The sequence below is a fragment of the Devosia sp. YR412 genome, assembly GCF_900110945.1.
Taxonomy (GTDB): domain Bacteria; phylum Pseudomonadota; class Alphaproteobacteria; order Rhizobiales; family Devosiaceae; genus Devosia.
In genome coordinates, this window is record NZ_FOFL01000003.1 from 427501 (window position 1) to 484309 (window position 56809).

At 59.5% G+C, this 56809-nt stretch carries 54 protein-coding genes, 1 tRNA gene and 2 rRNA genes (2 of these 57 running past the window's edge); 23 read left to right on the forward strand and 34 right to left on the reverse strand.

What is annotated here, in order from left to right; all coding sequences use genetic code 11:
* The 5 genes from BM045_RS13335 to BM045_RS13355 form a co-directional block, all read left to right on the forward strand.
* Positions 1 to 2307, forward strand: a 23S ribosomal RNA gene (locus tag BM045_RS13335); it begins 415 nt to the left of the window's first position.
* Between the two features lie 133 nt (positions 2308 to 2440).
* Positions 2441 to 2556, forward strand: a 5S ribosomal RNA gene (gene rrf / locus BM045_RS13340).
* 208 nt (positions 2557 to 2764) lie between these two features.
* Positions 2765 to 4915, forward strand: coding sequence for a mechanosensitive ion channel domain-containing protein (locus tag BM045_RS13345; protein ID WP_092184027.1), 2151 nt, complete (start codon positions 2765 to 2767; stop codon positions 4913 to 4915).
* A 145-nt stretch (positions 4916 to 5060) separates the two neighbouring features.
* Complete coding sequence (locus BM045_RS13350; RefSeq protein ID WP_092184029.1) at positions 5061 to 6266, forward strand: lytic murein transglycosylase; 1206 nt, start codon at positions 5061 to 5063, stop codon at positions 6264 to 6266.
* 171 nt (positions 6267 to 6437) lie between these two features.
* Positions 6438 to 7445, forward strand: a complete 1008-nt coding sequence (locus BM045_RS13355; RefSeq protein WP_244522992.1) for an alpha/beta hydrolase — start codon at positions 6438 to 6440, stop codon at positions 7443 to 7445.
* A 122-nt stretch (positions 7446 to 7567) separates the two neighbouring features.
* On the opposite strand, the gene BM045_RS13360 is transcribed toward BM045_RS13355, so the two are convergent.
* The 4 genes from BM045_RS13360 to BM045_RS13375 all read right to left on the reverse strand — a co-directional run bounded on the left by BM045_RS13360 (position 7568) and on the right by BM045_RS13375 (position 10279).
* Positions 7568 to 7981: a VOC family protein gene (locus tag BM045_RS13360; protein WP_092184031.1), complete on the reverse strand. Its 414-nt coding sequence runs from the start codon at positions 7979 to 7981 to the stop codon at positions 7568 to 7570.
* A gap of 77 nt (positions 7982 to 8058) precedes the next feature.
* A complete protein-coding gene (gene bfr, locus BM045_RS13365; protein WP_092184033.1) occupies positions 8059 to 8544 on the reverse strand; it encodes a bacterioferritin in 486 nt (161 codons plus the stop codon).
* Positions 8510 to 8860 (reverse strand): (2Fe-2S)-binding protein, encoded by a 351-nt coding sequence (locus BM045_RS13370; RefSeq protein ID WP_348271252.1) that lies wholly within the window; start codon positions 8858 to 8860, stop codon positions 8510 to 8512. The genes bfr and BM045_RS13370 overlap by 35 nt, the downstream gene beginning before the upstream one ends.
* Before the next feature lie 75 nt (positions 8861 to 8935).
* Positions 8936 to 10279: a bifunctional diguanylate cyclase/phosphodiesterase gene (locus tag BM045_RS13375; RefSeq protein ID WP_139198789.1), complete on the reverse strand. Its 1344-nt coding sequence runs from the start codon at positions 10277 to 10279 to the stop codon at positions 8936 to 8938.
* Positions 10280 to 10419: 140 nt separating this feature from the next.
* Here BM045_RS13375 and BM045_RS13380 point away from each other — a divergent pair, with 140 nt between their 5' ends.
* Positions 10420 to 11214: an alpha/beta hydrolase gene (locus BM045_RS13380; RefSeq protein WP_092184038.1), complete on the forward strand. Its 795-nt coding sequence runs from the start codon at positions 10420 to 10422 to the stop codon at positions 11212 to 11214.
* Here BM045_RS13380 and BM045_RS13385 read toward each other — a convergent pair.
* Complete coding sequence (locus BM045_RS13385) at positions 11211 to 11906, reverse strand: DUF599 domain-containing protein (protein WP_244522994.1); 696 nt, start codon at positions 11904 to 11906, stop codon at positions 11211 to 11213. The two genes, BM045_RS13380 and BM045_RS13385, sit on opposite strands and share 4 nt — an antisense overlap.
* Before the next feature lie 89 nt (positions 11907 to 11995).
* Complete coding sequence (locus BM045_RS13390; protein WP_092184040.1) at positions 11996 to 13033, reverse strand: aldo/keto reductase; 1038 nt, start codon at positions 13031 to 13033, stop codon at positions 11996 to 11998.
* A gap of 220 nt (positions 13034 to 13253) precedes the next feature.
* On the opposite strand from BM045_RS13390, the gene BM045_RS13395 reads away from it, so the two are divergent.
* Positions 13254 to 13330, forward strand: a tRNA-Met gene (locus BM045_RS13395).
* A gap of 43 nt (positions 13331 to 13373) precedes the next feature.
* Here BM045_RS13395 and BM045_RS13400 read toward each other — a convergent pair.
* Complete coding sequence (locus BM045_RS13400) at positions 13374 to 14558, reverse strand: O-antigen ligase family protein (protein WP_092184042.1); 1185 nt, start codon at positions 14556 to 14558, stop codon at positions 13374 to 13376.
* Positions 14559 to 15085: 527 nt separating this feature from the next.
* Between BM045_RS13400 and BM045_RS13405 the strand changes: the two genes are divergently transcribed.
* From BM045_RS13405 to BM045_RS13415, 3 genes are all read left to right on the forward strand, one after another.
* Positions 15086 to 16045, forward strand: a complete 960-nt coding sequence (locus BM045_RS13405; protein WP_139198790.1) for a tyrosine-type recombinase/integrase — start codon at positions 15086 to 15088, stop codon at positions 16043 to 16045.
* A 136-nt stretch (positions 16046 to 16181) separates the two neighbouring features.
* Positions 16182 to 16955: a hypothetical protein gene (locus BM045_RS13410; protein WP_092184046.1), complete on the forward strand. Its 774-nt coding sequence runs from the start codon at positions 16182 to 16184 to the stop codon at positions 16953 to 16955.
* A complete protein-coding gene (locus BM045_RS13415) occupies positions 16952 to 18136 on the forward strand; it encodes a hypothetical protein (RefSeq protein ID WP_092184048.1) in 1185 nt (394 codons plus the stop codon). The genes BM045_RS13410 and BM045_RS13415 overlap by 4 nt, the downstream gene beginning before the upstream one ends.
* On the opposite strand, the gene BM045_RS13420 is transcribed toward BM045_RS13415, so the two are convergent.
* From BM045_RS13420 to BM045_RS13440, 5 genes are read right to left on the reverse strand one after another with little or no spacing between them, the layout of a single operon-like run.
* A complete protein-coding gene (locus tag BM045_RS13420) occupies positions 18133 to 19272 on the reverse strand; it encodes a glycosyltransferase family 4 protein (RefSeq protein ID WP_092184050.1) in 1140 nt (379 codons plus the stop codon). The genes BM045_RS13415 and BM045_RS13420 overlap by 4 nt on opposite strands.
* The gene (locus BM045_RS13425; protein WP_092184052.1) at positions 19269 to 20162 is read right to left on the reverse strand and encodes a glycosyltransferase family 2 protein; all 894 of its coding nucleotides are present in this window, start codon (positions 20160 to 20162) and stop codon (positions 19269 to 19271) included. The genes BM045_RS13420 and BM045_RS13425 overlap by 4 nt, the downstream gene beginning before the upstream one ends.
* A complete protein-coding gene (locus BM045_RS13430; protein ID WP_092184054.1) occupies positions 20159 to 21304 on the reverse strand; it encodes a glycosyltransferase family 4 protein in 1146 nt (381 codons plus the stop codon). The genes BM045_RS13425 and BM045_RS13430 overlap by 4 nt, the downstream gene beginning before the upstream one ends.
* Positions 21301 to 22167 carry an alpha-1,2-fucosyltransferase gene (locus BM045_RS13435; RefSeq protein ID WP_210185019.1) on the reverse strand — a complete coding sequence of 289 codons (867 nt, stop codon included), beginning with the start codon at positions 22165 to 22167 and terminating at the stop codon, positions 21301 to 21303. The genes BM045_RS13430 and BM045_RS13435 overlap by 4 nt, the downstream gene beginning before the upstream one ends.
* Positions 22168 to 22175: 8 nt before the next feature.
* On the reverse strand, positions 22176 to 23150 hold the full coding sequence (locus BM045_RS13440; RefSeq protein ID WP_092184056.1) for a glycosyltransferase family 2 protein: 975 nt from the start codon (positions 23148 to 23150) through the stop codon (positions 22176 to 22178).
* 135 nt (positions 23151 to 23285) lie between these two features.
* Between BM045_RS13440 and BM045_RS13445 the strand changes: the two genes are divergently transcribed.
* The 3 genes from BM045_RS13445 to BM045_RS13455 all read left to right on the forward strand — a co-directional run bounded on the left by BM045_RS13445 (position 23286) and on the right by BM045_RS13455 (position 25721).
* Positions 23286 to 24023, forward strand: a complete 738-nt coding sequence (locus BM045_RS13445) for an FkbM family methyltransferase (protein ID WP_092184058.1) — start codon at positions 23286 to 23288, stop codon at positions 24021 to 24023.
* 65 nt (positions 24024 to 24088) lie between these two features.
* A complete protein-coding gene (locus BM045_RS13450; protein WP_092184060.1) occupies positions 24089 to 25030 on the forward strand; it encodes a glycosyltransferase family 2 protein in 942 nt (313 codons plus the stop codon).
* A gap of 7 nt (positions 25031 to 25037) precedes the next feature.
* Positions 25038 to 25721 carry a class I SAM-dependent methyltransferase gene (locus tag BM045_RS13455; RefSeq protein ID WP_092184062.1) on the forward strand — a complete coding sequence of 228 codons (684 nt, stop codon included), beginning with the start codon at positions 25038 to 25040 and terminating at the stop codon, positions 25719 to 25721.
* A 46-nt stretch (positions 25722 to 25767) separates the two neighbouring features.
* Here the strand turns inward: BM045_RS13455 and BM045_RS13460 are convergent, their stop codons facing one another.
* The 16 genes from BM045_RS13460 to BM045_RS13535 all read right to left on the reverse strand — a co-directional run bounded on the left by BM045_RS13460 (position 25768) and on the right by BM045_RS13535 (position 42608).
* The gene (locus tag BM045_RS13460; protein WP_092184064.1) at positions 25768 to 27258 is read right to left on the reverse strand and encodes a hypothetical protein; all 1491 of its coding nucleotides are present in this window, start codon (positions 27256 to 27258) and stop codon (positions 25768 to 25770) included.
* Between the two features lie 31 nt (positions 27259 to 27289).
* Positions 27290 to 28264 carry a glycosyltransferase family 2 protein gene (locus BM045_RS13465; RefSeq protein ID WP_092184066.1) on the reverse strand — a complete coding sequence of 325 codons (975 nt, stop codon included), beginning with the start codon at positions 28262 to 28264 and terminating at the stop codon, positions 27290 to 27292.
* Between the two features lie 4 nt (positions 28265 to 28268).
* On the reverse strand, positions 28269 to 28658 hold the full coding sequence (locus tag BM045_RS13470) for a GtrA family protein (protein ID WP_170848501.1): 390 nt from the start codon (positions 28656 to 28658) through the stop codon (positions 28269 to 28271).
* Between the two features lie 13 nt (positions 28659 to 28671).
* The gene (locus BM045_RS13475; protein ID WP_092184070.1) at positions 28672 to 29529 is read right to left on the reverse strand and encodes a glycosyltransferase family 2 protein; all 858 of its coding nucleotides are present in this window, start codon (positions 29527 to 29529) and stop codon (positions 28672 to 28674) included.
* 72 nt (positions 29530 to 29601) lie between these two features.
* Positions 29602 to 30510, reverse strand: a complete 909-nt coding sequence (locus BM045_RS13480; protein WP_092184072.1) for an NAD-dependent epimerase/dehydratase family protein — start codon at positions 30508 to 30510, stop codon at positions 29602 to 29604.
* A gap of 33 nt (positions 30511 to 30543) precedes the next feature.
* Positions 30544 to 31413 (reverse strand): glucose-1-phosphate thymidylyltransferase RfbA, encoded by an 870-nt coding sequence (gene rfbA, locus BM045_RS13485; protein WP_092184074.1) that lies wholly within the window; start codon positions 31411 to 31413, stop codon positions 30544 to 30546.
* Entirely contained in the window at positions 31410 to 32492 is a 1083-nt protein-coding gene (gene rfbB, locus BM045_RS13490; protein WP_092184076.1) for a dTDP-glucose 4,6-dehydratase, read from the reverse strand. The genes rfbA and rfbB overlap by 4 nt, the downstream gene beginning before the upstream one ends.
* Before the next feature lie 99 nt (positions 32493 to 32591).
* Positions 32592 to 33362, reverse strand: coding sequence for a cephalosporin hydroxylase family protein (locus BM045_RS13495; RefSeq protein ID WP_092184078.1), 771 nt, complete (start codon positions 33360 to 33362; stop codon positions 32592 to 32594).
* On the reverse strand, positions 33355 to 34404 hold the full coding sequence (locus BM045_RS13500) for a class I SAM-dependent methyltransferase (RefSeq protein WP_170848502.1): 1050 nt from the start codon (positions 34402 to 34404) through the stop codon (positions 33355 to 33357). Before BM045_RS13500 ends, BM045_RS13495 begins: the two co-directional genes overlap by 8 nt.
* Positions 34401 to 35243, reverse strand: a complete 843-nt coding sequence (locus BM045_RS13505; RefSeq protein ID WP_092184080.1) for an NAD-dependent epimerase/dehydratase family protein — start codon at positions 35241 to 35243, stop codon at positions 34401 to 34403. Before BM045_RS13505 ends, BM045_RS13500 begins: the two co-directional genes overlap by 4 nt.
* Positions 35240 to 35791 carry a dTDP-4-dehydrorhamnose 3,5-epimerase gene (gene rfbC, locus BM045_RS13510; protein WP_092184082.1) on the reverse strand — a complete coding sequence of 184 codons (552 nt, stop codon included), beginning with the start codon at positions 35789 to 35791 and terminating at the stop codon, positions 35240 to 35242. Before rfbC ends, BM045_RS13505 begins: the two co-directional genes overlap by 4 nt.
* Positions 35788 to 37023: a class I SAM-dependent methyltransferase gene (locus tag BM045_RS13515; protein WP_092184084.1), complete on the reverse strand. Its 1236-nt coding sequence runs from the start codon at positions 37021 to 37023 to the stop codon at positions 35788 to 35790. Before BM045_RS13515 ends, rfbC begins: the two co-directional genes overlap by 4 nt.
* The gene (rfbG, locus tag BM045_RS13520) at positions 37020 to 38090 is read right to left on the reverse strand and encodes a CDP-glucose 4,6-dehydratase (protein WP_244522995.1); all 1071 of its coding nucleotides are present in this window, start codon (positions 38088 to 38090) and stop codon (positions 37020 to 37022) included. Before rfbG ends, BM045_RS13515 begins: the two co-directional genes overlap by 4 nt.
* Positions 38087 to 38860 (reverse strand): glucose-1-phosphate cytidylyltransferase, encoded by a 774-nt coding sequence (rfbF, locus tag BM045_RS13525; RefSeq protein WP_092184086.1) that lies wholly within the window; start codon positions 38858 to 38860, stop codon positions 38087 to 38089. Before rfbF ends, rfbG begins: the two co-directional genes overlap by 4 nt.
* Before the next feature lie 88 nt (positions 38861 to 38948).
* Positions 38949 to 40688, reverse strand: coding sequence for an ABC transporter ATP-binding protein (locus BM045_RS13530; protein ID WP_092184088.1), 1740 nt, complete (start codon positions 40686 to 40688; stop codon positions 38949 to 38951).
* Between the two features lie 150 nt (positions 40689 to 40838).
* Complete coding sequence (locus BM045_RS13535) at positions 40839 to 42608, reverse strand: polysaccharide biosynthesis protein (protein WP_244522996.1); 1770 nt, start codon at positions 42606 to 42608, stop codon at positions 40839 to 40841.
* A gap of 343 nt (positions 42609 to 42951) precedes the next feature.
* On the opposite strand from BM045_RS13535, the gene BM045_RS13540 reads away from it, so the two are divergent.
* From BM045_RS13540 to BM045_RS13555, 4 genes are all read left to right on the forward strand, one after another.
* A complete protein-coding gene (locus tag BM045_RS13540; RefSeq protein ID WP_092184090.1) occupies positions 42952 to 43953 on the forward strand; it encodes an MraY family glycosyltransferase in 1002 nt (333 codons plus the stop codon).
* A gap of 153 nt (positions 43954 to 44106) precedes the next feature.
* Positions 44107 to 45198 (forward strand): acyltransferase family protein, encoded by a 1092-nt coding sequence (locus tag BM045_RS13545; protein WP_139198791.1) that lies wholly within the window; start codon positions 44107 to 44109, stop codon positions 45196 to 45198.
* A 320-nt stretch (positions 45199 to 45518) separates the two neighbouring features.
* Positions 45519 to 46640 (forward strand): GDP-mannose 4,6-dehydratase, encoded by a 1122-nt coding sequence (gmd, locus tag BM045_RS13550; RefSeq protein WP_092184225.1) that lies wholly within the window; start codon positions 45519 to 45521, stop codon positions 46638 to 46640.
* Positions 46641 to 46691: 51 nt separating this feature from the next.
* On the forward strand, positions 46692 to 47627 hold the full coding sequence (locus BM045_RS13555; RefSeq protein WP_092184093.1) for a GDP-L-fucose synthase: 936 nt from the start codon (positions 46692 to 46694) through the stop codon (positions 47625 to 47627).
* Positions 47628 to 47741: 114 nt separating this feature from the next.
* Here BM045_RS13555 and BM045_RS13560 read toward each other — a convergent pair whose 3' ends face one another.
* The gene (locus tag BM045_RS13560) at positions 47742 to 49136 is read right to left on the reverse strand and encodes an L-serine ammonia-lyase (RefSeq protein WP_092184095.1); all 1395 of its coding nucleotides are present in this window, start codon (positions 49134 to 49136) and stop codon (positions 47742 to 47744) included.
* 148 nt (positions 49137 to 49284) lie between these two features.
* Between BM045_RS13560 and BM045_RS13565 the strand changes: the two genes are divergently transcribed.
* From BM045_RS13565 to BM045_RS13575, 3 genes are all read left to right on the forward strand, one after another.
* A complete protein-coding gene (locus BM045_RS13565; RefSeq protein ID WP_092184097.1) occupies positions 49285 to 49887 on the forward strand; it encodes an alpha/beta hydrolase in 603 nt (200 codons plus the stop codon).
* 89 nt (positions 49888 to 49976) lie between these two features.
* Complete coding sequence (locus BM045_RS13570; RefSeq protein WP_092184099.1) at positions 49977 to 51017, forward strand: DUF3298 domain-containing protein; 1041 nt, start codon at positions 49977 to 49979, stop codon at positions 51015 to 51017.
* A complete protein-coding gene (locus tag BM045_RS13575; RefSeq protein ID WP_092184101.1) occupies positions 51017 to 51223 on the forward strand; it encodes a hypothetical protein in 207 nt (68 codons plus the stop codon). The genes BM045_RS13570 and BM045_RS13575 overlap by 1 nt, the downstream gene beginning before the upstream one ends.
* Here BM045_RS13575 and BM045_RS13580 read toward each other — a convergent pair.
* Positions 51220 to 51516, reverse strand: a complete 297-nt coding sequence (locus tag BM045_RS13580; RefSeq protein ID WP_092184103.1) for a GNAT family N-acetyltransferase — start codon at positions 51514 to 51516, stop codon at positions 51220 to 51222. The two genes, BM045_RS13575 and BM045_RS13580, sit on opposite strands and share 4 nt — an antisense overlap.
* Before the next feature lie 10 nt (positions 51517 to 51526).
* Positions 51527 to 52228: a DedA family protein gene (locus tag BM045_RS13585; RefSeq protein ID WP_170848503.1), complete on the reverse strand. Its 702-nt coding sequence runs from the start codon at positions 52226 to 52228 to the stop codon at positions 51527 to 51529.
* Positions 52229 to 52343: 115 nt separating this feature from the next.
* Between BM045_RS13585 and BM045_RS13590 the strand changes: the two genes are divergently transcribed.
* The gene (locus BM045_RS13590; protein WP_210185022.1) at positions 52344 to 52730 is read left to right on the forward strand and encodes a RidA family protein; all 387 of its coding nucleotides are present in this window, start codon (positions 52344 to 52346) and stop codon (positions 52728 to 52730) included.
* 114 nt (positions 52731 to 52844) lie between these two features.
* Here BM045_RS13590 and BM045_RS13595 read toward each other — a convergent pair whose 3' ends face one another.
* Genes BM045_RS13595 through BM045_RS13605 form a run of 3 tightly spaced genes read right to left on the reverse strand, consistent with a single transcriptional unit; the run spans position 52845 to position 54936 of the window.
* Positions 52845 to 53696, reverse strand: a complete 852-nt coding sequence (locus tag BM045_RS13595; RefSeq protein WP_092184106.1) for a fumarylacetoacetate hydrolase family protein — start codon at positions 53694 to 53696, stop codon at positions 52845 to 52847.
* A 38-nt stretch (positions 53697 to 53734) separates the two neighbouring features.
* Positions 53735 to 54166, reverse strand: a complete 432-nt coding sequence (locus tag BM045_RS13600; protein ID WP_092184108.1) for an RbsD/FucU family protein — start codon at positions 54164 to 54166, stop codon at positions 53735 to 53737.
* A 20-nt stretch (positions 54167 to 54186) separates the two neighbouring features.
* Positions 54187 to 54936: a GntR family transcriptional regulator gene (locus tag BM045_RS13605; RefSeq protein ID WP_092184110.1), complete on the reverse strand. Its 750-nt coding sequence runs from the start codon at positions 54934 to 54936 to the stop codon at positions 54187 to 54189.
* Between the two features lie 125 nt (positions 54937 to 55061).
* Here BM045_RS13605 and BM045_RS13610 point away from each other — a divergent pair, with 125 nt between their 5' ends.
* Together BM045_RS13610 and BM045_RS13615 are read left to right on the forward strand one after the other, a co-directional pair.
* The gene (locus BM045_RS13610; protein WP_092184229.1) at positions 55062 to 56600 is read left to right on the forward strand and encodes a UxaA family hydrolase; all 1539 of its coding nucleotides are present in this window, start codon (positions 55062 to 55064) and stop codon (positions 56598 to 56600) included.
* A protein-coding gene (locus BM045_RS13615; protein WP_092184112.1) for a TfoX/Sxy family protein crosses the window boundary here: on the forward strand, positions 56597 to 56809 show its 5' portion. Its footprint extends 120 nt past the window's final position; 213 of the gene's 333 nt are visible here — the first part of the coding sequence; it begins with the start codon at positions 56597 to 56599; its stop codon lies beyond the right edge, outside the window. The genes BM045_RS13610 and BM045_RS13615 overlap by 4 nt, the downstream gene beginning before the upstream one ends.

Sequence of the window (56809 nt, forward strand, 5' to 3'; positions counted from 1 at the left end):
AGCGAACAAGTACCGTGAGGGAAAGGTGAAAAGCACCCCGACGAGGGGAGTGAAATAGTTCCTGAAACTGGATGCATACAAACAGTAGGAGCCCGCAAGGGTGACTGCGTACCTCTTGTATAATGGGTCATCGACTTAGTCTAACTAGCAAGCTTAAGCCGTTAGGTGTAGGCGCAGCGAAAGCGAGTCTGAATAGGGCGTTAAGTTAGTTGGATTAGACCCGAAACCAAGTGATCTAGGTATGAGCAGGCTGAAGGTAAGGTAACACTTACTGGAGGGCCGAACCCACGTAAGTTGAAAATTACGGGGATGACTTGTTCCTAGGGGTGAAAGGCCAATCAAACTTGGAAATAGCTGGTTCTCCGCGAAAGATATTTAGGTATCGCCTCGAGCGAATACTGTGGGGGGTAGAGCACTGGATGGGCTAGGGGATCTCACCGATTTACCAAACCTAACCAAACTCCGAATACCCACAAGTACTACTCGGGAGACAGACGGCGGGTGCTAAGGTCCGTCGTCAAAAGGGAAACAGCCCTAACCTACAGCTAAGGTCCCCAAGTCATAGTTAAGTGGGAAAGCATGTGGGAATGCTTAGACAACCAGGAGGTTGGCTTAGAAGCAGCCATCCTTTAAAGATAGCGTAACAGCTCACTGGTCAAGCGTTCCTGCGGCGAAGATGTACCGGGTCTAAAACTATGCACCGAAGCTTAGGGTTTACAACTTTGTTGTAAGCGGTAGCGGAGCGTTCCGTAAGCCTGCGAAGCGGTACCTGTGAGGGGCCGTGGAGGTATCGGAAGTGCGAATGATGACATGAGTAGCGACAAAAAGTGTGAGAGACACTTTCGCCGAAAGTCCAAGGGTTCCTGCGCAATGCTAATCAGCGCAGGGTTAGTCGGCCCCTAAGGTGAGGCAGAAATGCGTAGCCGATGGGAATCACGTTAATATTCGTGAACCAGGTGGTAGTGACGGATCGCGCAGGTTCGTATCCCCTTATTGGATTGGGGGTGCGATGAGCCGGTTCCAGGAAATAGCTCCACCAACATTGACCGTACCCTAAACCGACACAGGTGGACTGGTAGAGTATACCAAGGCGCTTGAGAGAACTATACTGAAGGAACTCGGCAAATTGCATGCGTAACTTCGGGATAAGCATGACTTCTATCGGGGCAACCCTTTAGGAGTGGCACAAAAGAGGGGGTGGCGACTGTTTACTAAAAACACAGGGCTCTGCGAAGATGCAAATCGACGTATAGGGTCTGACGCCTGCCCGGTGCCGGAAGGTTAAAAGGAGGAGTTAACGCTCTGAATTGAAGCCCCGGTAAACGGCGGCCGTAACTATAACGGTCCTAAGGTAGCGAAATTCCTTGTCGGGTAAGTTCCGACCTGCACGAATGGCGTAACGACTTCCCCACTGTCTCCAGTATAGACTCAGCGAAATTGAATTCCCCGTGAAGATGCGGGGTTCCTGCGGTCAGACGGAAAGACCCCATGCACCTTTACTATAGCTTTACGCTGGCATTTGTGTCGGCATGTGCAGGATAGGTGGTAGGCTTTGAAGCAGGGACGCCAGTTTCTGTGGAGCCGCAAGATGAGATACCACCCTTATCGTCATAGATGTCTAACCGCGGCATAACAGTGTCCGGGACAGCGTATGGTGGGTAGTTTGACTGGGGCGGTCGCCTCCCAAAGAGTAACGGAGGCGCGCGATGGTGGGCTCAGGACGGTCGGAAATCGTCCGCTGAGTGCAATGGCATAAGCCTGCCTGACTGCGAGACTGACAAGTCGAGCAGAGACGAAAGTCGGTCATAGTGATCCGGTGGTCCCGCGTGGAAGGGCCATCGCTCAACGAATAAAAGGTACGCTGGGGATAACAGGCTGATAATGCCCAAGAGTCCATATCGACGGCATTGTTTGGCACCTCGATGTCGGCTCATCACATCCTGGGGCTGGAGCAGGTCCCAAGGGTATGGCTGTTCGCCATTTAAAGTGGTACGTGAGCTGGGTTTAGAACGTCGTGAGACAGTTCGGTCCCTATCTGCCGTGGGTGTAGGAATATTGAGAAGAGCTGACCCTAGTACGAGAGGACCGGGTTGGACGAACCTCTGGTGGACCTGTTGTGGCGCCAGCCGCATTGCAGGGTAGCTAAGTTCGGACGGGATAACTGCTGAAAGCATCTAAGCAGGAAGCCTCCTTCAAAACTAGTATTCCCTTGAGAGCCGTGGAAGACCACCACGTCGATAGGCCGGGTGTGGAAGCGTAGCAATATGTGAAGCTTACCGGTACTAATAGCTCGATTGGCTTGATCGTTCTCATTAATCTATGTCCGCATAGTTGTGAGTTTGAGCGGTTATAAAATACACCAGACATTGCCTCTTGCATGGGAAGGCAATGTCCATACAGAACATAAAAACCAGAATTCACACCGTATGTTTTTCGCTGACCTTGTGGTTCTTGCGAGGAGCCCAAGACCCGATCCCATCCCGAACTCGACCGTCAAATTCCTCTGCGCCAATGGTACTAAGTCTCAAGGCTTGGGAGAGTAGGTCGCTGCAAGGTCTGCAAAAAACATACGGTTCTCTTTATCGATCGTCGAATTATACAAAAACCCCCAGTCAGAAATGACTGGGGGTTTTTGCGTTTAAAGGGGACGTTATCCGTCGTTCGGGTTCGTTCATCTCGGCCCGAGCCGTTGAACTTTTAGCCCGCCTCAGCGTATCCACATTCGACTGGCACCAATCCGTGCACCCAGCCGAATGGATATCTCATGCGTTCCCTCTTCCTGCTTTTGATCCTGCTGTTCTCGCCACTGGCCGCCGTGGCCCAGGTGCCCGGATTGTCGGAAGAGCCGGCGGCCAGCAGCGATGCCAGTATCGACGAGCTGGTGCGGATTCTTGAAAATGACGCGACCCGCGCGGCGCTGATCGAGCGGCTGCAGCAGACCGCTGTCGAGGCGCCGGTTCCCGCCGCCGCGCCGGCCGATCTGAGCATCGTTCGCCAACTCGCCGAATACACCCGCGCCGCGGCTGAAGGTGTCTCCCAAACCCTGCGCTCGCTGGGCGCGATCTTTGTCGACCTGCAGCAGGGTCTCAGCGGCACGCTGGACGCCGACCTCGAGGCTTTCCGTGATGTGGCGCTTGGCGTGTTGATGGTCGCCATTGGCCTGTTCGGCAGTTTCTGGGTCCTGCGGCTGATTGTGCTCTGGGCGCAGCGCGGCATTGCCAGGCGTGTCGAGGGCCGCGGCTGGATCCACCGCTTCGCCGGAACGCTTGGGGCGCTGCTGTTCGACCTGGGCTCGGTGCTGCTGGCCTGGGCGATCGGCTATTTCGTCGCCATCGCCTTGGTGGGCGGGCCGACGGGGCGGATGGGCATAAATCAGTCCTTGCTGCTCAACGCCTTCCTTGTGGTTGAAATGACCAAGATGGTGGCGCGTGTCGTGTTGGCGCCGCGCTATGAGGCTTTGCGGCTGATCCCGGTCGGCGACAGCAATGCGGCCTATTGGTCGTTCTGGCTGGCCCGGGTCATTTCCCTGATCGGCTACACTTTCCTTTTCGTCTCCCCGCTGCTCGCCGCCAATCTATCGCTGGGCGCCGCTTCGGCGGTGCAGGTTCTGGTGATGGCCACGGCCGTGACCATCGGCATCATCATCGTGCTGCAGAACAAGGATGATGTGCGCAACTGGCTGTCGGGCATTGCCGCAAGGCGCGGCCATGACGGCACCGGGCAATTGCTCAGCCTCCTCGGCCAATACTGGCATGTCGTCGCCATCGTCTATCTGGTGACGCTGCTGGTGGTGTGGTTTGCCAATCCGCAGCAGGCGCTGCCCTTCATGATCGGCGCCACGGTGCAGTCCGTGGTCTCGATCCTCGTCGGCGTGGTAATTGTCGGCTTCATTTCGCGCTTCATCAATGCCGGGCTCAGTCTGCCGGCCGATATCAAGCAGCGCCTGCCGCTGCTCGAGGCGCGGCTGCGCGCCTTCGTGCCGACGGTGATGCAGGTGGTGCGCTGGGTGGTAATTGTCGGCGTGGTGCTGGCCATTGCGCAGGCCTGGGCGCTGTTCGACTTCGTCGGCTGGATCGGCAGCGATCACGGCCAGCAGGTGGCCGGCTCCGTGATCTCGGCCGTGCTGATCGTTGTGGCCTGTATCGTGCTGCATGTCGTGGTGGCGTCCTGGGTCGAGTACCGCCTCAACACCACGGTCGGCAAGACTCCAACGGCCCGCGAGAAGACCCTGCTCGGCCTGTTCAAGAACGCCTTCACCATCGCCCTGGTGGTGTTCGGCCTGATGCTGGCTTTGGCGCAGATCGGGGTGAACATCGCGCCGCTTTTGGCCGGTGCCGGCGTCGTCGGTCTCGCCATCGGTTTTGGAGCCCAGAAGCTGGTGCAGGACATCATCACCGGCATTTTCATCCAGTTCGAGAATGTGATGAACGAGGGCGATGTGGTGGAAGCGGCGGGCAAGTCGGGAACGGTCGAGCGGCTGACCATCCGCTCGGTCACCATCCGCGACATGGGCGGCACGGTGCATCTGATCCCCTTCTCCTCGGTGGATCTGGTCTCCAACATGGTGCGTGGCTTCTCCTTTTATGTCGCCGAGTTCGACGTGGCCTATGACAGCGATATCGAGGTGGTGAAGCAGATCATGCGCGACGCCTTCGAGGTGGTGATGGCCAGCGAGCACAAGGATGTCATCATCGACGATCTCGACCAGCCGGCGCTGGTCAATTTCATGCCCGGCCAGATGAAGCTGCGGTCGCGCATCAAGACGCTGGCCGGCAAGCAATGGGGGCCGGGGCGCCTCTATAGCGAGACGGTCAAGCGCATGCTCTATGAGCGCGGCGTGCAGACGCCGAGCCAGACCGTGACCTATCGCAGCGTCGAGCGCCTGCCACCGCCAGGCGCGGCGCCCGCCGAATAGGGCTGGCGCATTCGTGATCGGGCAAGGGCTGGGCCAGGGCTCAGCCTTAAACCCATCTTAATTTGATGGGTTAAAATAGTGATACGCGTCCGTTGCGGCACAGGGGACGCAGACTTGTTCTGTCACGCGTATCACGAGGCCCATCATGCTCCACTCGACCGCAATTCTGCGCGGCCTGCCCGCTTTGGCCCTGTCTGCGGCGCTGAGCCTGAGTTCTATCGCGCCGTCCTTCGCCAATAGCGCCGATTTCGTGCGCAGCATCTGGCCCCTGGCAGAAGCGCGCGGCGTTAGCCGCTCCGCTTTCGAGCAAGCCTTCGCCGGCTATAGCTTTTCGGCCAAGCTGATGGAGCATACCAAGTCACAGCCCGAATTCACCCGCACGGTCGAGGACTACATCGAGCGCCGCGTCACCAATGCCCAGGCCAACAAGGGCCGGGCGATGCGCGCCGAGTGGAACCAGACCCTTACCGGCAGCCAGCAGCGCTGGGGCGTGCAGCCCGAATATGTGCTGGCGATCTGGGGCATGGAGACCAATTACGGTGGCTTCATGGGCGGCGAGCACACCATCCATGCCCTCGCCACGCTGACCGAGGGTGGCTATCGCCCCGACTTTTTCCGCGACGAGCTGCTCACTGCCTTGCGCATCATTTCCGACGGGCATGTAAGCGCCAATAACATGACGGGCTCCTGGGCCGGCGCCATGGGCCATACCCAGTTCATGCCCTCGAGCTTCATGCGCTATGCAGTCGATTACAATGGCGACGGCCGCAAGGACATCTGGAACTCGGTGCAGGACGCACTCGGCTCCACCGCCAATTACCTGCATGAGCACGGCTGGCGACAGGGCGAGACCTGGGGCTATGAGATCCACCTGCCCAAGGGTTTCGACTATGCCCGTGCCCGTCAGATGGAGCGGGCGCCGCTCAGCCAGTGGCAGGCCATGGGCATCCAGCGCGTTTCTGGCAAGGCCTTTCCACGCCCCAGCGACATCGGCCGGCTCTATATGCCCGCCGGCGCCTCTGGTCCGACCTTCCTGCTGCTGCCTAACTTCGACGTCATCAAGCGCTATAACAATTCCGACAGCTATGCCCTGGCCGTCGGCCATCTGGCCGATCGAATCATCGGTGGCGGCAGCTTTGCCACGCCCTGGCCGGCCAATGACTATGCGCTGAGCAAGGCACAGCGCGCCGAGTTGCAAACCCTGCTCAACCGCGCCGGCTATGATGTCGGTTCGCCCGATGGTGTGGTGGGGCCGAAAACCCGCGCCGCCGTCATCGCCTGGCAGCAACGCGCCGGGCTTCCGGCAGATGGACACATTTCCGGGAGACTGCTCGACCGGCTCAAGCGTTAACCGCTCGTTAACCCTTTGGGGTCACCCTGTACCGGCTTAAGTAGAGGGCAGGCTGTCTCCATTCATTCGAGGCGCCTGCCCTCGCCCATTCTGGGCCATCTATTCAAATCGCCATAAAATACCCCGCATTCGCCGCTAGTGGCGAGGCCTTACCAGTTCTGTCAGTTGTCCATGTCCAGCCCCATCCTCTCCCGCCGTACCCTGCTTGCCGCTGCCTTCGCCCTTGCGCTGGCGCCAAAGGCCTATGCCGTTTCGATCATGGATCCGTTCAACCTGCCTGCGGCCATGGATGGCGGCACGGTCAAGGTCGGCAGCGATATTGCCTACGCCGATGGGCCCCGCCACAAGCTGGACGTCTATGCGCCCGAGGCGCGCGGGGCGCTGGCACCAGTAGTGTTCTTCATCTATGGCGGCGGCTGGAGCCGTGGCGAAAAGTATGAGTATCAATTCGTCGGCCAGGCCCTGGCGGCCCGCGGCTTCGTGGTGGTGATCGCCGATTACCGGCTCTATCCGGAAGTGGCCTATCCCGACTTCCTCTATGACAGCGCCAATGCGCTGGCCTGGGTGCAGGACAATATCGCGGCCTATGGTGGCGATCCCAATCGCCTGTTCCTCGCCGGCCATTCCGCCGGCGCCTATAATGCCACCATGCTGGCGCTCGACCCGAGCTTCCTGCGCGAATATGGCGTGACCGTACCGATCCTGGGCGTCGCGGCGCTGTCGGGGCCGTTCGACTTCTATCCCTTCGAATATGGTGAAGTGCGGGACGTGTTCGGCAAGGCGCCGAGCCCGCAGGGCACCCAGCCGATCAACCTGGTCACCAGCGAAACCCCGCCGATGTATCTGGCGACCGGCACCGGTGATCCGATCGTGCGCATGCAGAATACCGAGCGTTTCGCGCAAAAGCTCAAGGATAGCGGCGTCTGGGTCACCACGCGCTATTACGACGGCTTCGGCCATATGGAGCCGGTGCTGGCCATCGGCGCCATGTGGCGCTGGCGCATGCCGGTGCTCGACGACATGGTGGCCTTCTTCCAGATGTTCGGCGCCTTCCCAAGCGGCGTGCCCTATGTGGCCGTAGCCCCTAACGCGCCGGAAGAACTGCCCGAAGCCATCGCCCCGATGGAGCAGATCGTTCAGCAGATGAATTCGATGTTCCAGCCGATCGAGGGTAAATAGCCCCTCATCCGGCGCTGCGCGCCACCTTCTCCCACAAGGGGAGAAGGGTGATGACTGAAAGCTCTCCGCTCCTTCCCCTTCTCCCCTCGTGGGAAAAGGTGCCCGAAGGGCGGATGAGGGGCCTACCGCTTCGCCTCGATCTCCACCGAAGCTGCACTCCGCGTGGTTTCGCCGTGGAACACCGCCTCGATATTGTTGCCGTCTGGATCGAGCACAAACGCCCCATAATATCCAGGATGATAGTCCCGTTCGCCGGGCGCGCCATTGTCCGTCCCGCCGGCCGCCAGCGCCGCCGCATAGAACGCATCCACCATGGCGCGATCTTTCGCCTGAAACGCCAGATGCACATGGCTGAGGACGCCATCCGCACCGGCAGCATCGACGTAAAGCTCGTCGACCTGGAACCAGGTCTCGCCACTCATCTCGATGCGGATGCCCAGCGCGCCAAGCGCCGCCTCATAGAGCCGCCGCGTCGCCGCAAAGTCGCGGGCGCGCAGGTGAATATGGTCGATCAGCCGTCCAGCATGCCAGGTCATGGTGCGTCTCCACTCTCTGGCCAAAACAAAACCGCCCGGAACTGGTTCCGGGCGGCTCTATCAATCACAATCGAAACTTACTCGGCTTCGTTGGCCGGGGCCGAATTGAGCTGGCCGTACTTTTCGACGCCGATCGTGTCGAGCAGTTCGAGCTGGGTCTCGAGGAAGTCGATATGGCCTTCCTCGTCGGTAAGAAGGGCTTCGAACAGGTTCTTGGAGACATAGTCGCCCAGCTGTTCGCAAAGCTCGCGGCTGGCCTTGTAGGCCGCGCGGGCTTCGTATTCGCCGGCCAGATCGGCCTCGAGCACTTCCTTGATGGTCTGGCCGATTCGCAAAGGCGCAACGCGCTGCAGGTTCGGGTGACCTTCGAGGAAGATAATACGCTCGATCAAACGGTCGGCGTGATGCATTTCTTCGATAGATTCGGCGCGTTCCTTGGCAGCCAGCTTCTTGAAACCCCAATCGTCCAGAAGACGGAAATGGACCCAATACTGGTTGACGGCACCGAGTTCGAGAAAGAGGGCTTCATTAAGCCGCTCGATGACTTGCGCTTCGCCTTTCACGACGTACTCCACTCTGCTGTTTTTTAAGCTTTTCCAACCCAGAGGGGAGCGAAACGACGTCGCCGGTCTCCAGGGCTTGCTGCGAGTGGTAGTTTTCGGTGACGCGGACAATAATGTCCACCACATTCGGAACGCATCCGCCGCATTTGGCGCGGCGATTGAGCTCACTGTAGACCTTGGCGGGAACCACGAGCTGCCAGGGGTCGGCCTTGAGCAGATCGAGAACGATGTTCTCGATTTCCTTGCTGGTGATCATATTGCACTGGCAGACGAGCATGATGGGTACGACAGGTCTAGTGGAGCTTGCTGGCCGCATAAAGCGACTCCATTAGGTGAATGTCAATGTCAGATTTGTTGTCAGGGCTGCGCGCGTTGCTTATGCGGCGGCTCCCTATCGCGCCTCCAGCCAATCCTGCAGAAGCCCTGCCGGCATCGGCCGCGCCATGTGGAAGCCCTGGCCCTCGGCAACACCCAGGTGTCGCAAATGCCCATAGGCATATTCCGTCTCGATACCCTCGGCGCAGACCCGGAATCCCAGGCCATTGGCCATGGCAATGATCTGGCGCAGCAGGAAGTCGTCATGGCTGGCATCGACCAGCGGGCGGACGAAGCTCTGGTCGATCTTGAGCACATCGGCCGGAATGCGCGCGAGATAGCTGAGGTTGGAAAAGCCCGAGCCGAAATCGTCCAGCGCTACCGTGACGCCGGCCTGGCGCAGCCGTGTCAGCTGTTGCACGGTGCGCTGCGAATTGGTCGCCAGCGTGCCTTCGGTGAATTCGAGTTCGACATGCTCCGGTTCCAGTCCCAGCGCCTCCAGTCGATGCAGCAGCACGTCGTCAAAGCCGGCTTCCGACAGATTGACCGGGGAGGCATTGATCGACACCCGCAGGTCATGCCCGGCATCACGGAACATCCGGTTCTGCTGCAGGGCCGTGCTCATCACCCAATCGGTCAGCGGGGTGATCAGCGCGGTCTGCTCGGCCAGCGGCACGAATTCGGCCGGCGAGATCGGGCCCAACTCGGGGTGGTTCCAGCGCAGCAGTGCTTCCACGGCATGGCATTGGCCCGATTGCAGCGCGATGCGCGGTTGGTAATGCAGGGTCAGCTGATCGGCCGCAGCCAGAGCTGCCGGCAGGTCGGCCAGGATGCGGAAGGCGCGCAGATGGGCCGCATCTGAGCGATGGTCATAGAAGGTAAAGCCGCTATCGATGCGGCGGCTGTCCTGGGCGGCGACCAGTGCCGCGCGCAGCGATTCCGCGCCACCCTGGCTGACATCGACCGGCAGCAGGCCGACGCCAACCTTGGTCTTGATCGGAATGGCATTGACCTCGAGCGCACCGGCAAAGGCCGCGGCAATCACGGTCGCCAAAGCAGGCGCCTGTGCCAGATCGTCCACCGGAATGGCAGTCACGAAGCTCAGCACGCTGACATGGAAGATCTCGGCATCGGCCGGCAGCAGCGCGGCCAGCATGCCGGCCCCAGCGCGCACGAAATCCTCGGCAAAGGCCATGCCTAGGGCGCGCAGAATCTCATTGTAATGCTTGGCTTCGGCCAGGGTGACCAACACCAGCATGCTGGGCCGGTCCGGCTGGGCCAAGCTTTCGAAGCGCTCGATGAACTGCAGCCGGTTGGGCAGGCGGGTGACGTGATCGAAACGACCGATCTGCGCAAGCACCGACTCGGACGGCGCTGCAGCCGGTGCAATAGTCGTGCCGCGTCGCGCCGAAAGGCTCACGCTCGTCGTCTCCCAGAGTTCCCGCAGGCAACTTCGGCCAGCGGCCCTTAAGGCGGCGTGAATTTTGCAGCAATCACCATGCCTTAGCGAAACATTGTTAGCCTCTGAGCCGTATCTTGGCTGTCGATAACGGGGCGGTCATGGCTATCTCAATTCTCAGCGTCATCAACGCCCTCAGTCCCAAGGAGTGGGGCTCGCGCAAGATCGCCCGCGATCTACCCTATGGACCGGCCGCGCGGCAAAAGCTCGATATCTATGCGCCCAGAAACGCCAGTGGCCCCATGCCCGTGGTGTTCTTCATCTATGGCGGTTCGTGGATGGATGGCAGCCGCACGCAATATGACTTTGCGGGCAGGGCGCTGGCCGCGCTGGGCTATGTCACGGTTATCGCCGATTATCGCGTGCTGCCCGAGGTCGAATATCCCGGCTTTCTCGACGATGGCGCTGCGGCCTTTGCCTGGGTTGCCGCACACATAGCCGACTATGGTGGCGATCCCAGCCGCATCGCTCTGATGGGCCATTCGGCCGGCGCCTATAATGCGCTGATGCTGGGCCTCGCGCCGAACCGTATCGACCACGCGCACCTGCGCTGCATGGTCGGTCTTTCCGGCCCGTATGACTTCTTCCCTTTCGACGGCAGGATCACGCTCCGCACCTTTGCCGCGGTGCGCGAACCGCTAGACACCCAGCCGATCAATCATGTGAGCCGGGATGCGCCGCCGGTCTTCCTCGGCTCAGGCGACAAGGACACCCTGGTCTATCCGCGCAACAGCGTGGCCTTGGCCAAAAAGCTACGCGAAGCGGGCGTTCCAGTGCAGGAAGTGCATTACCCCACCCTCGGCCATCCTGGCCCATTGATGGCGCTGGGCGTGCCCGCCCGCCGCATCGCACCGGTGCTGTCCGACGTCACGGCTTTCCTGCGGCAATATCTCTAGAGCTTCTTCTCGTTCTGCCGACGTGCGGCAATGATCGCCGCCGAAGCGGCTGTGCGGTGCGACGAGGAGAAGAACTCCCGATGCGCCAGGATCAGCACGGTGGCGAGGCAGGCCGCGATCGGCAGCCATTCGGAAATAAACCACGCCACATTGGCGACCGAGAAGTAATAGGCGCGAATACCGCTGTTGAAGTTCTTCGCCCCCAGCGCATTCATCCGCGTGATGGCGTCGATCTCTTCGTCCGTCGTCACCGTGCTATGATCGATGGCGCCGAGCATGATGCAGAAGTGGTTGAACTGGCGCAGCGACAGCGTGAAGGCAAAGAAGGCCAGCACGAACATGGTCAGCATGACCACCAGATGCAGCTGGACGTCGAGCGTCGTATAGACGCGCTCCAGCGCCAGCGAGTCGAGTGTCGCCATCAGCGCCGGCACCTGGCCGAAGACGGCAAACACCGCGAGGATGAGCAGCACGGCCGTCGAGGCCAGGAAGCTGACCGACCCCATGATATTGCCCGACAGGATCGCGTCGAAAGGCGATTCGCGCAGCGTCGCATTGGCCACCCAGCGCCGCCGCTGCATGTTCATGATCACCGACAGCGACGGCCGCAGCTTTTCCACCTGCGGCACGATGATATTGTAGGCCACATAGCAGAGCAGCGGGAAGACGGTGGTCAGCAGCGCGAAGGTCAAAGTGGTCGTCCTGAGGTTAGCTGCGGCTCCCGTCACCAATATAGCGCATCTGGTGACGGGATGGTTAACCTTGTGTGAATTGGCCTTCGTCAGATCGGGCGGGGGTATTTCCGGTGAATGGCGTTGATTTCGCTCAGCAATTCGGGCGAAAGCGTCAGGTCCTTGGCCGCGATGGCATTCGCCAACTGGTCGGTGCTGGTTGCACCCAGAATTACCGAGGTCATGAAGGGCCGCGTCATGGCAAAAGCGATGGCCATTTGCGCCACGTCCAGGTCGTAACGCTTTGCCAGCGCAAGATATTCCTTGCCGGCTATCTCGGAATGCTCATTGAGCCGCCAGAAGCCCTTCTGGTAATCGCCGCGGCTGCCCTTGGGCATCTGGCCGTCGAAGTACTTGCCAGTGATCAGCCCGCCGGCCAGCGCCGAATAGGCCAGTAGGCCGACATTTTCATGATGGCTCAGCTCGGCCAGGTCATGGTCGAACTGGCGGCGTAAAAGGCTATATTCGTTCTGCACGGAAACGAGGCGCGGCAGTCCTTTAGCCTCGGCAATGCGCAGCCACTGGGCAATGCCCCAGGTGGTTTCGTTGGAGACGCCAGCATGACCAAGCTTGCCCTCCTTGACCAGCGCGCCAAGGGTTTCCAGCATGTCCTCGATGTTCTCAAGCACCTCAGCCGTATTCTGCTTTTCGGGCGCAAAGTCCCAATAGCCCTCAAAATTATAGCTACCGCGCTGCGCCCAATGGACCTGGTAGAGGTCGATATAGTCGGTCTGCAGCCGCTTTAGGCTCGCCTCGAAGGCCTCGCGCAGGGTCTTGCCGCTGGTTGCACTGCCATTGCGCATGAAGTCCACCGCGCCGCCCGCCACCTTGGAGGCGAGGATCCACTGGTCGCGCTTGCCGGTCTTCTTGAACCAGTTGCCTATGATTTCTTCCGTGCGGCCCGAGGTTTGCGGGCTCCGTGGCACGGCATAGATCTCTGCCGTATCCATGAAATTGAGGCCCGATTCGAGCGCCAGATCGATCTGTGCATGGCCCTCGGCCTCGGTATTCTGGCTGCCCCAGGTCATGGTGCCGAGGCACAATTCGGTGACGAGCAGATCGGTACGGCCAAGTGGCTTCAGTTTCATAACAATTCTCGGCAAGGGGTCAGGAAGGCGGGCGCAGCCTAGCGCAAGCTGGCGAAAATGACAGGCATGCTGCCGAATTTTTCCCGCCGTCAAAAAAGCATCACGCAATCGCGGTTTAGGGGTTGAGCTATCCGCGATCACCCCCTATATACCCCTCACGTCGCGACCAACGGTCACGATCGATGACAACCCACCCGGCATTGTTATCAAACATCCTTGTCGCGGGATGGAGCAGCCCGGTAGCTCGTCAGGCTCATAACCTGAAGGTCGCAGGTTCAAATCCTGCTCCCGCAACCAAAAAAGCCCAGCAAACTCATAGAGTTCGCTGGGCTTTTCCTTTTCAGGCAAGACCTATTTGTAGCCGCCGCGCCCGCACCAGGAAATAACCCAGCGCCACAGCATAAAGCGTCGTCTGCGGCAGGATGCCGAACGTGGCGTTGCTGACGCCGAGCGTAAACTGCCCGACAAACAGGATCAGCGCCCCCAGCACTACGGGCCGGTCCCGCCGGGCATTCGGTTCGATCAGCAGCAGCAAAGGCGCCGACAGCAGCAACAGCCAGGCAATCAGCCCCAACCCGCCCGCCATGGCCGCGAAATTGGCCCAGTCGGCATGCAGGTTTTCGAGCGTAAACACCTCGCCCTGCTGCGGAAACAGCGTCTGTGCCGTCACCATGATCTGCCCCAGGCCGACGCCGACGATTGGCGAGGTCTTGAGGATTTCCATTGCCGAAGAATAAAGTGCCGCCCTGATGTCGTCGGTGCCGCCGGTGAAGCGGAAGATGTTCAATCCGCTCTCCAAAATGCCGGCGACGCGGGTGTTACCGCTGCCCACCAGGATGACGAGGCCAATGGCCGCGACTGCCACGCTGGTCAGCACGGCAAGGCGGAACAGGGTCTCGCGCCACAGCCAGATCAGCAAAACCACCATGCCCGTTCCGGTCATTGCCACGGCGCCCAGCATCGGTCCCCGCGAGTCCGAAATGGTTGCTGCGCCCAGCGCAAACACCGGTCCCAGCAAGAAACCATAGCGCCAGGGGGACTTGCTGCCGACCACGCCCACCATGGCGAGGCAGCCTACCAAGGCAGCAAGCGAGCTGTAGTGAATGGGATTATTGCCCAGCCCTGGCCGGTAGATGCCCAGTCCGTAACGCTCGTAGAGACCGCCAATTACGGCGATTGCCGAACCGGCCAAACACAATTTGGCAAACAGCGTCACGCCCGGCACCCACCCAGCAGGGCGGCCTAGCATGCCGAGCGCGATTGCGGACAACACGGGTAGGATCAATAGCGGCGCCAGAACGTCCTGTGCGCTCCGATAGACAAAGGGCACCGCTATGGCGACCAGTGTTATGGCGACCATGATTGCCAACACACTGGGATGGCGAAGCACCTGCCGCTCCGGCAAGCCATATCGAAGAAGCGCCAACAGTGCCGCCAAAAGCGCAATGTAAGCGCCGATGTAGGCCGGATAGCCCGGCAGCAGGATGATGGCCGAGACGGCGATTAACAAAAGTGTATTTGGCATTCGGAGCTGCAATGATCGTCCCCTTGTTCGAGCTGCCGAGCCTTAAATAATAATGGCAGGCGTCGCCTCTAAATTCTCGCCGGAAGCGACTACATAGCTTTGGCATCCGTCCGCCCCAAGCCCTCAGCCGAGGGTGCAATGCGAAGCTTTATTGGACTTTTGCAGCAGAACAGATTTTGCCGGGATTAGGTGGGATTTCGTGGGATCAGGTGACAATTGGCGGCTGGCGGTGGCCATAAGTGAGCCTGAGCCGACTCTGCAAAACCTTGTTGAACCTGCGCACATTTGGACTATGTTTTTAGCCAAGCCTTCGGGTTGAAGGCTGCCGAGTCCCGGCGACCGAGATCAATATCGGTCGCCACCGCAGGTGGTGCTGCGGCAGCGACCTGGCCAAATCCACTCCTGACTGACAGGACACGATATGGTTGATCCCCTCTTTAATCTGCTTTCAAGCGCCCTTGAAGCTGCTTTGAACGACGCGTTGTTTTTGCCTTTCACTGCCTCCCTGCGCTAGACAGGAGACACAAGTGAAACATCGCACTTCGATGGCTTTCCGCCATCAGCGTCCGGCCGGCTTTCTTCTAGGCGACAAACCCGCCTTGGTCGATTGGCGCAATGCGCTCGAGCGGCTCGACGGCAGCTACTCGCCGCACACGCTGCTGAGCTACCGCTCCGATTTCGCCAGCTTCGAAACCTGGTGCAACGAGCATAGTCTCGCCTTCCTCCCGGCCAATCCGTCGACAGTAGCCTCCTTCATCATCGCGTTGACCGAACGCCTCAAGCCATCCAGCCTCAAGCGCAAGCTGGCCGGCATCCGCAAGATTCACCACCTGCTCCGTCTGCGCGATCCCACCCGTGACGTCGATGTCGATCTCGCTATCCGCAAGGCCCGTCGCCTCAAACCGCAGCGCCCGACCCAGGCCCTCGGCATCACCGCCAACTTCCGCGACCGCCTGCTGGCCACCTGCACCGACGACCTCACCGGCCTTCGCGATTGTGCCTTTGTGTCCGTCGGTTTTGACACCCTCTGCCGCCGCTGCGAACTGGTTGCCCTGCGGGCCGAAGACCTGGCACCCAATCACTTCGGCACGGCCAGCCTGCTCATTCGCAAAGCCAAGAACGACCCGGACGGAGCAGGACGCATTGCGCATCTGACGGCAGATGCCCTGTCAGCGCTGCAGAACTGGATTGCTGCGGCCCAGATCAAGCATGGTCCGCTGTTCCGCCCGGTGTATGGGAAGTTCGCCATAGATCGCCACATGAACCCGATCGCGCTCACGCGTATCCTCAAGAAATTGGCCAGAAGCGCTGGCTGTACACCCGAGGAGGTGTTCAGCATCTCCGGCCATTCATTGCGCGTCGGCGCGGCTCAGCAGCTGACCATCAATGGCGTACAACTGCTGCCGATCATGCGGGCAGGCGGTTGGCGCTCGACGAACGTCGTGGCGCGGTATGTTGAGAATGTAGATATAAACGTGTGGGGATGATGCCGTATGGCGGGGAAAAGCGACGCTCAGGTTAAAATCATTCTTAATTGGCCAAAGATTGTGATTTAGCGTGCCTCGCATGATTTGGGTCCGGCAATCCTGCGATCCATGACGCGAACTATAAGGCAGAGCACGCATGTCGGACACCGAGCGTAACTATGACCTTTTAGACATTCTGCGCGTCATCAAGGGCGTTTGGCGGTGGGCATTGCTCGTGCCGGTGCTGGCAGCATGCGTGGTGGGGGCGTGGGCCTACTTTGGCAACCAAACGGCAGGCCTCCCGCTTCGCGCGCAGACCGTTCTCAGATTTCCCGCTGCCGCTTTTCAGACTGATGCGGCAGAGCGTCTGACCCGGTCGATAACGCCTAAGCCGTCTTCCAATGAGGCTGCTATTGTCGTTGCCACCGAGGAACTTCCAAGCCAGTTTGCTCCGACGTACCGGACGGTCAGGCTAATAGTCGACACTGCTGCCGATATTGACGGCCAGGCGCTGCTCGAAACAGCCGTGCTGCGGTTTGAGCAGGTGGTCCAGACCTTTGACACACAGAACCAGCTTGAGACCCTGGAAATTGCAGCGCAGCGAGACCTGCTCACCGGCTATCTGACGGCGCTCGATGACCAGACGTCATCTGACCCGAGCTCCGACGACACCACAGCGAAGGCCAATTCGGCGGCTTCCCTTGTCTCAGCGCTGACAGATCTCAATGCGCAAATGCAGCAAGTGCGTGAGCGCGGCAGCGGGCCGGTGGTGGTGGTCAGCCCAATAGAAGGTCAGTCAGTCGGCTCGGGTCTGCGTTGGCTGCGGTTCCCCATTGTTGCAGCGGTCGGCGGGTTGTTGGCAGTGCTGTTTGTCGCCTTTACCCAGGACGGAATTCGTCTTGCCGCTGCACGTCGACGTCGTCATTCATGACCGTTTGGTCCGATCATGCGATCGAGCAATCCCAAGACAGCCGGGCGACAGGTCGCGGGCTCACCCTGGTGGCGGCATTCTGTCTGTCACTGCTGGTCTTTTGCGCGTCCGCGCTTGTCGCCTTCCTGCTGAGGACCGATTGGGCGCAACTGGCCGGCCTGGGTTTTTCCGGAACCACCGTCCCTGACGCCCTGAGCCTTGAAAAATCGGTCTATGTCGCCTGGTCCAATAGTTGGGACAATATCCCCAACATCCGCACCTTCCTCGGTACGGTCATCGTGTATTTCCCCATCACGCTGTGGGGGAGTGGCTACGCGGCCTTCGCCAATGTCATCATGTTGGCCGCTGCCGCCACGCTGTTCTATTCCATCCTGCAGCGTGTTGACCGGGATCGTCAGACCGGCATCTGGTTGGTCGCGATCGCGCTGGTATCGAGCAATTTCTACGTCATCGCCTGCATTTTCTACCCGAACAAAGAAATTCCGCTCATCCTGCTGTCGACCCTGGCGTTATGGGGACTGCTATACGGCAAATGGCCTCTGGTCGTGGTCTCGATAGTCCTTTGCTATTGGTTCCGGGATGGCTATGCGCTGATCATGGCGATGGTGCTTGTCGTGGCGCTGTCGCGGCGCTTCGCCTTCGTCTCCGGTGGGGTCATCTCAGGCCTTTTTCTGGTCCTGCTGTTTCTGTCATTTCCGATAGCCGATCTTTCTGCGGTCGACGCCTCCCTGCAGCGCAACGTTCAGATCGGCTCCCTGATCGCCGGCGACAAATTCTCGGCCTTTGGCGATATCGCTGCTTACCTCGCCCGCCTGATCGGAAATGCCTTTAACCTTGGGCTGCGGCCGCAGATGGCCGATGTGAACGGTGGCATCAACCTTTTGGCCATTGGCTACTGGCAGTTTGGCATTATTCTGCTCGGCGGCCTGTTCTGGAGCGCCCGCAATGTGCTGACGGACGACGTGTCTCGAGGCACCACGGCCCTGGTCGCGATCGTCGTGCTGCTTGGAATTTCCTACGGCACCTTCGTGCAGCCGCGCTACATGATGCCGCTGATCTTTCCCTTGACCCTAGGCCTGTCGGATAGCCCCCTCGGCCGCTATATTGTGATACCTGCAGCGATACTTTTCCCATTGCTGTTTCTTGTGGCGGGCGTCCTGCCGCCCTTGGCCGACGCCTAAAGTGCAGGATTGCCGTGCGGTTTTGGGGCTAGCTCGATCGCATCGAGAATGCGCGTATTGGCACGGTCGATGTCGAACTGTTGCTCGGCCATCTCTCGGCTGCGTTGTCCCATCACGCCGACATGCTCGGGATGTTCGAGAAAGAGACGCATTGCTGCGGCCAGAGCTGGTGCGTTCTGCACTGGCACCAGGAAGCCGTTGACGCCTTCCACCACTGTTTCCCGACAGCCCGGAACGTCGGTGGTGATCACGGCGCGGCCCATGGCCATGGCCTCCTGCGTGGCACGGGGGAAACCTTCCCGATAGGAGGGGAGAACGAAGACGCTTGCCTGCGCTATCCAGGGTTTGACATCCGTATGGCCTGGCCATTCCAATAGGCCTTCGTCTACCCACTGCAGCACTGTCGCCCGACTGACGCTGCTCGGATTGGTGTCGACGTCTCCGACGATGACAAAACGCGCCGCAGGGAAGTCCGGACGAATCAGTCGGGCGGCAGCAACAAACTCGGCGAGGCCCTTCTCGTAGAGCAGACGGCCAATGAACAGAAAGGTCAGCGGGCCGGAAGCGGGCGGTACAAAGCCCCATTCTTCGAGATCGACACCGATTGTGCCCACGACGAGCGACCGGCCCGAGGGGACGAGACGGCGCGTCAGAAATGCGGCTTGGTCATCCCTGTTGAGAAACAGGGTTCGGCCGGCAAGACCGAGGGCGATGCGGTAGAGCGTCGAAACACTCCGCTGCAGCAATCGCTCCTTGACTGTGTCGCTGTGAATGAAGGCGTGTCCAAGGCCTTCGATCAGGGCGTAGCGGCGTTTGACGCCGGCCAGCCAGGCCGCCAGCGTGCCGAACACTACGGGCTTGACGGTATAGGACAGGACAAGATCCGGAGCGACGCGTCTCAGGCTGTTGCGGAGCTGCCAAGTCGCGTGCAGGTCCTTCACCGGGTTCATGCCATTGCGGCTGAGGCGATGATCGAGCGGCGTGGCGCCAAGGGCGACCACCGCAGCGCGGCTTGCCGGTGTATAATCTGGCACAAATGCCACGACCTCGTGGCCGTCTTCGACCAGCCTTCGAATAAGCGCCGCGCGAAAGTTCAGCAGCCCGAAAGCCTGATTGCCGATGAGGGCAACTTTCATCGGCCCGCTTCCGGGCCGGCGGCTTGCGACACGCGGCTCAGCCAGTTGTGCCACCAAAGCGACTGCTCCGCGCCAATGCTGCCCGCCACTTCCGATCTGACGCCAGTCGAGGCCGGTAGGAAGATATCCTTGCTCATTCTCAAAACCGTGGCGCCGATGGCCGCAGCCAGGCTGACAAAATCCCTGCGGCCTCCAAAATAGTGCAGCTGCACCAGTGCCAGCGCTAACCTGGTGCGCAGAATTGTTTTGAGCCGGACTTTGTCGCGAAGCCTATAGGCCATCAGCACGCTATCGAGGCAATGATAGGCGCTTTCGGCATGCGCCCGTAGCAGCAATTCCTGGTCCTCGCAGCGAAAAGGGGCCGGATCGGCATAGTGATGCTTTCGGAACCACGCGGTCCGGCCCATCCAGCTGGGATGCGCCAGATAAAAGCCCAGCCAGGGCCGGGCGCAAATGCTGGCGTGGGTGGAGTGGAACGGAAACTCGCCCAGCACTCGGTTGTCCTCCGACAAGGCAAGGCATTTGGTCCCCAGCAGGTCGGTGCCAGGATTGGCTTCGAGGTAGTTCACCTGCTGCTCAAGGCGTTCGGGATGGGCCACGTCATCATGATCCATGCGGGCAAAATAGCGTCCGCGCGCCATTTCTATCGCCTGGTTGAGCCGGGTCGCCAGACCGCGGTTGGCGCCATCGGCAATGATCCGGATCCGGGTATCGAGATCTGACCCCAGCCCGGCGATCGCGGCGTCCGTCGAACCGTCGTCGATCAGCAGCAGTTCCCAGTCGGTGAAGGTCTGCGCCAGCAAGGATGCCAGCGCCACCCGCAGGGCCGCACCGCCATTGAACACCGGCATGGCAATGGTGAGCAGCGGCGGCGGACCCTCGACGCTCACGGCGAGCCTCGGGTCTGCGCCAGGTCATCCCGCAGGACGGCGGCAAAATGTGCGCTGTTGCGTTCGTAATCATAGGTCTGCGCCACGGCCAGCAGTCCCGCATTCTGATGGCGCGACCAGGCGCCGTCATCCTCCAGCAGCCGGTCGATGGCCTTGGCCGCTTCGGGGGCCGAAACGACGGCGTCGCCGCCAGGCATGGAGGCAATGCAGCCAGTCGATCGTGCGACGAACGGCGTCCCGGTTGCCATGGCGTCCAACAGCACCAGCGGCTGGCACTCCGTGTGAGAGCCCGAGAGGAAAAGCCGAGACCGCGCATATTGCGCCAGCAGGGCTGCTCCAGCGACACCGCTGTTGAAGCTGACCATCTCCGGCGCCAGCCCTAATTGTAGGGCCTGCGCCCGCAACACCTCGGAGAAGACGGTGTGTTCCTGCCCGAAAAGCGCCAACGGAATGACATTTTTGGCCCGTGACCGCGCATAGGCCTCCAGCACGTAGTCGAAGCCCTTCGCAGGAGTATAAGAGCCCACCGAGATGATCTGCTCACGCGCCGCCTGTGGCGTGGCGAGGGCAGCGGCATCGCAGCTGTTGGGAATGACGTGAATGGGAATGCCGACCTTGCGGGCAACCCTAAGGTCATCGAAGCGGTCGTCCGAGCCGCCTTCGGCCAGGAAGATCATGCCGTCAAGGCTGGCAATTTTCTGGCGCAGCGTCCACCAATAGGGCCGCCACAGCAGGTAGAAGGCCAGCGACCGCACCGGAATAAACGGCAGCCAGCTGTTGGTGGACAGGCAATGGCTGTAGAGGAATCTACGCGCGTTGAGCTCGCTGGCGAGCTTCAGCGGAATGTCCGTGCTCCAGGTCTGCCAGGCCTCCATGACGATGCTGTCGTAGTTTTCGGTTCGCAGAAACTGGCTATAGCTCTCGACATCGCCGCGGATCGGATTGCGCAGATAGTCCGCCCCGGTGACGGCGAAGCGCTCGACCCGCAGGCCCTCCGTCAACTCTGTCGTCCGGTCGCTGCCGCCAGTTGCCACAACCACTTCAAAGCCATGCCTGACCAAACCCAGGGCATGGCGATGCACTGCATTACCCAGACCGCTGTTGAACGGCGGATAAGTCGGTGTGGTGAGCAGCACCTTCATAGCCGCGTCCAGTCTGCTGGGATCAGGTCGCGCGTGTCGTGCTGCGCGCTGCGGAACCAGTTGCGCGGCGCAATGACCGTCTTTTCGGCTCGTGGGTTGAGCCAGGCGCCCCACCAGCTGAACGAGCTGTTGGCGATGATATGGTGATGGCACAGCGCCATCAAATGCATGTCCTGCTCGTCGTGGCCATCGTCCTTGGGCTCGACAAACACCGCTGACGAAAAGCTTGTCAGATTTGCCCGGGCCCAGTCCGGATCATCGCTGAACACGATATATTCCGGATTGGGCAGGATCCGGCCAAGTTGCTGTTGTGCCGCGGCGTACCATTGGGGTTCGCAGGTGCCATGATAGGCGTTGGCCGTGGCATTGCTGACATAATCGCCACGACGCACATGCACCGAGATCATGGGACGTTCGGCCAGCATGTCGGCAATGGCCTGCCTGTCGGGTGTCAATGCATCCCGGAGCTGGAATTCTCTACGAATGAGGTCGGCATGCGCTGCGAAATAGCGCTCGCTTTGCCAATTGCCGGCAAGGTGCATGGACGGCCTGAGGTCGAGGATCGCCGGATCGAACGGGAACCCTTTCTCCACAATCCGGTGCTGGCCGGTCAGCCAGCGCGGCAGGCGATGCAGCCGGCGGCCAATGCGGCCAAGCTCGCGCGGCATATCGGCCTCGGTCGCTAGTTCTGCAGTGATGCGGAATTGGGAAAGGGCATAACTGCGCAAAGCGTCATGTTTGAGGCCGCGCACGTCCAGTAACAGCGGGGCACCATGCCGTTCGGCCAGGGCGCGGCCCATGGCATATTGAAACATCTGGTTGCCGAGTCCGCCGGTCAGGGCAGTGATGTAGGCTTTTTGCACGCCACGTCCTATATCTTGGTCCGCAGGACGCGCCGCGTCTTGCGCAGCACTTCCGCAACAGGGCGGGGTAGGGCCCGCCGGACGCTCTGCACCAGCAGTCGCCGCTGGGCTAATCTATAGCGGCTTGCAAACTCGGGCGTCCACTGCCTGGGCGCCCCACCAACAGCAATTGCCGCCCGCCGCCATAGTGCCACTGCCTGAAGCGCAATCCGGCCCGAGGCCGGCACGCGTCCATGATAAAGCCGCGACAGGTCAAGACAGGTCGGCAGGGGCACGTCCGGCAGCACGTGCTGCAGATTATCGGCCGAGATGGCGATCACATTGTCGAGCATTTCCTCGGCGCCACTGCGCATCATGCTACCGGGCACTTCGCGATAGACCGTGTGCACTTCCGCAAGGTTGGCGATGTCATGGCTGCGGGCGATGCGCGACCAGAATTCATAGTCCTCGGGAATGCGCTTGCTCCGCTCCACCCGGTATCCGCCCATCGCCCGCGCCACCTCGGTGCGATACATCACCGAAGAATGCACGAAGGGATTGTCGAACAAAAGGTCAAGCTTGAGGCTGTTGGATTCGACTGGATGGCGGTGAAAACGGCCGCTCTTGTCATCCCCGACATAAATTTCGGCCCAGGTGCCGAGCAGGGCGACCTGCGGGTTGGCCTCCATGAAGGCCAGTTGCCGTTCCAGCCGCTCGGGCAGCGCCAGGTCGTCATTGTCGAGCCGAGCAATAAAGGTGCTGGTCGCCAGCCCGATGCCGCGATTGAGCGTCGCGGCCAGCCCCTGGTTGTCCTGATCGAAGACCCGTAGACGTGGGTCGTTCCCCGCAGCAAGGATGGCCCCCGAGCCGTCGCGCGATCCATCGTTAATGGCCAAGATTTCGTCGGCGGGGCGAGTTTGATCGAGCGCAGAAGCCAGCGACGCAGAGAGTGTCTGCTCGGCGTTATAGACGGGGATGAGGATGGTGATTGTGGGAGCGGTCAAGGTCTCAACGTGGTGATTTGGTCAGCTGCGTGCCAGTTACAAAAGCTGGCGAGATGGTGTGCGTGTCAACCCTTGCCATGGCGCAGGGCGCAGAGTAGCAACGCCTGAAGCTAATCCAACAGTCTTGGAACGAAAATGCTGTCACGTCTTCTTCCACTGTATCGGAACGCAGTTCCGGCATCGATACGCGAACCTCTTTCGCGGGCGCTAAACTGGCCGGAAGGCGGCATGGTGTCTTATTCCGCACATGGAGAAGACCTTTTTGTGCGCGGTTGGCTTGACGAAATCGGGGTCGAGCGGACCAGCATTCGCTATTTTGATATCGGCGGCAATCATCCCAGCGTATTGAGCAATACCTTCCTGTTCTACAAAATGGGCGGTTCCGGGGTGGTCGTTGAGCCGACACCGCGTGAAGCCGATTTGCTAGCTGCCGCTCGTCCGCGTGATGTCCTCGTCCGGGCTGGCGTCGCCTTTGACGAGCAACGAAGCGCCACGCTTTTTCAGTTCGAGCCTTCGGTCTACAACACGTTTGACGCAGCTCAGGCTGAAGACAATTTCAAGACGATCACCGAGCTCGGCTACCCCATAGAACGGCGTGCGGCAATTTCTGTCCCCCTTGTGCCTGTGATGGAACTGGCCGAGCAACACTTCGGCGACGGGCCCTGCCATTTCCTGTCGATCGATGTAGAGGGCGTCGATTCCCTAATCCTCCAATCCATCGATTGGTCACGCTTCCGGCCTTGGTTCATCTGCTGCGAGCGACCGGATGTTGCCATCAGCGCAAAAATTCTCGAGGCCGGATATTCGTTGCGCTGCCAAGTGCCGCACAATGCGATTTTTGCCCGCGATGACGTAATCATTCGCCAGATTTGACTGAGTTTTGGCAGCCAAGGTGAATTTTTTTGGCAGGGTAATAAGAATAAGGCTCATCGGCACCTATGATAGATCACGCGGCATCTTCATCTGCAGGGGAGCTTCTGGTTTCCATAGGTATTCCTACCTACAATCGGGCTGACTTGCTAGACCGACGACTAGAAAACGTACTTGGGCAGACCTATCAAAACCTTGAGGTAATAGTATCCGATAATGCCTCGCCGAATCCCGAAGTGGCTCGTGTTGTCCAAAAGTGGTGTTCGAGGGACACGCGTGTAAAAAGTTTCCGGCAAACGACCAATATAGGGGCGACAGGAAATTTTCTGTTCGTCATGGACCAGGCTGTTGGTGAGTATTTTGCGTGGGCGGCCGACGATGATGAGTGGGATAAGGACTACATCGAAATTACCGTGTCGGGTATTGGGGCGGCCCAACTATATATGCCCAGCGCTGCTGTCTGGTATATCAAAAGCGGTGAACAATCGCCGTTGAATTTGCCAAATTTGAATACGACAGACGGCCATTATCACAATGCTAAGAGATTTTTTGAGAATGCTCAGCCATCGATAATATATGGTCTGCACAAACTTTCAGAAATTAAAAAGTCAATGCCTAGAACGGCCTTTGATTTATCTGATGTTTTGGTCGTTTATAAAGCTGTTTTGGGAGGCGGTGTGATCACCGGCGGGCCGTCGGAGTACCGCGCCGGCTTTCCTGAAGAAACCTATGTTGTAAAGCCATTTGGTCGCCTTGGAAGCACTCACAAGCTATCCTATCGGGCGGCTCTTGCAGGTTGTCTTTTTGCGACATTCAAAAGTGAAAATTTGTATTTTTATCAACGGGTTATTTTGGCGGCGGCTGTTGTCCGGTTGATTTTTAGAACTGCTGATCATTTAGCGCGTACTTACCCAGATGTTGCGCGATCACATCATTTGCTATTGAGTAGAGTCATGATGCAACTGGACAGGACTAAGGTCCAGCTCAGGCGGCTTTATTTTTGGCGATAGGAAGCAAGTGACAAACGAGCAATTCCGATGGCAGTGGGTACGTCAGCGTCTTAGCGAGGTGCCCGCCGGTCAGTCGTTGCTCGATGTTGGTGCCGGGGAATGCTTTTATAAGCCGGACGCGGCGCACCTGCATTACGTTGCCCAAGATCTGGCAACCTATGACGGCAAGGGCGATGGAAAGGGGTTGCAGACGCGAGAGTGGGACACGTCTCAGATCGATATCGTTTGCGACTTGCTCGATATCCCCGAAGACACGCAATATGATGTGGTCTTGTGCTCCGAAGTTCTGGAGCATGTCGCCGACGCTCCGGCGTCGGTTCGAAAAATGTGCCGACTGGTCAAGCCTGGCGGGCAGATCATCATCACAGCGCCATTCATTAGCATGACCCATTTTGCCCCGCAGCATTTTGCGACCGGCTTCAGTCGCTACTTCTACGAGCACCATCTGGAAGTGGCCGGATTTGACGTCGTCCGTATGGACGCAAATGGTAACATGTTCGAGCTTGCGGCCCAGGAGTTCGATCGCGGCATGGATCTGATCGGCGTTTACAGTGGCCAGCCAATGAACACCTTTTTGCGCAGGCTGGGTGGCCGGCTGACGCGCATGGTCGCCAGCTACGGTGCTCGTTACCCCCAGTCGTCCGAAATCGGTCTGTTTGGCTGGAACGTTGTGGCCGTTCGTCGCTCGTAAGCGCAACGATGGATAAAAGCGTTGCGTTATCCGTACCTAGGCGGGACTAACAGTCTAGCGGCGTCCCAGGCCCTGCGCGGAAGAAACTGGCCGCCTCGGGATTATAGATTACCACCTGTTTTGCATCAATCGACCACAAGGGCACGTCTGGGGACACGCACCACGACTGGCTGACCTTCTTGCCATCCCAAGTCGTTTTCCAGATGCCGCTTTGTGACGCCGTCGCCCACAGTTGTCCTTTCTCCAGGAACGGTCGCCAGCCAGGCCGGGTGACATATAATGCAGCGGTGGTGTCCCAAATCGCGCCGATCGACTCCACCTTGTCCGATCTGTTGGGCAGGGACCATATCAAGGCGGTGTGTTGCTGTGTGTCGAAGGGGGGCGCTTCCGGTATCCCCGCCAGCAACTGTTGCTGATAGGTCCATGCCTCCGCCCAGCGCATGGTTTGGGTAATGCTTTTTCCGCCGATCCAGATCAGGCCCGCTATCAGGGCGGAGGCCAGCACTAGCCTCGATAGGCCGCGCGCCTTGTCGAGTGCGACCAAGGCACCAATGCAGACCGCTAATGCAAGCCACACGTTGAACGCGATATAGGTTCGCGAAAAAATGCCTTTTGCGGTCATCCCATAGCCGGCTGCGTAGAAAAGCGTCATCGTCGTCGCGGCGCCGATTGAAACGGCAAGCAATGCAATGACAATGGGGCGGTATGCGCTCAGGCGCCAGTACACCGCGGCCAGAATAACTAGGCCCACAATGATCAGGACATGGGCTGTGCTGAGCGAGGTAAAAAACAGCTCTGCGAGCCATCTTGGCGCGGTGTTGAGGATGTCTACGAATGGCGCGGTGACCTGCTTTCCCGTCCCCCTGCCGTCGGCAGCCAGAAAAAGGCTCCAGCCGATGACCGACAATTGGGCACCCCCCAGTATTGCTAGAACGCGAAGGGCCGTGAACCAGCGTCGTTCCTTGTTCAGCGCAAAAACCAAGATGGCCATCGGGACGAAGCAGAACCAGAATGCTTCGTAGATCAGCGTGGACAGGATCAGGCAGAAGGCAGCGGCAAAAAGCGGTGGCAGGCTGTTAGAGCCGGTGGCAACCAGATAAACTGACGCCATCATCAGACAGACTGCCCATAGACCTGGAAACATCACCGGCCATGCAGCATAGCCTAGACTGGTGGGCGTCAGCATCCAGACAAGCGCGGCCAGGCAGGCGGCCCAACGCGCAGAGCCAGGGTTGAAGGCGAGCTTTCGGGCGACCGCCAAGCATCCAAGATAGACGAACCCGCTGGTCACCAGCACCAGGATGGCGCCGTAAATATGCCAGGGGACCGGATTTGCTCCAAACAACGTTACCGCGGCATAGCCTAGCCCCACATATAAAATACGGCTAAGGCCGCCGCTTACCAATGGCGCGCCATATGGCGAAGTCACGGTGAGCAAAGACCAGTCATCGTGATAAAAGCCCAACACAAGCGGGCGCCAGGAAATGCAGATTATCCAACCAAGCACTATGGCAAGGAGCGGCGCTTGGTGGGCCATCCATTTTCGGATCGACCTCCCGTCCAAAGATCTAGACAGCGTTGTTACTCCTGGAGGGGGCGGCACTTATTGACGGGAAGCCAACGCTATCCTTGATCACATATTGTGGTTTGCCATTTAAGTGGACATAGGCGCGTCCGAGATATTCTCCAATCGCGCCCAATGCGATCAATTGCACGCCGCCGATGACCAAAATGGCAACCAGAATCGAGGCCCAGCCAGGCGTGCTGGTGCCGGCGCTGTCGATTAGTCGCGTAATCGTTAGCGCCGCTGCCGCTCCAAGACCGAGGATGGAAAGCGTTACGCCGGCAAAGGATGCTATGCGCAGCGGCAAGATAGAAAAATTTGTCGCCATCTTGGTCCAGAGAAACAGTGATTCGAAGAGCCCATAATTTCCTCTCCCGGAAAGGCGCTCACGGTGTTCAATTTCAACGTTTTCTGCTGCTGAAGTTACCGTGAATATTAGCCCGTCCACATAGGGAAATGGGCCATTGTACTTGATTATTTCCGAAACGACTTCTTGCTTGAGCACCTTGAATGACGATAACCGCAGTCCGGTGGGTTTGCCGATCAACTTGGCGGCGGTCCAGTCATTGAAACGAGAGCCCCAACGCTTCCACCACGCGTGCTGCTTTTTGACAAAGGCGGCATAGCTGACGTCGACCTCTGGCCCAAGGACTGCCCGCAGTCTGGCAATGTCCTGAGGCTCGTGCTGCAAATCATCATCCATCAGGACGACTACCGCGCCGGTTGCAAAGCGCATCCCCGCCAACAGCGCGCTATGTTGGCCCACATTCTTTCTCAGGTTGATCATATGAAATTTGGGATGGCGATCGGCGATCCTGAGCATCCCGGCCCAGGATTGGTCGCTACTGCCATCATTGACCATGACCACCTCAAACGACCCGGATGGGATCATGCTCTCCAATGCCGCCGCCAGCCGCTCGGCTAGTTCAGGCAAAATGTCGGCACTATTGTAGACAGGAATGACCACCGACATTTCCATGCAACTAATCACTCCGAAGTTTGGTGAAGACAAATTGTCTCTGCAGAAAATAGGACACCCCGGCCGACGGAACCGCGGCCAATAGGCCTGCCAGGTATGGATCAATCCCAAGTCTGCCGCTGGCCTCAAGCAGGAGAACCGTAAAGCCGAGTACCAGCAGATAGGAAACGGCGAAGCGCCAAAAGGGGGCGGCTTGACGTTTAAATACCAAAGTCCCGATGGTCCGGTAGTTGAACATGATGCCCAGCAGCATCGCCGTGGTCGATGCCCCGAAATACCCCAGACCCAGATAGATGCACGCCGAATAGACCGCATAACCAAAGGCTGAGTTGAGGATTCCAACGAGTATGAAGCGGACACCTCGGGTGCGGACCTCATCCCTGATCTGGTTCACGATATTGGTCCGGCTAACCACGATTCATGACGTCCCGCAGATGAATCGCCTTGAAGAACAGCGTCTTCGCCAGCGCCATGCTGGCCGAGCTGAGTGACATTCTGACACTGGCCAATTTATTGAGCGGCATGGCGTGTGATTGCGCGACAAGCTTCATTTCTCGCAACATATTATTCATCAGCCCGCGAGTGCTGTTGTTCGCATGATATCGGTTCGCAATATATGCCAATGGCAGATGGTAGGTCTTCCCCACATTTGCCAGGAACCAAGACATTTCGACATCGGCCACATATGGCAAGTGCGTGTCGTATCGATGCGTCGATCTTGATACGGTGCGCACCAACAGGGGAATGCCGAATTGGTTTCGCATGGACAGGACGGCCTTGCGTCCAATAACGTCGCCGTCGATTTCGCCGGCTCTGTCGAATCGCCGATACGCAAGGTGCCGCCCGGCTTGATCAATATACTGCAGGTCGCAATAGACCGCCGATACGTCAGCCTCTCGCTCTGCCACTTCAACGGCGCGCTCCAGCGCATCAGGCGATGCAAGGAGGTCATCATGGCATAACAGCATATAGTATTTGGTCTCTACGAGATCGAGACAGGCATTGAAATGCGCCAACATGCTCAATGATTCAGCCTGTCGCACAATTCGGACGCGAGCATCGCTGCGGTATCGTTCCAGAATCTGAGCTGTATCGTCCGACGATTGATTGTCGCTGACAATGACATGCAATCGTTCCGTCGTCTGTCCTAACGCAGATTGCAAGGCCGCTTCGATATAGTCTGCGCCATTTCGAACTGGAATGAGAATGGTAAAATCACATGATCTGGAAAATTCCGGTTCAATAATACCTTCAGATAAAGTCATAATATATCAAACGATTCACTTGCCGATCCTAACCAATAGGGGCAGAAAAAACCTGTCCCGGCAAGGGCGCTGTTAGTCCTGTTGGGCAGACAATGTTCGCACAACACCATCTGCCAGACTTGTAGATGGTGTCCATCGGAACATTTTCCGGGCGTTGGAGATGTCCAACACCACTTCGGCGGGATCGAATGGCCGGCCTGGCTTGAAGCTCTTGGCAAGCCGATGGCCGGTGGATTTTTCCACGATATCAATCAGTTCAATAAGGCTCGTTCCGACCCCGGAGCCGCAATTGAAGGTTCCCGTGACGTCGCTCTCTGTCGCGGTCAGCAGCAGTGCGATAACGTCGGAAATATAGATGTAGTCTCTGACAATGCTGCCATCGCCCCACAGCGTTGCCGTCTGGCCGGTCCTAGCCAGACGGATAAAGGTGTTGACCGCCCCCAGCTGCCCGATCATGTCCTGGCCGGGTCCGTACGGATTAGCGAGGCGAATGATCGTCGCTGCGAAGCCGTGATTGGCCTCATACATCCGCAGATATTGCTCGATCGCCGATTTGACGACGCCGTAGGAGCTTACAGGGTTGAGCGGATGGGCCTCGTCGATGGGCAGATAGTGCGGCTGCCCATAGACGGCGCCGCCGGAGGACAGGAAAAGGATGCGCCGATTGCCGATGTGGCGCATCGCCTCCAGCAGTCGCACCGTGCCCATGAGATTGGTTTCGATATCAGCGAGCGGGTCGGCATTGGATGTTGCGGGCGTGACCGAGGTGGCAAAGTGGCAAATGCGGTCGGCGCGGCCCAATAGGTCGGTGTCGCTGGCCAATGCCTCGATCCCGCCGGATCGGTAGTCCACCGCCGTGCCATGTCCCTTCGTGATAGTTGGTGCACGGCCTACAATCGTAACGCTATGGCCCTTGTCGACCGCAGCAGCCACAAAATGCCTGCCGATAAAGCCGCTGCCGCCGATGACCACCAGATGCATATGTCGCTTGCCTCCAAAGGCCGCGCGGTGGCGTCAACGACCTGCGGCAATGCTTTTTAGATAGCCGCCATAGGCACTCTTGCCCAGCGCTTGGGCGGCCGCCTCGAGCTGCGCCAAGTCGATGAAACCCTGCCGGAAGGCAATTTCCTCGGGACAGGCAATCTTGATGCCTTGCCGTTTTTCCAGGATGCCGACGAACTCGGCAGCTTCCAGCAGACTGTCGGGCGTACCGGTGTCGAGCCAGGTATAGCCCCGTCCCATCAGTTCGACATTGAGCTGACCGCGCTCGAGGTAGATCCGGTTGACGTCGGTGATCTCCAGCTCGCCACGGGCCGATGGCTGGAGATCGGCCGCAATGTCGACGACCGTACCGTCGTAAAAATATAGTCCCGTCACGGCCCAGTTCGAGCGCGGCATAGCCGGCTTTTCCTCCAGCGAAATGGCAGCCATCTGGGCATCGAATTCAACCACGCCATAGCGCTCGGGATCGGCGACGCGGTAGGCGAACACGCTGGCACCATGGCTGCGGCGCGATGCAGCGCCAAGGATGCCGGCCAAGCCATTTCCAAAGAAGATGTTGTCGCCCAGGATCAGGCATGACGGCTGGCGATCGACGAAATGCGCGCCGATCGTGTAGGCTTGGGCAAGGCCGGCCGGCTCGGGTTGCACGGCATAGCTGATAGCGATGCCCCACTGCGAGCCATCGCCGAGCAGGCGCTTGAAGCTGTCACTGTCATGTGGTGTGGTGATGATGAGTATATCGCGGATGCCCGCCAGCATAAGCGTGGTCAGCGGGTAATAGATCATAGGCTTGTCGTAGATCGGCAGCAACTGCTTGGATACCGCAGCCGTGATCGGATAAAGCCGCGTGCCGCTGCCTCCCGCCAATATGATGCCCTTCACGGCGCGTCTCCCTTGATCGCGGCATTCACCGTCGTCGTTATCAGTCCCAGCCGCTCACCGTCATGGCGGGCGAGGAGCGGTTTCCACCACCATTCATTGTCGAGATACCAGCGGATGGTCTGCTCTATGCCGGAGTCAAACGTGTAGCCGGCGCGCCAGCCCAGCTCGGTTTCCAGCCGCGTTGCGTCGATGGCGTAGCGTGCGTCATGTCCCGGACGATCCTCGACGAAAGCGATCAGATCGGACCGTGCTGCCGTCGCAGGCCTGATGTCGTCGAGGATGGCGCAGATGGCACGAACCACATCAATGTTCCGTCGCTCATTGCGACCGCCGACATTATAGGTTTCGCCCGGACGCCCACGCGCCGCGATGATATCCAACGCCCTGACGTGATCGTCTACATGCAGCCAGTCGCGGATATTCTCGCCGCGCCCGTAGACCGGCAAGGTCTTGCCGTTCAGGGCGTTGAGAATGGTCAGCGGGATGAGTTTTTCTGGAAAGTGGTAAGGGCCATAGTTGTTCGAGCAATTTGAGACTACCACCGGCAGCCCATAGGTCCGCTGCCAGGCCTTGGCCAGGTGGTCCGAGGCCGCCTTGCTGGCCGAATAGGGCGAACTGGGGTCGTAGGGCGTGGTCTCTGCAAACAGGCCCTCAGCGCCGAGCGATCCATAGACTTCATCGGTCGATACATGGAGGAAGCGGAACGCCGCCTGTTGGGCGGGCGGCAGCGTCATCCAATAGGCACGGCTCGCCTCAAGCAGAGTAAATGTGCCGAGCACGTTGGTCTGGATGAATTCGGCCGCGCCGGTGATCGAACGGTCGACATGGCTCTCGGCGGCCAGATGCATCACCCGGTCAGGACGAAACTCGGTCAATGCCGCGGCCATAGCCGCGGCATCGCAGATGTCGGCCTTGAGGAACCGATAATTGGGCCGATCTGCCACGAGTGCCAGCGAAGCCAGATTGCCGGCGTAGGTCAGCTTGTCGACAGTCAGGACCTCGTAGCCAAGTTCGAGGACGAGGTAACGCACCAGCGCCGACCCGATGAACCCTGCTCCGCCCGTGACCAAAACCCGCATGAATAAGCGTCCAGACCAAACTTGATTTAAATGCCGCGCGTTGACGGGCAAGCTCCAGTGGCCAGCCCGATCCCGGCCGAGCTGCCCACACTAGCCGAACTACGCCTTTCGACGCAGGAAGCCGCTTGGCGCCACCGAAATCAGCAACTTGTCGTCGATGGTGGTGTCAATCTCGAACTCCGGATGGGTTTCGAGATATTTCCACACAGCCGTCTTGGGGTTGTCACCATGGCCCCAAGGGCGGTCCGGATAGGCGTCGGCAGGCAGATCCTCGATGATGGTGTCGAACACCACGCAATAGCTTCCCGGCGTCACCATTGGCGCATAGGCTTTGAGTTCGCCCAGCACGTGATCGTGGGTATGGTTGGAATCAAGGCTTACCAGAACGCGCTTGGCGGCGCCGACCTTGGCGCGGACCTGCTCAACAATGGATGCATCTATGGACGACCCCTGGATCATGTCGATGCGATTGGACATGGGATGGGCCTTGATGGCCGCAAGGTTATGGGCGCGAATATCGATATCCACGCCGACGACGCGGCGTTTCGGCTGTCGTGGATCCAAAAGCTCGCCTGCTTCCACCGCATCGCAATAATCCAGCAGAGCTAGCATGGACGCACTGAGAATGAGTGAGCCGCCGTGCGCAATGCCGGTTTCCACGATAACATCCGGGCGTGTCGTCCAGATCAATTCCTGCATAGCCACCATATCCTGCGGATACTGGATGATGGGCCGACCAAGTGACGAGAAATTATATGAATACTGTGCCGCAATGGACTGATTGCTGAAGGTCTCAGCGGCGCCTTTCAAGGCATGGTTCTGGCCAATAGCGGCAACTCGGGCCGCAACTTCGTCCTGAAAATCAGTCATTGTCTATTCCGATGTAGTTGTACCTGTTTCCAGACATCTCGCGGATCTCCGGCAGATAATTGCTGTTCATGACATAGATAGTTGCGCCGTCGGTCAGTCGACTAAGCCCCTTTTCGGGCGACTGGACTTCTATCCCCGTTGCAGGCAGGTACTTTCCCTGCTTGGCCTTGTTGATGTCGATAACGGTATCGACCTGCAGGCCGAGCCGTTCCATCATCAAGCAGAATAGAACCCCTTTTGAGGCGCCGCCCCAGACGGCTAACGAGGCCAAATCGGGAGCCTCGACCTTGGCCCCGAACTCAGCTGGAAATTGAACCCGATCAGTCTCGTCTAGCGTTGGTCGTCGTACGGAGCCAAGGTCTGCCACTATGCTGAGATACTGACCGCCAAAAGATCGTTTGGCTTCGTAGACCTTGCCAAAAATGCGCAGAAAGTCGGTTAGGCGGAAATAGTTCACATGCTCGTAGAACACGTCGAACCATGTGCGATTTTCGCAGATCCAGTCCAAGCATGGCACCTCGATGTAAATCTTGCCGCCACCGCCGTTGGCATCGCGAAGATCGTGCAGGAAATCGACCGGGTTTTGAATGTGCTCAAGCACATGGCGCAGGATCAGCCCTTCGCCGGAAATTCCAAGATCGGCATTGAAATAGCTGCGGATGATGCGGGGGTTGCTGCCCTCGTAGGTCGGGTCGTATCCTCGGATATCGGCGCCTCGCGACGCGAGCAGTTCCAGAAAAAGCCCTTTGCCACAGCCAACCTCGACAAGGCCCTCGCGCCCCATTGTCGTTTCGACCAGCTCAGCAATCGACTGAAGATGACGTTGAAAAAGTGGGCTATTACCCTGCTCATTCTGATACTCGGCATCATAAACCATCAGCGCAGGATCAAATGCCTGATTGTATATAAGCCCGGAGGTCAAATCCTCTACCAGCACCACGTCACCCCTCGGGCAGTTGCGGGCCTCTTCCCGAGAAGGATACATCCGGTTTTGAAAGATCGGCAATCCTTCAACACGGTACAATTCTCTAGCGTCGCTCATGAATGACCTGTTGTGCGATGGAGTTTTTCGGCATTACCCCAAAAGGCAAAGGGTTCATAGTCGGGATATGGATAGTGCCCAAGATTGGGTACGATCTGTGATCCTGCTGCCGCGATCCAGCTCTCCACCAAAGCTCTGACTGATATGCCTTTGCCAGAGCAAATATTGATCGGCCCCAAACCCTTATGGCTCAGCGAAATGGTGGCGAGCAGTTCTGTGGCTCGCTCGATAGGCAAGAAGTCCCGCAACTGATCGCCTTGGGACATGTTGAAGCGGGTCTCGCCGCGTTCGATTGCAGCGTGGAGGCTTGACCAAAGCGATGTGGGCGCTTGACCCTGCCCATAAAGGTAAAACAAACGACACCAGCTCAATTCGAACGGAAGCTGCGTCTGCAACAATTCAAGTTGACGATGCAGAATGTGTTTGGCCAGTGCATAGGCATTGGTCGGCTCTGGTGTATCGAGCTCCGACAGTTCACCCGATTTCATGCCATATTCGAGGCAGGTGCCGGTGATGACCAGTCTCGATGCCCCATCCACGATGAGCTGCTTGAGGAAGTCGTATTGAAGCGGAAGCTCGTGCTCGAAATGGTGCAATGACTTGTAGTTGGGCAATCCGCCCCATCCGAGATGCACCACGACGTTTGGCCGCCCCAGACGATCGAAGGCTCCTGCGGCGTCGGATATATCAAGTGCGACTTTTTCGATGCCTTCGAGGTGATCGAGTCGTGCCACATCGCGGGCAGTAGCCACGACCTCGGTACCTTGCGCAACAAGCGAAGGGACCAGATGACGACCAATAAAACCGCTGGCGCCTATAACCGCGACGCGCCCTATCACGAGCTCGCGACCAAGTTCGGATGTGTCGTGTCGGCGGATGATATGCGTCTACGGTCTGTTGAATCCACCTCCAACGGCCAGTCCACCCCGATTGCCGGATCATCCCAGCGAATCCCGCGACCAAAGCCAGGGGCGTAGGGCACCGTCATGGCATAAAGCACTTCGGAACTGTCCTCCAGCGTCTGGAAGCCATGGGCGAAACCCTTAGGGATGTAAAGCTGGCGGTGATTGCTTGCACTCAGCTCCACGCCGAACCATTTGCCAAAGCTGGGCGAGCCCTGCCGCAGGTCCACTATAGCGTCGAATATCGCGCCGCGCGTGACGCGCACCAGCTTGTCTTCCTCATGCGGCTGGGCTTGGAAATGCAGGCCCCGCAAGGTGCCCTTGAGCGCATTGAAAGACACCGATTGCTGCACGAAGTGACCGTCCAGGCTATGCCGTGCAAAGTCTTCGGCGCAGGCCGTGCGCGCAAAGAAGCCACGCGCGTCGGCATGCGGCTCGATGTCGAGCACGAAAGCACCGGCAAGAGGCGTCTCGGTGAACTTCACGGGATGATGTCCAGCGTTGGGATGGGCACCACGAACTGCCCGCCCCAGACGTGGATGCCAGACATCTGCTCGATGATCTCGTCGCGGATGTTCCAGGGCAGGATCAGTAGATAGTCGGGTCGGCGTGTTGCTATCTCTTCGGGCGCCAATACGGGAATGCGGGAGCCGGGGAGCAAGCGACCTTGCTTGGTCGGGTTTTTGTCGACGACGAAATCCACCATGTCGGCGCGCACGCCGCAGTAGTTGAGCAGGGTGTTGCCCTTGGCGGCAGCGCCATAGCCGGCAACGGTCTTGCCGGCGGCGCGCGCCTCGATGAGGAATTGCAGCAAGGCCCGCTTGGTCTGTACCACCTCTGCGGCGAAGGCATCGTAGCGTTCGGCATTGTCGAGGCCTTCGGCCTTTTCGCGCGCCAGCATTTCACCCACCGCCGGCGTTGCCGCATGGCCCGACGCCGTGTGGCAGACGAAGACCCGCAGGCTGCCGCCATGGGTCGGAAGGGTTTCGACATCAAACACGCGCAGGCCCGCGCGGGCAAAAATCGGCTCCAGAGCGGTCAGCGAGAGATAGGTGTAGTGCTCGTGATAAATCGTATCGAACTGGTTCTGTGTCAGCAGGTTCAACAGATGCGGAAACTCCAGGGTAACGACACCCTCGGGCTTGAGCACCAGCGGCATGCCGCCGACGAAGTCGTTGATATCCGGAACGTGCGCTAGCACATTGTTGCCCAGCAGCAGATCGACGCTCCAGCCATCGGCCGCAAGCGCCGCGGCGCTGTCACGGCCAAAGAACATTTCCCGTGTTTCGACGCCCTTGAGGCGCGCCGCGGCGGCCGTATTGGCGGTGGGCTCGATACCGAGCGCGGGAATCCCGGCCCTGGCGAAGAATTGCAGCAGGTAGCCGTCATTGCTGGCCAGTTCCATCACCCGGCTCTGCGGGCCGAGCGACAGCCGCGCCGTCATGGCCTCGACATAGCGCCGGGCATGCTCGACCCAGCCGGATGAGAATGACGAGAAGTAGACGTAGTCCTCATGGAAATGCGCGCTGGAATCAGGGCTCGATTCGAGCTGCACCAGCCAGCACGCTTCGCAGACGCAGGTCTTGAGCGGATAGAACATCTCGCCCTTGCTGGCATCCTCTGGCTTGATGAAGGCATTGGAGATGGGAGACAGGCCAAGATCGCAGACCACGCGGCTGAGTGGCGCCCCGCAGGCCATGCATGTCGCTGTATTCATTGGAGGTACTCGTCGATCTGTGTGGCCATCAGGGATGCGGCAGCCGAACTATCCTGCGCCACCGCACGATACCAGCCAGCGGTCTGCTGCAGCGCCTTGTCCAGCGTCCAGCGCGATTGCCAGTGGAGGTCACGCCGGGCGCGGCTGGAGTCGAGGTAGAGGAAAGCGGCTTCATGCGGTGCGTTTGCTTGGCCCTCTACCTGCCATTGCAATTCGGGCCAATGTTGAGCGAGCCGGGTCAGCAATTCGCCGACGCTGACATTGTCAGCCGTATCAGGACCAAAATTGAAGGCGGTGGCGGCGTGGCGATCGCCGGCTAGCAGGGCATTGCCCAGCGTCAGATAGCCGGACAGGCAATCCAGCACATGCTGCCAGGGGCGAGTGGCGGCCGGGTTGCGCACTGTCAGGATATTTTGGCTGGCGGCTGCCCGCGCAGCATCGGCAACCAGGCGGTCCTCGCTCCAGTCTCCGCCGCCAATGACATTGCCGGCGCGCGCCGTCGCCACCAGCACACCTGCACCGTCGAAAAAGCTCTTACGGTAACTTTGTGCGACCAGCTCGGTTGCTGCCTTGCTGGCGCTATAGGGGTCATGTCCGCCAAGGGCGTCTGTCTCGCGGTAGCCCCACTCCCAGCCGCGGTTGTCATAGCATTTGTCGGTGGTGACGACGACAATGCCGGCGATGCCCGGCACAGAGCGCGCCGCTTCCAGCAGGTTGACGGTGCCCATGACATTTGTCGACCAGGTCTCGATCGGGTCGGCATAGCTCTGCCGGACCAATGCCTGCGCCGCCATATGGATCACGAGGTTCGGGCGCGCCTGCGCCATGGCTGTGTGGAGGGCTGCTGCATCGCGAATATCGGCTATGGTTTCGCTGGCCAGCATGCCGCCAATATCGGCGAGTACGGCCAAGTTAGGTAACGACGACGCCCTTAGGGCATAGCCATGCACCTCGGCGCCGAGCTGCCGCAGCAAGGCCACCATCCAGCTGCCCTTGAAGCCGGAATGTCCAGTCAGGAACACCCGGCGACCAGCCAGATTGCCCAGGGTTGAGCGCAGCGAAGTCAAGCCCAAGCCTTCCAGGGTGCCTTGCCGCTCTGCCACAGTTCCTCCAGCATCACCTTTTCGCGCAACGTATCCATCGGCTGCCAGAAGCCGGAGTGTCGGTAAGCCTCAAACTGGCCTTTCTGCGCCAGCGCCTGCAGCGGCGCACCTTCCCAGGAAGAGCCGTCACCATCTATTTCGTCGATAACTTTGGGCGAAAGCACGAAATAGCCGCCATTGATCCAGCCACCGTCACCCTGCGGCTTTTCGATAAAGCCGCGAATGCTGGTGCCGTCCATGTCGAGGGCGCCATAGCGTCCCGGCGGCTGCACGGCGGTAACGGTGGCCAGCTTGCCATGCGATCGATGGAACGCAACCTGCTCGGTAATATTGATATTGGCCAGCCCGTCACCATAGGTGAAGCAGAAAGCTTTCTCATCCTTGACGTAGTCGCGTACCCGCCTCAAGCGGCCGCCTGTCATGGTGTTCTCGCCGGTATCGACCAGCGTGACCCGCCATGGCTCCGCATAACGCTGATGGACCAGCATCTCGTTGTTCTGCATGTCGAAGGTAACGTCGGACATGTGCAGGAAGTAGTTGGCGAAATATTCCTTGATCACGTAGCCCTTGTAGCCACAGCAGATCACGAAATCATTGATCCCGTGTGATCCGAAGATCTTCATGATGTGCCAGAGTATCGGGCGACCGCCAATCTCCACCATTGGCTTTGGTTTTACGCTGGTCTCCTCCGAGATCCGCGTCCCCAGCCCGCCTGCCAATATAACCGCTTTCAAAGTTACCTCGATATTGATCCGGCTCGACAATGTCGCGCAGCGTATTGCTATTAGATGACCCGGTGAGGCAACTCAAGCCAAGCGGCCGTCAGGCGATCAGTTCTTCATAACGGCCCACACGTTTTACGCGACCGCCTTCGATTTCGACCAGTGCATCGCAGTTTTTGAGCGTCGTCAGACGATGTGCGACCATGATGATGGTCACATGCGAGCCGATTGCCTCGATCGCATCGATCAGGGCGCTTTCAGTCTGGTTATCCAGGGCGCTGGTCGCTTCGTCGAGAATGATCAGGTCGGCTTGTTTGTAAAGCGCGCGCGCCACGCCGATGCGCTGCCGCTGGCCGCCCGAAATGCGCAGTCCGCGCTCGCCAACAAAGGTATCATAGCCATTGGGCCAGCTCTCGATCGTCTCGGCGATCTGGGCCGATTTCGCCGCCGCGCGCAGTCGGTCCATGTCGATCTCGTCGCGCTTTGAACCAAAGGCGATGTTTTCGGCAATCGTGCTGTCGGACAGATAGATCGCCTGCGGCACGTGCGCGACGTGACTGCGCCAGGCTCTCTGGTGCTGTTCGGTGATGGTGAGGCCATCGACCTGAATGCTGCCACCGCTGGGTTCGAGCAGGCCCATGATGATGTCGAGCGTCGTGCTCTTGCCTCCGCCAGTTGGCCCATAAAAGCCATAGCGGCTGCCTTTGGGAATTGTCAGTGTCATATCATGCAGCACTGGCGTACTGGCAGTGGGGTATTGAAAGCTCACGCCCGACAGTCGGATGTCACGTTCAAACGGCACGGCGGCAATGGATTGCTCTGGCGCATCCGGCTGGTCGAGCAGCTCGATAACGCCCCAGAGCGAGGCCTCGCTCCCCCTGATGGTGGCAATGGCAGCATAGCTTTGCTGCAGCATTGGCAGCAGGCGCTGGGCCCCCAACGCCAACACACCAAGGGTAGGAATTGCGGAGCCCATGCCACCGTCGGCGCGGGTCAGAAAGAATGCAAGGGTGGCAATCAAGATCATGCCAAGCGTTTCCACGATAAAGCGTGGAGAGCCGGCGATGATGGCATTTCGGCTCATCGCCGCCTTGAAGGGCAGGTCGGCGCTGCGGAAAATCTGAGCATAGGTTTCCTGGGTTCCGTCGATGAGAACATCTCGAATACCCCCCAGCCCCTCCTGCAGTGCTCGAATTGCTCGCGCGGACTCTCGGGCAATGGTCTCCCCGTTTTGCTGCAAGCTTTGTCGCACCGCTATGGTGATCGTGATGTATATCAGGGCGAAGGTGATGCCAGTGATCGCGGCGACTGTGGGATCAGTTACGATCAGCGTGACTAGGATGCTCAGGCCCACTACGGTGGACGTCATCAAGGTTAGAATTTGCGCCACCACATTGCCGGCGACGGCCATGGTCTTGTTCATCACACCATCAATGATGGTGCTCGAATTACGCTGCAGTTGCACCGAATAGGGCTGAAGTAAGCTTTTTCGGTAGGCCCGCTCGCTCAATTCGGTGGCCAGTCCGAACGAGTAGGAGTTATTGGCAACCAACACGATCCAGCGAATTACGCCGGCAGCAAGCGCAGCTCCAATGAAGGCAAGAAGAGCGGCAAAGGCAAGCGAAGACGGATCTAACAGGCCCAGTGCTGAGGCTACAGGCTGAAGGAGCGCATTGTCCATCGCTTGCTGTGGCGACGCCAGAAGTAGCAATAGCGGAAACAGCATTGCCAAGCTCGTCACCTCAGCTATCGACGCCAGCAACGATATGGCAACAAGACCATAGAACTGGCGTCTGCGGCGCTTGGTCATGCGCTGCCAAAGCGCGGCGACAGCGTTCATAGCGCCAGTGCGTGCCGCCAACTTCCGATCTGGGGCATTTACATTCATGCAAAATGTCTCAACTGCGGACCGAGGGTTTCGCCATGGTGGCTTCCTCTCCCCTGACCGGGTCTAACCTTCGAGGGCCGATAGCGTCCAGAAGAAACCGGTTCAAGCGCTGATCTTGGTTTCTTCGACCGCAATCACCTTGAACAGGCAATCACGGGCCTTCGCTTCGTCCTGTGCCTCAACCCACGCCATCAGTTCGGCATAGGGGCGTGTGATTGAGATGGTGTTTTCCTTTGGCGATCGACGAATCTTGGGGTGATCGGTCGTTTCCACCGAGGCGTCATCGTAGAACAGTTCCTCAAACATCTTCTCGCCAGGCCGCTTACCCGTCACAACGATGTCGATATCGCCGTCTGGATGGTCGGCACTACGCACGGTCAAGCCGGCGAGCTGGATCATGTTCTCCGCTAGGTCACGGATCAGTACCGGACTGCCCATATCGAGCAGGAAAATGTCCCCGCCGTGAGACAGGGCGCCGGCCTGCACGATCAGTTCCGAGGCTTCGTGGATCGACATGAAGTATCGGGTCATTGTCGGGTCCGTCAGCGTCACCGGCCCGCCCTTGGCGATCTGCTCCTTGAACAAAGGCACGACCGATCCGTTGGATCCCAGAACATTGCCGAAGCGCACCGCGGTAAGGCGCTGACCGGTTCCGGCGGATGCAGCCTCCAGCGCTTTCTGCGCCACGATCAGTTCGGCCCAGCGTTTGGTCGCGCCCATCACATTGGTCGGACGAACGGCCTTGTCGGACGAAATCAACACAAACGTCGAGACGCCATGAGCATAGGCAGCATCGACGACGATTCGCGTTCCCATAACGTTATTTCGAATACCTTCCAGGGCATTCGCCTCGATCAGTGGCACGTGCTTGTGCGCAGCAGCATGGAACACCACGTCGGGGGCGTGCTGTCCCATGCAAATATCGACGCGCTGGCGATCGACTATCGAACCCAGCACCGGAATGACGTTTGTGGCGTCTTTTCCACTCAGCTCGCGTTCAATCTTGTAGAGCGCAAATTCGTTTGCCTCGAACAAAATCAAGCTTTTCGGCGCAAGCTTGACGATCAACCGGCAGAGCTCCGAGCCAATTGAGCCGCCCGCACCCGTAACCATGATGGCCTTGCCTTCGATCATCGATCGCAGCAATTCCGGAACAGGCGGCACCGATGACCGCCCGAGCAGTTCGTCGATGTCGATTTCGCGTATCTGGCTCACTAGATAGCGACCATCCACCAGATCGGTAACGGGCGGCACGGTTCTGATCTTCACGCCATGTCCGCCGATTGCAGTGACGATTTCCCGCCGCCGGGCTGCGGTCAGGGTGGGGATCGATAGGATAACTTCCTCGACGCCATACTGTTCTGCCAGCATGGGCACGGCCGAAGGCGGGAAGACGCGGATGCTCGCGACGTCGCGGCCATGCAGTGTGCGACTGTCGTCTAGAAAGGCAACGATGCGGTGGGTCCCCTGCCGGCGCAGGGCATTGGCAAGCTGCGCGCCCGCTTCGCCTGCTCCATAGATGGCAATGGGCTTGTTCTGCTGTCGGTTGCCGCTATTGGGCCACAACAACTTCTTGGCGATAAAACGACTTCCGCCGATCGCGATCGTGGCGAGGGCCCAGTACAGGATGGGAACAGATCTCGGGACGACAAATTTCAGCGAAATCTGCGAGAGGAAGATCACCAGGACCCAACACAAAGTCGCCAGGGTTGTAGCCTGAATCGTCGTCCAGAGTGCCCGCTCCGGCAGATAGCGAATGACGGCGCGATAGAGCCCCAGCCGAACAAAAATAGGAATGGCGACAAGCGGCGCAGACAGGATCAGCAAGAAGTCGAAAAGGTTTGTCGGCGGCGTCCATTGTCCATAACGCAATGCAAAACTGGCCCAAAGCGTTGCCGCAAGCGCGCAGGCGTCGAAGGATAGTATTACGACACGCTTCCAGAATCGCGGGAGCCCCGTGATCGCCGATATTATTCTCAACATACCGGAGAATACTCTGATGATTGCTGCTGTCGCCTGACGGCGACGCCGTTCAAAAAAGCTAAAATGGTCGTCTCTTTGGTTGGGTTTGAGACGCCCAGGGGTTGGTAGACAGACTTACGCTGCACAGCGCAACTTGAAAACACTGGATTGACCGGAAGCCTGTGGAGCGTGGCGTCATGCTTGACGCCTGTGGCGCGGCGGTGACACAAGCGGCTCACAGTTGGAGAGGGGCATGAGCATGATCGTTGCTTTGATGGTTGCCTTTGCCTTCATGATCAGTTTGACCGGGACACATCTGCTCATTCGCCTCGCTCCGCGACTGCGCCTGGTTCAGGTTCCAAATGGACGTTCCTCCCACATCAAACCAACGCCCTCCGGTGGCGGGCTGGCAATTGCCATAGCGGTCGTTGCCTGTGGCATAATTCTTATGGTTCTAATGCCGCTGTACTGGCTCTGGTTGCTGTTAGGCGCCGCCATCGCAGCACTTGGCTTTTCCGACGATGCCTTCGACCTCAGCGCCGCGTTGCGCTTCATCGTGCAGATCGCGATCATCGCTATCGCTATTTGGGTATCGGACGTGCCGGGGGTGCCGCTGCCGCTTGGCTTTCAACTGGCCGGACCGGCGCTCGGCGTGGTCCTGGTGGTGGCCGGCGTCTGGTGGATCAATCTTTTCAACTTTATGGATGGGATCGATGGCCTGGCCGGCAGTCAGGCCCTGCTGATCCTTGCCGGCGCCATGGGGCTGTGGCTCTGGTCTGACAGCCGGGCGTTGTCCGAACCAATGTGGATCCTTGCGGCCGTTACCCTCGCGGCCACTGCGGGCTTTCTCTTGCTCAACTGGCCACCGGCGCGCATTTTCATGGGCGACGCCGGGTCTAATTTTCTGTCGTTCATCATGCTTGCCGTGATGCTGACCATGATCGAGAGCGGCGTGATCAGCTATGCCGGCGCGTTGGCACTGGCATCAGTCTTCATCAGCGACGCTACCGTTACGGTCGTGCGGCGCATCCTGCAGGGAGAACGGCCGTGGTCGGCTCATCGCAGCCATGCCTATCAAAAGCTGTCTCGTCGTCTCGGCCACAGATCGGTGACTATCGCTTACGCTGTGACTACCTTACTCTGGGCTATGCCATTGGCGTTTTCCGCCATCCAGTGGCCAAATCTGGAATGGCTGTTTGTTGCAGTAGCCTTTCTGCCGCTGCTGATCTTTGTAACAGCCGTCGGTGTGGACTAAACTTATATCCATAGCGGCCGCTGCCCGACATGATTTGGTTCGACATAACTCGATCAATAGTGCCAATGTATTAGATAATTAATTCAATATAGTCTGTTGTCGAGGGCGTTGCAGGACTAAGACATACACGATGTATCGAAGTGAGGCGTCAATTTGAGTAGTGAATCAAATAATTCGCGACCGCGTGACGTCTTTTTGGACTGTGCGAAGGGTCTTGCGATCCTGCTCGTAATCATGGGGCACAATATTCAGGCTGGGGTGACTGACTTTGATGCTAATTTGGCATTTAGGTTGATATACTCTTTCCACATGCCATTTTTCTTCTTTATTTCTGGAATGGTGACCGCGCCTTGGTTTATCAAATTTACGCTTTCAGGATCGACCTTGGACTTCCAGAGAGGCGTACTTCAGGATGTTTTTGCAAAAGCACGGCGATTGGTGCTGCCCTACTTTGTGTGGGCTTTGGTTGCCTACATTTTCTTGGGCTATAGTCGAGATGGTACGTTTGTAGATCGCTTAACCGTCCTGGTAAAGCGCCCTGACGAGGGACTTTGGTTTCTAATCGCACTGTTTGAGATCACGATCTTTCTCTATCTGGTCGGCTTGCTCGTGCGCTTTAGTACGACGGTTGCACATCGCTGCGGATTTGCTGGCGGGGGCACGCAGTTGGCGATGATGATTGGCTGTGGGATATTAGGTTATCTTGCATTGAAAATGGTACCACTCGAAGCTGCGGGACTAGCGAAGGTCCATTTTCCAAATTTCTACGCTGGGCTGATCTTCGCCCACCTTACCAAGGGCAGAATGCCAGCGTCTGTTCCGCTTGTTGCGGCGCTAATTTTTATGGCCTTGGCGCCGGCGTGGCATAGACTCGGACCCCCTGACTTTTTAATTGGCGTCCCACTGTCGGCGCACTTCACCAGGGCGTTTGGCATCATAGTCGCATTGAGCGGAAGTCTTGCCATGCTAGGTATTGCGCGCTTCGCGACAAATAATCTGCCTCGTCTCCCGCTGTCAGCACTTACGCTAATAGGCCGGCATTCCCTTGATATATACGCCCTCCATTTTTACTTCTTGGTGGTTTGGCCGCCTGTGCTGGGGCCGCTGGTTTCGTCGTTGCTAGTGTCGACTGCGCTTCGAGTGAGCCGTTGGACCGCGTTGATTTTCTTTGGTGAAAAGCTTTCGGCCAAAACATGGATCGAGAGGTCTCAACCCGGTCGCGCGCCAAGGGCTACAGCTCTCTAGCTGGCATTCAGATCGACTAACCAGTGGCCGCCGACTGCGGGCGTTTGGCAATTCATTCGCGTATCGCAGCTGCCGAGCCGGCTCAGCACGCCAACACACTGCCAACCCGTCGCCTTGCAACTTTCGCTTCTGTCCGGCCCGGTCTGTAGTGTCGCTGAGGTCTGGTGAGGCAACCGCCGCCAGCAAGAGACGTAAATTTTTGTAGCTCAGCGGATCGGTCCTGAGTTCGATGGAACGTTCGATCTTGGGTGTCGGGTTTTCCTTTGACCGGTTTAACTGTAACAAGAGCGCTCGTTCAGTATGATTTTCTCAGGATGATGATGACAAAAAAGGCGCTGATTACAGGGATCACCGGACAGGATGGTTCGTACCTGACCGAGCTTCTGCTGGAAAAGGGCTATGAAGTGCACGGCATCAAGCGCCGGGCTTCGCTGTTCAATACCCAGCGTATCGACCACCTGTATCAGGACCAGCATGTCGGCAATGCGCAGATGAAGCTGCATTACGGCGATCTGTCAGATACCTCGAATCTGACCCGCCTGATCCGCGATATCGAGCCGGACGAGGTCTACAACCTCGGCGCCCAGTCGCATGTGGCTGTGTCCTTCGAGGCCCCTGAATACACCGCTGACGTTGACGGCACCGGTGCTCTACGACTACTCGAAGCCATCCGTTTCCTTGGTCTTGAGAAGAAAACGCGCTTCTATCAGGCATCCACCTCCGAGCTTTACGGCCTGGTGCAAGAAACGCCCCAGAAGGAAACCACGCCTTTCCATCCCCGGTCGCCCTATGCCGTCGCAAAACTTTATGCCTATTGGATCACGGTGAACTATCGCGAAGCCTATGGGATGTATGCCTGTAACGGTATCCTGTTCAACCATGAGAGCCCGCGCCGCGGCGAAACCTTCGTGACGCGCAAGATCACCCGCGGGCTGTCCAACATCGCCCTGGGTCTCGAATCCTGCCTTTACATGGGCAATATCGACTCCCTGCGCGACTGGGGCCACGCAAAGGACTATGTCCGTATGCAGTGGATGATGCTGCAGCAGGAGGTCGCCGACGATTTCGTCATCGCGACTGGTGTGCAGTATTCCGTGCGCGAGTTCATCTCCTGGTCGGCCGCAGAGCTTGGCGTCACCATTGAGTTTTCGGGTTCGGGCGTGGATGAGGTTGGCACGGTCGCGAGGATTGAGGGCGATCTCGCGCCCAACATCAAGGTCGGCGATATCATCGTCCGCATCGACCCGAAATACTTCCGTCCTGCCGAAGTGGAAACCCTGCTCGGCGATCCGAGCAAGGCCAAGCAAAAGCTCGGCTGGGTGCCCGAAATCACCGCGCAGGAAATGTGCAAGGAAATGGTCGCCGCCGACCACAAGGCGGCCCGCCGCTTTGCCCTGCTCAAGTCGCATGGCTTAGACCTTCCCGTCAGCTTCGAAGGCTGACGGGTAGCTCGCCACAAGCCCTATCCGGTTCCGCGAGTTCGAGACGACAGCATGACTTATGACCTGAATGGAAAGCGCGTCTGGGTTGCCGGCCATCGTGGCATGGTCGGCGGCGCCGTGGTGCGGCGCCTGGCTGGCGAGGGCTGTGAAGTCATCACCGCTGGCCGTGATGTCGTGGACCTGATGCGCCAGGCGGAGGTGGAAGCCTTTCTCGGCGATGCCAAGCCGGACGCGATCGTCATGGCGGCGGCCAAGGTCGGCGGTATCCTGGCCAATGACACGCGCCCAGCGGAATTCCTCTACGACAACCTGATGATCGAGGCGAACATCGTCGGGGCGGCTCATGCCAATGACGTCGAGAAATTCCTCTTTCTCGGCTCGTCCTGCATCTACCCTAAGTATGCCGACCAGCCGATTACTGAGGACAGCCTCCTCACCGGATCCCTCGAACCGACGAACGAGTGGTACGCCATCGCCAAGATCGCCGGCATCAAGCTGGCCCAAGCCTACCGCAAGCAGTATGGCCGCGACTACATCAGCGCCATGCCGACCAATCTCTATGGCCCAGGCGACAACTTCGACCTGACCTCAAGCCATGTCATGCCAGCGATCATTCGCAAGGCGCATGAGGCCAAGGTGAGTGGCGCTTCATCGATCACGGTCTGGGGCACCGGCACACCGCGCCGCGAGTTCCTGCATGCCGATGACTGCGCCGATGCGCTAGTGTTCCTGCTCAAGAATTACTCCGGCCACGAGCATGTCAATGTCGGTTCCGGCGAAGATGTAACCATTCTCGAACTGACCCAGATCGTCTGCGACGTCGTCGGCTTTACCGGCGAGATCGTGCACGATCTGTCCAAGCCGGACGGCACACCACGCAAGTTGATGAGCGCAGATAAGCTGCGCGGCATGGGTTGGAAGCCGAGGGTCGCCCTTGAAGAGGGCATCACCGAAACGTATCAGTGGTTCCTTGAACATCACCGATAGCCACTGCGGGCAAGCCATACCAAGGCTGCGACTGGGTTTCTAGGCAAGTCGATATCGGAGCCTGGCGACTTTATTCGCCCAAACGCTCAATAACGCCAGTTCCCACCCTCCCTCTCAACACGCCACCACATTCACCGCCAACCCTGCCAGGCTCGTCTCCTTATACCTCTCGCTCATATCCAATCCCGTCTGCCGCATCGTTTCGATACAGGCATCCAGCGGCACCGCATGGCTTCCGTCGCCTTTGAGCGCCAATGATGCCGCCGTGACGGCCTTCACCGCCCCAAACGCATTGCGTTCGATGCAAGGGATCTGGACCAGGCCCGCGACTGGGTCGCAGGTCATACCGAGGTGGTGTTCCAGGGCGATTTCGGCAGCGTTTTCGACCTGCTCGGGGGTGCCGCCCATGATGGCGCAAAGGCCGGCGGCGGCCATGGCCGAAGCGGAGCCGACTTCGCCCTGGCAGCCGACTTCGGCGCCCGAGATCGAGGCATTGTGCTTGATGATGCCGCCGATCGCTGCGGCGGTGAGCAGATAGTCGCGGATTGCCTGGGGGCCGGCGGCAGCGTTGAACTTGAGATAGAAGCGTATCACGGCGGGGATCACTCCGGCGGCGCCATTGGTCGGCGCGGTGACGACGCGGCCGCCGCCGGCGTTCTCCTCGTTGACCGCCATGGCGTAAAGGCTCAGCCAGTCATTGGCCATCAGCGGGGTCAATTCGTTGCGCTGCCATTGCGCGTCGAGCTGATGGAAGATGTTGCGGGCGCGGCGCCTGACGTTGAGCCCGCCCGGCATCACCCCGTCCTGGGCCACGCCGCGCTCGATGCAGGCGTCCATCACGCCCCAGATTTCGTCGATACCGCGATCCAGCGCCACGCGGCTGCGCGTTGCCTCCTCATTGGCCCGCTTCATGCCGGCGATGGAGAGGCCCGAGCGGGCGGCCATGGCCAGCATGTCTTTGGCATGGGCAAAGGGATAGGGCACGTCGGCCTGAGCGGGTGAAGCATGCTTGAGCGCTTTGAGCTCTTCGGCGCTGACCACAAAGCCGCCGCCGATGGAATAATAGGCGCGACGCAGCAGCAGCTGGCCATCGGTGTCGTAAGCGGCAAATTGCAGCCCATTGGGATGGCCGGGCAGGGCGTTGCGCTTGTCGAACACCAGGTCGACCGCCGGCCGGAAGCGATAGGCGCCATGGCCGGGCGGCTGCACCAGCCCATTGGCTTCCACCGCAACAATGATGAGATCCATGGCATCCGGATCGACCGTCTTGGGATCCTGCCCGCAGAGCCCCAGGATCACCGCCCTGCCGCTGCCATGGCCGAGGCCGGTGTAGGCCAAAGAACCGTGGAGGGTTGCCGTCAGCGCCGCCGGCCTGGCATTCTTGGCACGCGGCCAGTCGCCGGTTTGCAGCTCGTCGAGGAAGCGTTTCGCGGCACTCATCGGGCCCATGGTGTGGGAGCTCGAGGGACCGATGCCGATCTTGAACACGTCGAAAATCGAAAGGAACATGCGGCATTGATGCATGAATGCTGCGTAACGGCAACCGACACGGCTGGCGCATTGTTCCGCAAACGGCAACAGTGCGTGGCGGTGCCGGATGGTTGCCCGCCGTTTCGGCGGGGTCGATATATCGGTCAACAGACTGCGGGAGACCAGAATGGCCGACTATCACTATCGCGAAGCCGAGGGCGCCGATGTAACGGCGCCACTGTTTTTCGTGTTCCACGGCACGGGTGGCGACGAGAACCAGTTCTTCGAGCTGGCCGGCCAGCTGTTGCCCGGTGCCCGGATCATTGCGCCGCGCGGCGATGTCAGCGAAGGCGGAGCGCTGCGCTATTTTCGCCGCACGGCCGAGGGCGTCTATGACATGGACGACCTGCGCCTGCGCACCGCGCAGATGGTGGATTTCGTCACCGCCCTCAAGGCGGAAAGCCAGCCGTCCAAGGTGATTGGCCTCGGCTATTCCAACGGCGCCAATATCCTGGCCGCCGTACAGTTTGCGGCGCCTGACCTGTTCGACGCCACGGTGCTGATGCACCCGCTGATCCCCTTCACGCCACCGCTGGTCGATCTCTCGGGCACGGCAGTGCTGATCACCGCCGGCCAGCGCGATCCGATCGCGCCCGCCGCCGCAACGCAGGCGCTGGCCGATTATTTCGCCGGCAATGGCGCCGCATCGAAGCTGGTTTGGCATGCTGGCGGACATGAGCTGCGTCCGGAAGAGCTGGGTGAAACGCAGGCTTTCCTCGCCGCGCTGTAAAAGCTGTCGTGATCGCAGGGTAAGCCGGGAGCGGTTGACGCCGTGGCACCCGCCTGCCAGCCTTGGGTCAATACCACAAGGGTTGATCCATGCTGCTCCGACTTGCCGGTCCCGTCGTGCTCCTGGCGCTTGGCGCGCTGCCAACCAGCGCTGCCAGCTTTGACTGCGCCAAGGCGGTAACGCCTTTCGAGCAGGCAATCTGCGCGGTTCCGGATCTGTCGCTGGCCGACGAGCGCCTGGCCAAGAGCTTTGCCACCTCTACCGGCGGACTGAGCAAGCAAGGCGCGGCCTTGATGCGTGCCGGCCAGCGCGACTGGCTCGATTTTGCCCAGCGGGCCTGCACGGACGACGCCGAACTGCTGGCATCGGGCAGCTATGATGAGGCCGGCGGTGAGTGCCTCGTCAGCCTGTTCAACACCCGCAGCACGGCGCTCGAGCAAAGCCGCATGCTGGGTGGCCATCGGTTCATCACCCAAGGCGCCTATAGCGCCCAGCCTGATCCCAATGAGGTCGACAATCCCGAATCCTACTGGAAGCTGGCCACCCATGAGCTGAACTATCCGCTGCTCGACAGCGACGATCCGCTGGCCGAGAGTTTCAATGGCTATATCGCCAGGCGGGTAGAGGCCTTCACCGGTGGTGCTGCTGATGCCGAGGCGGGCGGTGACGATGACAGCAGTGCCGATACCAGCGTTGATGTGACGCTCAAGGAAGTGGCTGGCGCCAATCGCATCACCCTGACAGCCACGACCTATTGGTATGGCCACGGCGCCGCGCATGGCAATTATACCATCAACTACCTGCATTACTATGTGCCGGAAGAGCGCGAAGTGATCGCCGACGACATCTTTTCCGGAGACGGTTGGGCCGATACGCTGGTCGATGCCGCCTGGGACCAGTTGCAGGCGCAGCACAAGGAGTGGCTGATTGTCGAAGCGCCCGGCGATATCACCGAGATGGTAGTCGATCCGACCCGTTGGGACCTCAATGACGATTATGGTCTCGTCATCCAGTTCCAGCCCTATGATGTTGCAGCTTATGCCTATGGGGCGCCGACCATTACTATCCCGTGGGACAGGCTCGACGCCATCAAGGCAGAGACCCAGGAGAGCGTGCGCTTCGGCTTCTGATGCAGTTCAAGGTCACCTCATCGCGCTATCGACCCGACAAGCGACGGCTGGAGTTCACCGCCTCAGGCAACCGCAATGGTTGCGTCTTTACCGTGGTGACTGAGGTGACCTGCCTCAAGGAGCCCAAGACGCCGGAAAATGTGCACCTGGTGGCGCTGGCAAGGCTAACCGAGCTTTTCCGCCAGCGCAGTGCGTCGGGTCGCTAGGCCCGCAGGTCGGCCCATTCGGGATGGCGGCGGAACTGCGCCACCACATAGGAGCAAACGGGGGTGATCTTGAAGCCCTGTTCGCGCGCGTCGGCTACAGCCTTGTTGACCAGCTTGGCGGCAATGCCGCGGCCTTCATATTCGGGCGGCACGCCGGTGTGGTCTATGGTGATCGTGCCATCGCCGGCCTTGCGGAAGGTCATTTCGGCCTCGAAGCCCGGTGCCAGGTGGATGACATAGCGGCCGCGGGTCGGGCCGTCTTCGCGCTGGGCGATCAGTTCGGCTTCACTCATGACGAAATCCTCAATGCGTTGAGTCTTCGGTGGCCCAGCGGGCCTGGATCGAGCGACCGAAACCGCCCAGCCAGGGTGCGAAGAACAGCAGGATGCGGCGGTAGTAGTGCAGAGCCAGAAACAGCGCCGTGAGGATCAAGGTTCCCACGACGATGACCAGTTCGAGCGACAGGCCCATGGATTTCAGCCAGCCGGTCAGCAGCATGCCGGGCAGGATATGCGCCGCCGCCCAGACGAAGGCCGAGGTCACGTTGATGATGGTGAAGTGGCTGTAGCGCATGCCCATGATGCCGGCGACGCCGGGGATCACGGCCTTCACGCCTGGAATGAAACGGCCGATGAACACGGCCTTGCCGCCATGCTTGGCGAAAAATGTTTCGCCGCGGGCGATCAGGTCGCGATGATTGCGGAACGGCCAGATTTCCTTGATCGAATCCTTGAGGAAGTGGCCGATCGTATAGGAGATGGCGTCGCCGATAATGGCGCCGATCACCGCGGCAAAATACACTTCCCAGAAGGGCAGGCGGCCTTCGGCGATGATGCCGCCGGCCATCAGCAGCACCGGGGTCGATGGCACGAAGAGCCCGAGGATGAACACCGCCTCGCCGATCGCCACGGCAAAGATGAACCAGAAGGTCAGCCAGAAATTGCCGGAAATCGCATCGAGAAAGGCCTCGAGATAGGCTGAGACGGTATGGAAGATGTCGAACATACGGGATGTTTCTTTCAGCGCCGATACGCGATTATGGCGCATGCAGACATTGACTTTATGACTGTCCCGCGGTTGACGCTCAAGCACTATCGCGAAGGAGTGTTTAATGAGCCAATTGCTGCATCACATGATCGCTTCGGGGCCGCGCCCGGTGGCGCCGTTTTCCCATGCAGTCGAGGCCGATGGCTGGGTTTTCGTGACCGGCCAGATGCCGACCGATCCGGCCGCTCCCGACGCGCCGCTGCCCGAGGGCGTCGAGGCGCAGACCCGTCGCGTGGTGGAAAACCTGAAGGTTGTCCTCGGGGGCATCGGGCTCGGGCTCGAACATGTCACCATGGCGCGCATCTATCTCACTCAGTTCGAGCGGGACTATGCTGCGCTCAACGCCCTGTGGCCCACATTCTTTGAAGCAGGCAAGCTTCCGGCGCGGACCACAGTAGGCGTGACTGCCCTGGCAGTGGGCGCACTGGTGGAAATCGATCTGGTGGCGCGGCGGCCGTAAACCATCGGCTGTCACCCTCGGGCTTGACCCGAGGGCGTTTCATTTTCTGAACCTGACACAAGTATATTCCCCTCGGGTGAGGCCCGAGGGTGACGTTTTGTTGCTGGTTGCGCCTTACGCGCTATACGCCTTCACAGTCTGCTGCTGTTCGCCCAGTCCCTCGATGCCGAGGCGCATCACATTGCCGGGCTTGAGCCACACCGGTTCCGGCTTGATGCCCATGCCGACGCCTGGCGGGGTGCCGGTGGAGATGATGTCGCCGGGCTGCAGGCTCATGAACTGGCTGACATAGCTGACCACATGGGCCACGCCGAAGATCATCGTCTTGGTCGAGCCGTTCTGATAGCGATGGCCATCGACCTCTAGCCAGAGGCCGAGCTGCTGCGGATCGGCGACCTCGTCGCGCGTCACCAGCCAGGGGCCGATCGGCCCGAAGGTGTCGCTGCCCTTGCCCTTGTCCCAGGTGCCACCGCGCTCGGTCTGGAAATGGCGCTCCGAGACGTCATTGATCACGCAATAGCCGGCGACATGATCCATGGCGTCGGCCTCGTCGACGTAGCGCGCCTCCTTGCCGATCACCACGCCGAGCTCGACTTCCCAATCCGGCTTGATGGCATTCTTGGGAATGATCACATCGTCATTGGGGCCGATGATGGCGCTGGTGGCCTTCATGAAGATGATCGGCTCGGCCGGGATAGCGGCGCCAGTTTCGGCGGCGTGGTCGGCATAGTTGAGGCCTATGCAGATGAATTTGCCGACCTGGCCGACGCAGGGGCCGATGCGGTCATTGGCATCGAGCTTGGGCAGCACGCCGATATCCACGGCACGGATCTTTGCCAGGCCTTCCGGCGTCAGCGTCTCGCCGCCGATGTCGCCGACAATGCCGCTCAGGTCACGGATCGAGCCGTCTTCGGCCAGGATGGCGGGCTTTTCCGCGCCCTTGGCGCCCACGCGCAACAGTTTCATTGATCGATTCTCCCTAAATTCAATATCGCGGCGACAGCTCAGTTGGGGCGGATGACGCCCTTTTTCAGCAGCACATTGCCATAGAGCCGGCGCTCGCCGGTCTGGACAATCGCATAGCCCTTGGAGACGCGCTCGTAGAAGGCAAAGCGCTCCATCGAGCTCAGGCCCATCTTGGATTCGTGGCGCTGGATGATCGTATCCATCTCGTCCATCACCGGCTCGCGCTGGCCGGCATTGCCGACCACCTGCATGCAGATCGCCGCTTCCTCGACAAAATCGTCGAGCGGCATCAGCGTCAGCACGGCGTCGAGCACGTCGGTCACGCTGATGCCATCGAGCCGCACCAGCGCCGGTCCGGCCGCGTCGGCTGGGTAATTGGCATCGACCAGCGCGATCTCGTCGCCATGGCCCATGGCGCGCAAAATGCCGAGCAGGTCGGGGCCGAGAATCGGCGGAATATTCTTGAGCATTGGGTCCTCCTCAGACCAATCTAACCGAAGGGAAAACTGTCGCTGTCGCTGCCCAGCGTCTCGCCATCGGCAAAGACCTCCGGGTGTTCGCGGGCGAAGGCGAAGAGCTCGACCATCACCGCATCGATATGAGCGCGCATGGCTTTCGACGCCTGCGCTGCATCTGCCGCGAGAATGCCGTCAAAGATCGCCTGGTGCTCGGCAATGGTCAAAGCCAGCCGGCGCGGGGTGATGATCAGCCGTCGCGCCCGGTCGAGATTGGCGCGGGCCGAATCGATAATGGTCTTGATCCGGGAAAAGCCGAGCGAGCGATAGATGATGTCATGAAACGCGATGTCGATATGATGGAAGGCCTCGGCATCGTCGCCTTCGGCCGCAGCGCGCTGCGCGGCCATATTGGCATGCAGCGCCTCGATCAGGCTCTGATCGTGGCTGCCGATCAGGACGCGCAGTGCTTCCGATTCGAGCCCCTTGCGGATCAGCATATATTCGCGGACGTCGGCAATGCGCACCAGCGAGACCGTGGAACCGCGCTGCGGCGCGATATCCACCAGGCCCTCGATCTGCAGCCGGGCCAGCGCTTCGCTGACCGGAAAGCGCGAGACGCCCAGTTCGGCGCAGATTTCCGTCTTGTCGATCATGCTGCCGGGCGGCAGTGCCAGCGTCACGATGGCCGTACGGATCGAATCGGTGACGTCAGCCGTCACGCTGCCGCGGGTCAGCGTCGCGGGTCTGGTCAAAAATCCGTAGGAACTTGTATGGTTGTTCATGCTAACATGTTAGTTAGAAGCAAGGTGCCTTACAAGGACCGCTACGACCGCACTCTGGCGGCAAAGCAGGTTGGCGTAAAGCGAAGTTGAGACCTCCTGCGAAAGTGCCTGCTATGTCCGAGACCATGACCCGCCCCCGGCCCACCACGCTGGTGCTCAATTCATCCGACAATATTGGTGTGGCCCTGGCCAATCTCGATGTCGGCACGGTGACGCCGCAGGGCATAACCATCATCCGCCGCGTGCCGCGCGGGCACAAGTTTGCCACCAGCGCCATCGCCCCTGGCGCCGCGGTCATCAAGTTCGGCCAGATCATCGGCTTTGCCAAGGTGGCCATTCCCGTTGGCGACTGGATCCATGAGCACAATTGCGGCATGGGCGCTGGCGACGGCACGCTGGAGCATGACTATGCCTTTGCCGAGGGCGCCATCGCGCCGCAGATGATCCCGCCCGGCCAGCGCGCGACCTTCGAGGGCTTTCGCCGCGCCAATGGCAAGGTCGGCACCCGCAATTATGTCGGCATCCTGACCTCGGTAAACTGCTCGGCCACCGTTGCCAAATTCATGGCCGAGGCGATCAATCGCTCCGGCATTCTCGACGACTATCCCAATATCGACGGCGTCATTCCCTTCGTGCATGGCACCGGCTGCGCCATGGATATGCAGGGCGAGGGCTACCAGATTTTCCGCCGCACCCAATGGGGCTATACCGCTAATCCCAATCTCGGCGCGGCGCTTCTGGTCGGTCTCGGCTGCGAGGCCTTCCAGATCGACAAGATGAAGGAAAGCTACCAGCTCAGCGAAACCGACACTTTCCAGACCATGACGATCCAGGAGATCGGCGGCACCAAAAAGATGATCGACTGGGGTGTCGAGCGCATCAAGGAAATGCTGCCGATTGCCGACCGGGCGCGGCGCGAGACGGTGGAAGCCTCCGAACTGACCCTGGCGCTGCAATGCGGTGGCTCCGACGGTTATTCCGGCATTACCGCTAATCCTGCCCTGGGTGTCGCGGTCGATATTCTGGTCAAGCATGGCGGCACGGCCATTCTCAGCGAGACGCCGGAAGTCTATGGCGCCGAACACCTGCTGACCCGCCGCGCCGTGTCGCGCGAAGTCGGCGAAAAACTGATCGAGCGCATCCACTGGTGGGAGGATTATACCTCCCGCAATGGCGGCGAGATGAACAACAACCCGTCCCCCGGCAACAAGCTGGGCGGGCTGACGACGATTCTCGAAAAATCGCTCGGCGCGACGGCCAAGGGCGGCACCACGCCGCTCACCGCCGTCTATGAATATGCCGAGCAAGTCACCGAAAAAGGCTTTGTCTTCATGGATACGCCCGGCTTCGATCCGGTCTCGGCCACGGGGCAGGTGGCCGGCGGCGCCAATGTCCTCGCCTTTACCACCGGGCGCGGCTCAGCCTATGGCTGCAAGCCGGTGCCGTCGATGAAGCTGGCCACCAATTCGGAAATGTATGCCCGCATGACGGACGACATGGACATCAATTGCGGCGATATCGTCGAGGGCGTTTCCATCGAGGACAAGGGCCAGCAGATCTTCGACATGCTGCTCGATATTGCCTCGGGCAAGCGAACCAAATCCGAGGAACTGGGGTATGGCGACAATGAGTTTGTCCCCTGGCAGGTCGGAGCGGTGATGTGAGCACCCAGCAGTCCACGGTCGACTATATCCTCGAACAGAGCGCCGGCGCCGGCACGATGACGGCCAAGAAAATGTTCGGCGAATATGGCCTCTATTGTGACGGCAAGGTTATGGCTTTCATGGCCGACGACAAGCTGTTCATCAAACCCACCGAAGCCGGCCGCGCCTATCTCGGCGAAGTGACAGAGGCCGAAGCATATCCGGGTTCG

Excerpts from the sequence above, each read along its gene's own strand:
- BM045_RS13345 (WP_092184027.1), top strand. The coding sequence starts at position 2,765 with ATGCGTTCCCTCTTCCTGCTTTTGATCCTGCTGTTCTCGCCACTGGCC.
- BM045_RS13350 (WP_092184029.1), top strand. The coding sequence starts at position 5,061 with ATGCTCCACTCGACCGCAATTCTGCGCGGCCTGCCCGCTTTGGCCCTG.
- BM045_RS13355 (WP_244522992.1), top strand. The coding sequence starts at position 6,438 with ATGTCCAGCCCCATCCTCTCCCGCCGTACCCTGCTTGCCGCTGCCTTC.
- BM045_RS13360 (WP_092184031.1), bottom strand. The coding sequence starts at position 7,981 with ATGACCTGGCATGCTGGACGGCTGATCGACCATATTCACCTGCGCGCC.
- BM045_RS13370 (WP_348271252.1), bottom strand. The coding sequence starts at position 8,860 with ATGCGGCCAGCAAGCTCCACTAGACCTGTCGTACCCATCATGCTCGTC.
- BM045_RS13380 (WP_092184038.1), top strand. The coding sequence starts at position 10,420 with ATGGCTATCTCAATTCTCAGCGTCATCAACGCCCTCAGTCCCAAGGAG.
- BM045_RS13390 (WP_092184040.1), bottom strand. The coding sequence starts at position 13,033 with ATGAAACTGAAGCCACTTGGCCGTACCGATCTGCTCGTCACCGAATTG.
- BM045_RS13400 (WP_092184042.1), bottom strand. The coding sequence starts at position 14,558 with ATGCCAAATACACTTTTGTTAATCGCCGTCTCGGCCATCATCCTGCTG.
- BM045_RS13410 (WP_092184046.1), top strand. The coding sequence starts at position 16,182 with ATGTCGGACACCGAGCGTAACTATGACCTTTTAGACATTCTGCGCGTC.
- BM045_RS13415 (WP_092184048.1), top strand. The coding sequence starts at position 16,952 with ATGACCGTTTGGTCCGATCATGCGATCGAGCAATCCCAAGACAGCCGG.
- BM045_RS13420 (WP_092184050.1), bottom strand. The coding sequence starts at position 19,272 with ATGAAAGTTGCCCTCATCGGCAATCAGGCTTTCGGGCTGCTGAACTTT.
- BM045_RS13430 (WP_092184054.1), bottom strand. The coding sequence starts at position 21,304 with ATGAAGGTGCTGCTCACCACACCGACTTATCCGCCGTTCAACAGCGGT.
- BM045_RS13445 (WP_092184058.1), top strand. The coding sequence starts at position 23,286 with ATGCTGTCACGTCTTCTTCCACTGTATCGGAACGCAGTTCCGGCATCG.
- BM045_RS13450 (WP_092184060.1), top strand. The coding sequence starts at position 24,089 with ATGATAGATCACGCGGCATCTTCATCTGCAGGGGAGCTTCTGGTTTCC.
- BM045_RS13460 (WP_092184064.1), bottom strand. The coding sequence starts at position 27,258 with ATGGCCCACCAAGCGCCGCTCCTTGCCATAGTGCTTGGTTGGATAATC.
- BM045_RS13465 (WP_092184066.1), bottom strand. The coding sequence starts at position 28,264 with ATGGAAATGTCGGTGGTCATTCCTGTCTACAATAGTGCCGACATTTTG.
- BM045_RS13475 (WP_092184070.1), bottom strand. The coding sequence starts at position 29,529 with ATGACTTTATCTGAAGGTATTATTGAACCGGAATTTTCCAGATCATGT.
- BM045_RS13480 (WP_092184072.1), bottom strand. The coding sequence starts at position 30,510 with ATGCATCTGGTGGTCATCGGCGGCAGCGGCTTTATCGGCAGGCATTTT.
- rfbB (WP_092184076.1), bottom strand. The coding sequence starts at position 32,492 with ATGCGGGTTTTGGTCACGGGCGGAGCAGGGTTCATCGGGTCGGCGCTG.
- BM045_RS13495 (WP_092184078.1), bottom strand. The coding sequence starts at position 33,362 with ATGACTGATTTTCAGGACGAAGTTGCGGCCCGAGTTGCCGCTATTGGC.
- BM045_RS13500 (WP_170848502.1), bottom strand. The coding sequence starts at position 34,404 with ATGAGCGACGCTAGAGAATTGTACCGTGTTGAAGGATTGCCGATCTTT.
- BM045_RS13515 (WP_092184084.1), bottom strand. The coding sequence starts at position 37,023 with ATGAATACAGCGACATGCATGGCCTGCGGGGCGCCACTCAGCCGCGTG.
- BM045_RS13530 (WP_092184088.1), bottom strand. The coding sequence starts at position 40,688 with ATGAACGCTGTCGCCGCGCTTTGGCAGCGCATGACCAAGCGCCGCAGA.
- BM045_RS13540 (WP_092184090.1), top strand. The coding sequence starts at position 42,952 with ATGAGCATGATCGTTGCTTTGATGGTTGCCTTTGCCTTCATGATCAGT.
- gmd (WP_092184225.1), top strand. The coding sequence starts at position 45,519 with ATGACAAAAAAGGCGCTGATTACAGGGATCACCGGACAGGATGGTTCG.
- BM045_RS13555 (WP_092184093.1), top strand. The coding sequence starts at position 46,692 with ATGACTTATGACCTGAATGGAAAGCGCGTCTGGGTTGCCGGCCATCGT.
- BM045_RS13560 (WP_092184095.1), bottom strand. The coding sequence starts at position 49,136 with ATGTTCCTTTCGATTTTCGACGTGTTCAAGATCGGCATCGGTCCCTCG.
- BM045_RS13565 (WP_092184097.1), top strand. The coding sequence starts at position 49,285 with ATGGCCGACTATCACTATCGCGAAGCCGAGGGCGCCGATGTAACGGCG.
- BM045_RS13570 (WP_092184099.1), top strand. The coding sequence starts at position 49,977 with ATGCTGCTCCGACTTGCCGGTCCCGTCGTGCTCCTGGCGCTTGGCGCG.
- BM045_RS13575 (WP_092184101.1), top strand. The coding sequence starts at position 51,017 with ATGCAGTTCAAGGTCACCTCATCGCGCTATCGACCCGACAAGCGACGG.
- BM045_RS13580 (WP_092184103.1), bottom strand. The coding sequence starts at position 51,516 with ATGAGTGAAGCCGAACTGATCGCCCAGCGCGAAGACGGCCCGACCCGC.
- BM045_RS13585 (WP_170848503.1), bottom strand. The coding sequence starts at position 52,228 with ATGTTCGACATCTTCCATACCGTCTCAGCCTATCTCGAGGCCTTTCTC.
- BM045_RS13595 (WP_092184106.1), bottom strand. The coding sequence starts at position 53,696 with ATGAAACTGTTGCGCGTGGGCGCCAAGGGCGCGGAAAAGCCCGCCATC.
- BM045_RS13600 (WP_092184108.1), bottom strand. The coding sequence starts at position 54,166 with ATGCTCAAGAATATTCCGCCGATTCTCGGCCCCGACCTGCTCGGCATT.
- BM045_RS13605 (WP_092184110.1), bottom strand. The coding sequence starts at position 54,936 with ATGAACAACCATACAAGTTCCTACGGATTTTTGACCAGACCCGCGACG.
- BM045_RS13610 (WP_092184229.1), top strand. The coding sequence starts at position 55,062 with ATGACCCGCCCCCGGCCCACCACGCTGGTGCTCAATTCATCCGACAAT.